We start from the raw sequence: 55,048 nt of genomic DNA, 5'->3' as shown, positions 1-55,048 counted from the left end.
CTGCTCGGCGGGCGGCCGATTCGGGAGCCGATGGCGCACTACGGGCCGTTCGTGATGAACACGCGCGACGAGCTGCAGCAGGCGTTCGACGACTTCCAGAAGGGCCGGCTGGGCACCGTACCGGCGGTGCACGGCATGTCGGAGGCGGGCCCGGAAGCCTGACGTCGTGTCACCCGGGCGGGCCGTCCGCACAGGACAGCCCGCCCGGCGCGTGATCGGCTGGGGCCGTGCAGCTGCTTCCCGGCCCGGTCCGTCGGCTCGCCGCCTGGTGCGCCGTCATCCTGCTCGCCAGCGGTGTCGCCTACGTCGCGATCCGGCTCTGCGTCGAGCTGCGCACCGCGGTGACACCGGCGCTGCTGGCGCTGCTCGGCACCGCGCTGCTCAGACCGCTGCACCGGCGGCTGGTCAAGGCGCACGTGCAGCGCTCGCTGGCGGCAGGGCTGACCTGTGTCGCCGTCGTCGCCGTGGTCGGCGGGGCCGTGTACATCGTGGTGTCCGTGCTCATCGAGACCGGCGAGCAGATCATCGCCTCGGTCCGGCACGCCGCGCGGGACATCGCCGACCACTTCGGGGCGGCCGGGACCTCGCTGGACGACCTGGCGTCCAACGCGCGTGAGCTGCTGGGCAAGTTCGGCGGGACGGCCGCCTCCGGTGTGGTCACCGGGCTCAGCGTCGTCGGCGAGATGCTGGCCGTGGCGGTGCTCGCCCTGCTGCTGGTCTTCTTCTTCCTGCGCGACTCCGACCGGGCCGTCGGCACGGTGCGCGCGATCGCCCCGCCCGGCGCCGCCGACACCGTCGAGGCGATGGCCCGGCGCGCCTTCGGGGCCGTCGAGGGCTTCATGCGCGGCACCACCCTCATCGCCCTCATCGACGCGCTCTGCATCACCATCGGGCTGCTGATCCTGCGCGTCCCCGGCGCGGTGGGGCTCGGCGCGCTGGTCTTCGTCGGGGCCTACATCCCGTACCTGGGGGCGTTCATCTCCGGCACCGTCGCCGTGCTGGTCGCGCTGGCGGACCGGGGGTTCGTCATCGCGCTCTGGGCCCTCGGGGTGGTCGTGGCCGTGCAGGTGCTTGAGGGGCACGTGCTCCAGCCGATGATCCAGAGCCGGACCGTGCAGATGCACCCGGCGGTCGTGCTGCTGGCGCTGACCGCGGGGGCGTCGGTGGCGGGCATCCTGGGGATGCTGCTCGCCGTTCCGCTGACCGCGGCGGCGTTCGGGATCGTCCACGAGCTCCAGAAGCGTTACGCCGCTTCGGAACCGTCGGCCGGGCCGCCGTCCGGGGCCGCCGACTCGTAGACCTCGTACCAGATGCTCTTGCCCTCGCCGCGCGGGGCGACGCCCCAGGCGTCGGCGAGCAGTTCGATCAGCATCAGGCCGCGTCCCGAGGAGGCCATCTCCCCCGGGCGGCGCTTGTGCGGCAGGTCGTCGCCGTTGTCGGTGACCTCCACCCGGATCCGCCGTTCGCCGGGCTCGCCGGCGACCTCGGCGACGAGCAGGGCGTCGGTGTCGGTGTGCACCAGGACGTTCGTCAGCATCTCGGAGAGCAGGAGGACCGCCGCGTCCCGCTGGTCGTCGTCGGGCCAGTCGTGCAGCAGGTCACGCAGATGCTGCCGGGCGGTGGCGATCCGGGCGGGCTCGGCCTGCGCGACCGAGAGCATGGTGCGGCGCACCGTCGGCCGGGCCACGGTGCTGTCGCCGCAGCCGCAGCCCTCGCCCTGCCGGCACAGCAGCAGCAGGGCGATGTCGTCCTCCCGCCGGTCGGCCAGCGGGCCGGTGGTGTGGTGCGAGGAGGGGCCGTGCACGGCCTGGACCAGGGCGTCGGCGAGGTCCTCCAGGCCGCCCGCGTGGTCCTCCAGGATCACGCGGAGGCGGTGCCAGCCGGTCTGCAGGTCGTGGCCGCCGGTCTCCACCAGGCCGTCCGTGCACAGCATCAGGGTGTCCCCGGGCTCCAGGGCGAGCCGGGTGGTCGGGTAGTCGGTGTCCGGGTCGATGCCGAGGGGCAGTCCGCCCGCCGTGGCGAGGATCAGCGCCGTCCCGTCCGCCATGCGCACCACCGGGTCCAGATGCCCGGCGCGGGCGCTCTCCACGGTGCCCGTCGCGGGGTCGACCTCGGCGTAGTAGCAGGTCGCGAAGCGCAGGTCGCCGGGGTCGTCGTCGGACTGGGTCAGGCCGTGGAAGAAGTGCGAGGCGCGGGAGAGCACCGCGTCCGGGCGGTGGCCCTCGGAGGCGTAGGCGCGCAGCGCGATGCGCAGCTGGCCCATCAGCGCGGCCGCCCGTACGTCGTGTCCCTGGACGTCGCCGATCACCAGGGCGAAGCGTTCCCCGGGCAGCGGGATCATGTCGTACCAGTCGCCGCCGACCTGGAGTCCGCCGCCGGTGGGGACGTAGCGGGCGGCGATGTCCATGCCGGGGATCTCCGGGCCCAGCACGGGCAGCATGGTGCGCTGGAGCCCGTCGGTCAGCTCCCGCTGGGTCTCGGCGGCGCCCGCCCGGGACAGGGCCTGCGCCAGCATCCGCGCCACGGTGGTCAGCACGGACCGCTCGTCCGGGGTGAACGCGACCGGGTACGCGAAGGCCGCCAGCCAGGCGCCCATGGTGCGGCCGGCCACGGTCAGCGGCAGGTAGGCCCAGGAGCGGCGGCCGAAGCGCTCGGCGAGCGGCCAGGTCATGGGGTAGCGGGACCGGTACTGCTCGGGGGAGGAGAGGTAGACCGCCCGGCCGGTGCGGACCACCTCGGCGGCCGGGTAGTCGGTGTCCAGGGACATGTCCACGAACGGGTTGACCTCGTTCTCGGGCTGCCCGTGGTGGCCGATGACGGTGAGGCGGTCGCCGGAGACCCCGAACACCGCGAGGCCGTCCGGCGAGAAGCCCGGCATCGACAGGGCCGCGGCGACCCGCAGCACCTCCTCCGTGGAGCGCGCCTCGGCCAGGGCCCGGCCCGCGTCCAGCAGGAAGGCCTCGCGCGAGCGGCGCCAGTCGCCGGTGACCGCGCTGCGGCCCGCGGGGGTGCCGGGGGTGGGCTCGGCGACCTCCTGGAGGGTGCCGGTCAGCTCGTACGCCTTGCGCACGGGGTCGAAGGAGGGCTTGGAGCGGCTGCGGACCACGCGGACGACATGGCCCCGCTCGTCCATGATCCGGATCCGGACCTCGGCGAGGGTGCCCTCCGCGACGGCGAGCTGGACCACTCCGGTGATCTCGTTCCAGTCGACCGGATGCAGCCGGGCCCGTACCTGCGCCTCGGTGAGGCACACGCGTTCCGCGGGCAGTCCCAGCAGGCGGGCGGCCTCCGCGTCCACCGTGACCTCACCCGTGGCGGTGTCCCAGTGCCACAGGCCGGTCGCCAGGGCGGCGAGGACGTCCCCCACGTCGGGCAGGGGCTCACCAGTGCGCATGGGCCCACTGTAGGAAGAGGTGATCGCACGCTGCCACCGCTCGCGGCGGGGCCACGGCGGGTCAAAGGGGAGGAAGGCAGCCTTGGGTGCCCGGTACGCTGGGGTTGTTTCACGTGAAACGCGAAACACCATCCCCGATCCGCGAAGGCTGGATGAACGACGATGCATCGGTACAGGTCCCACACCTGCGGCGAGCTCCGCTCCTCTGACGTCGGCACCGACGTCCGACTGAGTGGCTGGCTGCACAATCGGCGCGACCTGGGCGGCATCCTCTTCATCGATCTGCGCGATCACCACGGCATCACGCAGCTCGTCGCCCGTCCGGGCACCGAGGCGTACGAGGCGCTGGACAGGCTGACCAAGGAATCGACCGTTCGGGTCGACGGCCAGGTCGTCTCCCGCGGCGCCGAGAACATCAACCCCGACCTGCCCACCGGCGAGGTCGAGGTCGAGGTGGGCGAGGTCGAGCTGCTCGGCGCCGCCCAGCCGCTGCCCTTCACCATCAACACCGAGGACGGGGTCAACGAGGAGCGGCGGCTGGAGTACCGCTTCCTCGACCTGCGCCGCGAGCGCATGCACCGCAACATCATGCTGCGTACGTCGGTCATCTCCTCGATCCGCAGCAAGATGGTGGCCCTCGGCTTCAACGAGATGGCGACGCCGATCCTCACCGCGACGTCCCCCGAGGGCGCCCGCGACTTCGTCGTCCCCTCCCGCCTCCACGCGGGACGGTTCTACGCCCTGCCGCAGGCGCCGCAGCAGTTCAAGCAGCTCCTGATGATCTCCGGCTTCGACCGGTACTTCCAGATCGCGCCCTGCTTCCGCGACGAGGACGCCCGCGCGGACCGCTCGCCGGGCGAGTTCTACCAGCTCGACGTCGAGATGAGCTTCGTCGAGCAGGAGGACGTCTTCCGGCCGATCGAGCAGCTGATGACGGAGCTGTTCGAGGAGTTCGGCAACGGCCGGCACGTGACCTCGCCGTTCCCGCGCATCCCGTTCCGCGAGGCGATGCTGAAGTACGGCTCCGACAAGCCCGACCTGCGGGCCCAGCTGGAGCTGGCCGACATCACCGACGTCTTCGAGGGCTCGGAGTTCAAGGCGTTCGCCGGCAAGCACGTCCGCGCGCTGCCCGTGCCGGACGTCTCGGGCCAGCCCCGCAAGTTCTTCGACCAGCTCGGCGACTACGCGGTGGAGCAGGGCGCCAAGGGCCTGGCCTGGGTCCGCGTCGCCGAGGACGGCTCGCTGACCGGCCCGATCGCGAAGTTCCTCACCGAGGAGAACGTCGCCGAGCTGACCAAGCGCCTCTCGCTGGCCGCCGGGCACGCGGTGTTCTTCGGCGCGGGTGAGTTCGACGAGGTCTCCAAGATCATGGGCGCGGTGCGGGTCGAGGTCGCCAAGCGTGCCGGGCACTTCGAGGAGAACGTCTTCCGGTTCTGCTGGATCGTCGACTTCCCGATGTTCGAGAAGGACGAGGAGACGGGGAAGATCGACTTCTCCCACAACCCGTTCTCGATGCCGCAGGGCGGCATGGACGCGCTGGAGAACCAGGACCCGCTGGACATCCTTGCCTGGCAGTACGACATCGTCTGCAACGGCGTGGAGCTGTCCTCGGGCGCGATCCGGAACCACGAGCCGGACATCATGCTCAAGGCCTTCGGGATCGCGGGCTACGACGCGGAGACCGTCGAGCGCGAGTTCGCCGGCATGCTCCGCGCGTTCCGCTTCGGCGCCCCGCCGCACGGCGGCATCGCCCCGGGCGTCGACCGCATCGTGATGCTGCTGGCCGACGAGCCCAACATCCGCGAGACCATCGCCTTCCCGCTCAACGGCAACGCCCAGGACCTGATGATGGGCGCCCCGACGGAGCTGGACGAGTCGCGGCTGAGGGAGCTGCACCTGACGGTACGCAAGCCGCAGCCGCAGTAGTCGAGGCGTACGAAGGGGCCCGGCATCGTGATCGATGCCGGGCCCCTTCGGGTCTGCCGGTCCGGGTCGGTCAGCCGGATTCGTCCGCGGGGCGCATCAGGGCCCGCGCCAAGTGCTTGCGGGTCTTCGGGTCATCGGCCACGTACTGCCGCAGATAACCGCAGTCGGCGCAGACGAGCGTCGTGAGCGCGAGCGTCTTGTGGGCGAAGTTGTCCCTGAGCCTGACGATGACCGAGCCGCCCCGGTGCTGGTTGACCTCGACGGGGAAGACCTCCCCCGATCCGCAGTCCGGGCACCGCCGCACGTCTCCGCCTCCGTCCGGGGTCACCTGGCGACGAACTGGGTCAGGATGGCCTGGACCTCGTAGATGTCGACGCCCTTGGTGAAGGTCTTCTGGATCGGGGTCTGGGAGCCGGAGAGCCAGATCTTCAGTTCCGCGTCGAGGTCGAAGGTGCCGGCCGTCTCGACCGCGAAGTGCGTGATGCTGCGGTACGGGACCGAGTGGTACTCCGTCTTCTTGCCGGTGATGCCCTGCTTGTCGATCAGGATCAGGCGCCGGTCGGTGAACAGGATGGTGTCGCGGATCAGCAGGTACGCGGCGTGGACCTGCTCGCCGTGGCCGAGCAGGCGGGCGTACTCCTGCTGGGCCTGGGCCGGGTCGATGCTGTGGGCGTTGCCGAACAGTGCCATGGGAGCCCCCTCGTGTACTCGCTGTGCACCGATCTTCGCAAAGCCGGGGGCCCGGGAGAAGGTCTGATCCTCCCGGGCCCCCGGCTGTAGCGAGCGCGTTACGCGGTCGGCTTCTCCTCGAGACGGGGGAAGAGCACCGCGCCCTTGGTGACGGTCGCGCCGGCGGGCAGGCGGCCCCAGTCCGCGGAGTCCTGGACCTTCTGGTCCGCGAGGGCGCCGAGGGAGGCCTCGGCGCCGAGGGAGTCCCAGAGCTTCTGCGAGGTGTCCGGCATGATCGGGTTCAGCAGGACGGCCACCGCGCGGAGCGACTCCGCGGCCGTGTAGAGGATCGTCGCCAGGCGGGCCCTGCCCTCCGGTGAACCCGCTGCGTCAGCAGCATGATCGAATGCAGTCTTCGCGACCTTCCAGGGCTCCTGCTCGGTGATGTAGCCGTTGACCTGCTTCACGAAGTCGAAGACCGCCAGGATGCCGCCCTGGAAGTCCAGCTCCTCGCCGATCTTCCGGTCGGCCTCCGTGACGGCCCTGGTCAGGCCGGAGTGGATCGCCTTCTCGGCCTCGCTGTCCGCCGTCGCCTCCGGCAGCTCGCCGCCGAAGTACTTGCCGACCATGGCCGCGACGCGGGAGGCGAGGTTGCCGTAGTCGTTGGCCAGCTCGCTGGTGTAGCGGGCGGAGAAGTCCTCCCAGGAGAACGAGCCGTCCTGGCCGAACGCGATCGCGCGCAGGAAGTACCAGCGGTACGCGTCCACGCCGAAGTGCGAGGTCAGGTCCTGCGGCTTGATGCCCGTCAGGTTGGACTTGCTCATCTTCTCGCCGCCGACCATCAGCCAGCCGTTCGCGGCGATCTTGCCCGGCAGCGGGAGGCCCTGCGCCATCAGCATGGCCGGCCAGATGATCGCGTGGAAGCGGAGGATGTCCTTGCCGACCAGATGGACGTCGGCCGGGAAGGTCGACTCGAACTTCTCCGGGTTCTCGTTGTAGCCGACCGCCGTGGCGTAGTTCAGCAGGGCGTCGACCCACACGTAGATGACGTGCTTCTCGTCCCAGGGCACCGGGACGCCCCAGTCGAAGGTCGAGCGGGAGATGGAGAGGTCCTGGAGTCCCTGCCGTACGAAGTTCATGACCTCGTTGCGCGCGGACTCGGGCTGGATGAAGCCCGGGTTGGCCTCGTAGTGGGCGAGGAGCTTCTCGCTGTACTCGCTCAGCTTGAAGAAGTAGTTCTCCTCACTGAGGATCTCCACCGGCTTCTTGTGGATCGGGCACAGCTTCTGGCCCGCGTACTCGCCCTCGCCGTCGAGCAGCTCGCCGGGGAGCTTGTACTCCTCGCAGCCCACGCAGTACGGGCCCTCGTAGCCGCCCTTGTAGATCTCGCCCTTGTCGTGCAGGTCCTGCACGAACTCCTGGACGCGGTCGGTGTGCCGCTTCTGCGTGGTGCGGATGAAGTCGTCGTTCGCGATCTCCAGGTGCTCCCACAGGGGCTTCCAGGCCTCGGTGACGAGCTTGTCGGCCCAGGCCTGCGGGGTGACCCCGTTCGCCTCGGCCGTGCGCATGATCTTCTGACCGTGCTCGTCCGTGCCGGTGAGGTACCACACCTTCTCGCCGCGCTGGCGGTGCCAGCGGGTGAGCACGTCGCCTGCGACGGTCGTATAGGCGTGGCCCAGGTGAGGAGCGTCGTTGACGTAGTAGATGGGGGTCGAGACGTAGAACGCCTTCGTCCCCTGCTTCTCGTTTCCAGTGGCCGCCATGGGCGAAATCCTACTGGTCCGTCGGTGATCGACTCACACGCGTTTCGGGGGGTGGACGGGGTGCCTTCGTTGTACTCCGGTTCACCCCCCGACGGGTGGTGCGTGGCGTGCGTGGCCGTGCGTGGCCGTGCGTGGCGGCTACGGGCGCCAGTCGGCCAGGACGCCCTCGTACAGCTCCTGGTCGGTGAGTTCCTTGGGGGTCTCGCCGGCGAGGAAGTGGGAGGCGTTGGCCGTCTTGAGCTTGCGGAGGTAGTCGAAGGCCTTGTTCTCCGGGTCGCCGAAGGCGACGAAGGAGAAGTGGACGTTCGGGTGCTGCGCGGCGGCGTCGGTCAGGGCCCGGGTGGCCGGGGTCTTGGCGTCGGGGGCGCCGTCGGTCTGGAAGACCACCAGGGCGGGGGTGCCGGCAGGGGCCTCCTTGGTGTGGTGGGCGAGGACGGCTTCTACGGCGGCGTGGTAGCTGGTGCGGCCCATGCGGCCGAGCGCTGCGTGCAGCTCGTCGATCTTGTTCTCGTGGTCGGTGAGGGTGAGGTCGCCGGTGCCGTCCACCTCCGTGGAGAAGAACGTGACGTGGACCGTCGCCTCGGGGTCGAGGTGGGCGGCGAGGGCGAGGGTCTGCTCGGCGAGGGCCTGGGCGGAGCCGTCCTTGAAGTACGGGCGCATGGAGGCGGAGCGGTCGAGGACGAGGTGGACCTTGGCGCGGGTGCCGGTGAGGTTGTGGGTCTTGAGGGTGGTGGCGGCGGCCTTGTAGGCGGTGGTGAGGGCGGGGGCGCGGGATCGGAGGCGTGCGGCTGTTGTCGCCGGTTTCGGGGTCGCCTCCGGCTGGGGGTTCGGGGGCGCCTCGGCTTCGCCTTCGGCGTCCTTGTTCCCACCCGCACCACCCGTGCTGCTTTCGTTGTCGGGTGCGGGTGGCCCCTGTGGGGCCTCGGCGCCGTCGGCGGCTGCGGGCTCGGGGGTGTGGGTGGGGACCGGGGGCTCCACCGGCTTCGCCTCGGCCTCCGGCTTCGGCTTCGGCTTCGCCTCGGCCTCCGGCTTCGGCTTCGGCTTCGCCTCGGCCTCAGCTTCCGGCTTCGCCTCGGCTTCCGGCTCGGGCTCGGGCTTCGCTTCCGCCTCGGGCTTCGGCTTCGGCCCGGGCTTTGCCTCGGCTTCCGGCTTCGGCTTCGGCTTTGCCTTCGCTTCCGGCTTTGCGTTCGGCTCTGGCTCCGAGGTCGGGTGTGGGACTGTGATGTTGGTGAAGGCGGCCTTGACGAGGTCGTGTTCGTCGGGGGTGGTTTCCGAGCGGGGCTCGGGGACCTGGGGGGCCTCCGGCTGGGCCGGGGGTGCGGTGGGCTGGGACGGGAGCTTCGGCTCCGGCGCGGTGACCGGCGGTGCCGTCTTCTGCGTCGCACCCTCCGCAGGGGCGGTCTGTTCTTTGCGTGACCGGCCGAACGCGTTCCGCAGGAGAGTGAGAATGCCCATGTGCGCAACCCTTCGCGTGAGTTGATGCCCGTCAATCCCTGGCCAGGACGGACACGTAAGGTTAGCGGTCCCGACTTGTGATCTTGTGCAGGGTCTGCACGAAAGCACGGGCGCGTCAAGGTGGGATCGAGACGCCGCGGCAATTCCCTTCCGGCTTCCGGGGGTTCACCCGTCGTTCACCGCACCGCCCGGCTCCCGCACGTATGTGCACCTACGGTCGCGCTGACACCAAGGGTTACCAGGGTTTCTCAAGGGGAGAACACAGTGCGCAAGCTGCTGCCGTTGATCGGCACGCCGTCCGGTTCGCATCCCGGCGGCCGGTCCGCCATGACCTGCCGTTTCCGGTGTGGTGACGCCTGTTTCCACGAGGTGCCCAACACCAGCTCCAACGAGTACGTCGGTGACGTGATCGCCGGCGCGCTCAGCCGCCGTTCCATGATGCGTGCCGCGGCCGTCGTGACCGTCGCCGCGGCGGGTGCCGGGGCCGTGGGCGTGGCCGGGGCGCCGTCGGCGCAGGCCGCGCCGGTGGCCGGCCGGGGGCACGGGCACCGTCCGAAACCGCAGGGTGCGCGCGGGCTGCGGTTCACGCCCGTCGCACCCAACACGGACGACACCGTCACCGTTCCGGAGGGTTACCGGCAGGACGTCGTGATCCGTTGGGGTGAACCCATTCTGCGCGGGGCGCCCGCCTTCGACCCGGAGAAGCAGACCGCCGAGGCCCAGGCCGGTCAGTTCGGGTACAACAACGACTTCCTGGCGCTGCTGCCGCTGCGGGGCGAGCGCGGCCGGCAGGTCCTCGTCGCCAACCATGAGTACACCGACGAGATTCTTATGTTCCGGGGCTACGACCCCGAGAATCCGACGCGCGAGCAGGTCGAGGTCGCCTGGGCCGCACACGGGCTGTCCGTCGTAGCCGTGGAGGAGGAAAGGAGGAGTGGGCGGCTGACGCCCGTCTCGCGGCATCGGCTCAACCGGCGGGTCACCGCCACCACCGAGTTCCGGCTGACCGGGCCCGCCGCCGGGTCCGACCTGGTGAAGACCTCCGTCGACCGGTCCGGGCGCAAGGTGCTCGGCACCCTCAACAACTGCTCCGGCGGCACCACCCCGTGGGGCACCACGTTGCACGGCGAGGAGAACTTCAACCAGTACTTCGCCAACGGCCACAGCACCACCGACAAGCGGTACGGGGTCGGCACCGGCGCCACCGAGCGCAAGTGGGAACGCTTCGACAAGCGGTTCGACGTCGCCCAGGAACCGAACGAGGTGCACCGCTTCGGGTACGTCGTCGAGCTCGACCCGTACGACCCGGACTCCACGCCCCGCAAGCACACCCTGCTCGGCCGCTTCAAGCACGAGGCCGCCACCGTGCGGCTGACCTGGGACGGCCGCCCGGTCGTCTACACCGGCGACGACGAGCGGTTCGACTACTTCTACAAGTTCGTAGGCAGCAAGCGGATGCGGCACGGCAGCAGCCGCGGGGCGCGCGAGCACAACCTGTCGCTGCTCGACGAGGGCACCCTGTACGTCGCGGGGCTCAGCGGGGACTCCCCGGCGATCGAGATCGACGGCACGGGCAGGCTGCCGCGCGACGGCGAGTTCGACGGCAGCGGCCGCTGGATCCCGCTGGTCACCGCGACCGAGGACGGCGCCGTCTCGCACGTCGAGGGCATGAGCGCCGAGGAGGTGTGCGTGTTCACGCGGCTCGCCGGGGACAGGGTCGGCGCGACGAAGATGGACCGGCCCGAGGACATCGAGCCGTCGCCGGCGACCGGCAAGGTGTACGTCGCCCTCACCAACAACTCCAACCGCGGGGTGGGCTCCAATGCCAAGGCGGACGAGGCCAACCCGCGCCACGCCAACAAGCACGGGCACGTCCTGGAGCTGACCGAGCGCTGGAACCGGGCCGACGCCACCACCTTCGCCTGGTCGCTGTTCCTGGTCGCGGGCGACCCGGAGGACCCGGCGACCTACTTCGCGGGCTTCCCGAAGGACCGGGTCAGCCCGATCTCCTGCCCGGACAACGTGGCCTTCGACAACCACGGCAACCTGTGGATCTCCACCGACGGCAACGCGCTCGGCACCCACGACGGCCTCTTCGGCGTCGCGACCAAGGGCGACCGGCGCGGTGAGCTGAAGCAGTTCCTGACCGTGCCGACCGGCGCGGAGACCTGCGGTCCGCTCATCCAGGACCGGCGCGTGCTGGTCGCCGTGCAGCACCCGGGCGAGGTGGACGGCGCCTCCGTGGAGGAGCCCGCCAGCACCTGGCCCGACGGGCCGGGGAAGATCGTGCGCCCGGCGGTCGTGGCGGTGTGGCGCGCGGACGGCGAGGACATCGGCGTCTGAGCCCCGCCGCCCCGCCGGCCCCTCAGCCGGACCCGTGCAGCGTGAGGTCGACGACCAGCGCGCGGTGGTCGGTGTCGGCCAGGTCCAGGAACCGGGCGTCGCGCGCGGCGAAGTCCTCCGACACGAGGACGTGGTCGATCTGCACGCCGAACGCCGGGGCGGTCCGGGCCGGCCAGCTGACCGTACGGTCGGCCCCGGCCAGCCGGGCGGCGTCGCGCAGCCCCGTGTCGAGGATGCGGCGGAAGGCGGCGTGGTCCTGGGAGGCGTTGAAGTCGCCGGCCACGACGGCGGGCGTTCCTCGGTCCCCGGCGACCGCGTCCCGCAGCGCGTCCAGCTCGTCGCGCCACAGGCCCACCTGGTCCGGCAGCGGCGGCATCGGGTGGGCGAGCTGGAGCCGTACGGCGTGGCCGCGCACGTCGGCGACGGCGCCCGGCATGCCCATGGTGCCGGGGACGCCGGCGGTGGCCTTGAGCGGGAAGGCGCTCAGGATGACCGACCCCTCGGAGCCGCCGCCCTCCACGGCCCGCCGGTGGGGGTAGTCGGCGGCGAGGTCGCGGCGCAGCGCCGCGTCGCACGTGTACTCGCACTCCTGAACGAATACGAGGTCGGGCTTCTCCTCCCGGACGGCCGCGACGAGCGCGTCGGTGCCCTGCCCGAACTCGACGTTCGAGGTCAGTACCCGCAGCTCGGCGAGGGGCGGCCCGGCGGGCTCGACGGACTTGCCGTACGGCTCGATGAACCAGGCCAGCAGCCCGAGCAGGGCGACGCCCCACACCGCGCCGGTCCACCACCGCGCGAGCAGCGTCAGTAGCAGACCGGTGCCGGTCGGCACGAGCAGCCAGGGCAGGAAGGCGAGCAGCTGCGGTACGGGGGTGACGCCGTCGGTGTCCGCGACGCGGCCGCCGACGACCACGCTGACCAGGGCGAAGAGCAGCGCCGCGCACCAGGCTCCGAAACGCCGTCCGGTGCGGCGGTCGGCCGTTCGGCCGGAGGAGTCCGTCCACTCACCGGTCGCCGTGTCGGTGTCCAAGTCCCGGCCCTTCGCTCGCGGATGCGATGCCCGAATCCTCCCTCAAAGACGGGAGCCGGGGGCCGAAAGTTGCGCGCCGGGCCCCTACGCCGGTGCGTGGAACTCCCGTACGACCTCGATGCGGCCGACGATGTGCCGGTTGAACTCCGCCGGCCTGGCGCACAGGGGCGGCAACTGTTCCTTGGCGAGTGTGGCCGGCTTGATCAGTGCGATCTGAGACAAGTGCGACCTGGGCCACCGGAACACGGTGCCGGCGTGCTGGGTCTCTGAACCACCGGAGTCATGGTTCAGGGCCTCCCCGTTACCGATGCCGGCCGCCCGGGTGCGGATCCCGCCGAATGATCCCGGAGCCGGACGCCGGTCCCGCCAAGTGATTTCAGAGCCGGGTGCGGTTCGGCCCGGGGGTCGTGGGATCGGTGGCGGACGGTGTGGGGGGACGGCGGCGGTGCAGGAGGTGGCGGAGGCGGGCCGTGAGCCAGGAGGTCAGGGCCACCGTGAGGCCGAGGCCGACGAGCAGCCAGGAGGCCGTGCGCAGGGTCTCGGTGAGGGCGTCGTAGGCGGCGCCCGCGGCGGGGCCGTCCACCGGGCCGGGGAGGCCGGTGACGGTGAGCCGGCGGCCGAGCACGACGGCCAGGGCGAGCAGTGCCCCGCCCAGGGCGGTGCCGATCCCGGCGGCCGTGAGCGCGCGGCGGCGGCAGGCGGCGACCGCGATGCCGGTGACCGCGAAGGCGACCGCCGCGAGCGGCAGCCAGAAGGCGGCGACGTCGAGCACGTGGTAGCCCTCCCTGAGCCGGTCCGCCTCGTGGGCCGGGAGCACGGTGACCGCGGTGTGCCGGACGGGAATGCGCCGCGCGAACGGCACGTGGTCCTCGGCCAGGCGCTCCCGTACGCGTGCGGTGACGGGCGCCAGGTCGACGGTGACGGGGCGGCCCCGTGCCCCGTCGTCCCGCAGGGCGCGCAGTACGGCGACGTGGACGGCGCGGTTGGCCGCGTCCCAGCCCACGCGGAAGGCTTCGGTCCGGGTGAAGGAACGGGCCGCGTCCCGCACCAAGAGCCGCACGGCGCCGTTGCCGGGGCCGGCCGCGACCTCGTCGGCCACTCCGGCGCCCAGGGTGTCGGCGACCGTGTCCCGCACGTCCGGGTCGTCGGCGAGCGGCGCCATGGCCGCGACGTACCGCCCGGTGTCGGCCAGCCCGTACGCGACCCAGCCCGCCAGCGTGCCGCACGGTGCGAGCAGGCAGGCGAGAGAGATCAGTACGGCCGACAGGCCGCTCCGAAGTCGCGGGGCCACCCTCCCAGGCAAGCCCGTACCGCGGCCTCGGGCGACCGGCGTGACTGCATATGGCCCCTAAGTACGCGCCGCCCGCGCCTCCTCGGCGTCCTCGTGGGTGCAGTAGCGGTAGAACAATGACCCCGCCACCGCCGCCGCCAGCAGCAGGGACACCAGGATGGACGTGAACATGGCCACGCCGCTGCCGGAGTACAGGAACCCCAGCGCGCTGCCCGCGAACGCGCCCCACAGCACCGCGTGGCCCTCCCGCGGCAGCCGCGCCGACACCGCGCGGACCGCGACGTAGAGCACGAAGAACACGAGGACGCTCAGGAAGCCGACCAGCAGGTTCCAGCCGGTGACGGGCCCGCCGTGGCGGCGTACGGACGCGACCCAGTACCCGTAGACCAGGCCGATCGCCAACGGCATCGCCCATTTCGCCAGCAGGTGGGTCCGCGCGCCGAAGACGTCGGGCGGCGTGTGTGTCGGTACCGCGTGCGCCATGAGAGCACTCCTCTCGCCTCGCCCCGACTTCCAGGGCACACCTGGGCGGGCCGGGCGGCAAGTCAGGATGCGGGGTGCCGGGGGGCGTGTTTCGCTTGCCCCTGTGAGGGGTCGCGTGCGCAGGCCGGTGCGTGGCCGGTGGAAGTGGGGACGGCTGGTCCAGGCCGCCGGCCGCGGCGACTTCGTGTCGCGGCACGAGCTGCTGAGCGTGCGCGGGCACACCGTCGCCTGGCTGGTCCCGCTGGTGCTGCTCGCCGGTATCGCCGCGGCCGACCTCACCACCGGCGTGTTCCAGATCATCTCCTGGACCGTGCTGGTCCCCGGTGTCGCCGCCGCGATCTGCGGAGTGCGGGCCACGGCCCTGTTCGCGACGCTGTCGGTGGGCGTCTACCTCCTCGCCGACCTGGTCTGGAAGCACCGTCAGGAGACCGGGCTGCCCGGCCTGCTGCTCGTCGTCATCGGCGGCGCGGTCGCGGTGGTGGTGGCTGCGGTCCGGGTCGGCGGCGAGCAGCGCATGCTGCACATGCGGGACATCGCGGAGACCACGCGCCGCACCGTGCTGCGCCCGCTCCCGGTGGGATTCGGCGGCCTGGAGCACGCCGCCGTCTACCTCGCCGCGGACAGCCAGGCCCGCGTCGGCGGCGACTTCTACGACATCCAGCCCGGGCCGCACGGCACCCGCGTCCTCCTCGGCGACGTGCAGGGCAAGGGCCTGGGCTCGGTGGACGCGGCCGCCGCCCTGCTCGGCACCTTCCGGGACGCCGCGTTCCACGAGCCGGACCTCGCCGTGGTCGCCGGACACCTGGAGATCCGCATGCTGCGCCACCGCGCGCACACCGCGGCCCTCGGCCACGCCGACGGAGACCGGTTCGCCACGGCCGTGCTGGTCGGCTTCCGCACCGACCTGCCCGACGCCGTGGAGGTCGTCGTCTTCGGCCACGAGCCGCCCCTGGCGGTCGGCCCCCGCGGGGTGCGCGCGTTGCCGGTCGGCGGCGGCCTGCCGCTGGGCATGAGCGACCTCGCCCCCGGGCCCGTGGTGTCGGTGATCCGCGTGGCGCTCGCCGACGACGAGGCGCTGCTGCTCGTCACCGACGGGGTCACCGAGGCCCGCGATCCCGACGGGCGGTTCTACCGGTACGGCGAGGCCGTCGCCCGCGCCGTCGACGCCGACTCCGCGAACGCCGCGCCGCAGCGGCTGGTGACCCTCGTACGGGACGGCACGCTGCGGCACTGCCGGGGGCGGCTGGCCGACGACACCACGGTCTTCGCGGTACGGCGGGTGGGGCGGCCCCCGAAGTGGCCCTGAGCGACCCGCTGTGCAGCCGCAGCGGTTACGGTGCTGCCGTACGTGATCGACAGGGGGAGGGGACATGCCCGGAACCGTGCTGCTGCTCGCGGCGTCGCCCGTGGGCAGGGGATGCCTGGTGGACGCCGCCTCCGTGCTCCCCGTGCTCGCGGCCGTGCCGCCCGCCGTGCTGTCCGGCACCGACACGGCGAACGTCGTCGAACTCGCCGACCCGCTTGAGCCGCAGGCCGTCCTCACCCGGCTGCGCGCCGCGGCGGCGGCCCCGGGACCGCTGACCGTCTACGTCGCCGGGCAGCTCCAGCTGGACCGGCGCCAGCGCCTGCCGCACCTGGCCCTGGCCCGCACCACCCCGGCCACCGTCCGCTACACCGCCCTGCCCTGGCACTGGATCCGCGAGGAGCTGCGACTGCGGCCGAGCGGTGCGACGACGCTGCTGCTCGACCTGCACGCCGACCAGGAGACCTGGCAGTGGCTGCGGGCGAACCCGCTGGACTGCGGACGCAACAACGCTGTTTACGGTCGCGTCGCGCCGCCGCCCGCGCGGCGGACGCTGGCCGCCCCCTCGTACATGCGGGCCCTCGCCACGATCCTGCGCAGCGGGCACCGGCCGCCCCCCGACGAGCTGCACCAGCAGGCGCTGGCCCGCACGGCGGCCGAGGCGGCGGCCGGCGGCGCGGCGGTCGGCGCGGACCTGGTGCTGACCGCGCCGGGGCCGGCCGCGGGCGACCCGCACGCCGTCATCGCCGCCGCCGTGCAGGCCGGCCGGCACCCGGACGCGGACGCCCTCGCCGCCCGGCACGAGGGGGCCGCCGCCCACGCCTACGGGCCGGCCTCCGAGGAGGCGCTGCACTGGACGGAGGTCCGGGCCGACCTGGCGATGTTCGCGGGGGACCCGGTGCGCAGCTGCCGGGCCTGGCTGACGGTGGCCGAGGCCCGGCTGGGCGCCGGCCAGCCCCCGCGGTCACCCGCCGTGGAGGCGGCCGTCGACCGGGCCCACCACCAGTGGGGGCGGGTGCGCGACACCGGCCCGGCCCGCGAACTGGGCGCGGCCCTCGCCGCGCTGCGCGGCCGGGTACCGGGGCGCCGCGAGGGCGCCCTGGACCATGTGCGGCGGGAACTGAGCCGGTTGCAGACCCAGGGCTGAGCCGACCGACACCCGCTAAGCGCGTCCGGCCTTGGCCCGGGTGCGGCGGCCCGTCTCCAGGATGCCGTTGATGATCTCGGTGTGCCGGCCCTTGAGCGCCGCGACGGGTACCTCGATCTTCTGGTGCACCTCGTGCTCGCTCTGCCGTTCCTTCACGCTGTCCTTCTCGTGCCAGCGCAGTTCCGGCCCGCCGGCCTCGATGTGATCGACGCCCGGAACCGTCTGGAGCACCACGCGCTTGCCGGTCTTCGGATCAGGAAGTTCGATCCAGAAGTGGTCGGGGGCGGCGACCCTTCCCGTCATCTTGTAGTTGCACACGACCCAGCCGGCCGCGTTCGCCGGATCTGTCACCTCCAGGCCGTGGGCTCGCACGAAGCCCTCCGTCGCCTGTCGCATGAGGGGCAGGGTGGTCTCTTCCGGGTGCTTCTCGTCTATCTTCCAGGGGTCGTACTGCAGTCCGGCGGCCGTGATCTGGGAGCGCAGTTGGTCAAGTTGCTGCTTGACCGCAGGGGCGATCTGGCTGAGCTTGCTCGACTCACCATTGCTGATCAGGTAATTCCAGCACTCTTCGTGGGAGAGCCCGCCGCCGTCCGAGGCGGCGCGGACCGCCCACTCCCAGCAGGCGCCTTCCTTGTTGTCCTTGGGCAGTTTGTGGGACTGGCCGCCCGTGTTCTCGTAGGTGTCCGTGCGGCCGAGTGCCCCACCGATCATGCTGACCGCGAGCGGGTTGATCTCGCCCTCGGTGCTCTCCTCGTGGCCGCGCTTCGGCGCCCGCTGCACGGTGGCCCCCTCCTGCGCGCCCGGATGTCCGGACCGGCGGAGGGACTCCGTGACGGCGTCGTTGCCGGCGCTCTCCTGCAGACCGAGCAGCCGGGCGTCTCTCGGGTCCTGCGCGGGGCGGCGGACGGCTCGCCGTGGGTCGGTGGCCGACTCCCGTTCGTTGTCCCGGTTGTGGTGTGCCCGCACGCCGGCTCCTCTCTGACCCGGACCCCGTCCGGGCTTGACCCATCTGTCTATCAGCGCGCGACCGCGGAGAGGAGCGAGGGACGGGCACGGCTCGTGGTCGCAGGGGCAGTACTCGTCGCCCTCGTCGTTGCCCGGACGCCGCTCAGCGGTTCACGGAAGCCAGCTCTTCCAGGTCCGGGGCGGTTTCTCCGACCGGCGCCGGTGCGGGGGAGCCGGCCGTGGCCGTCGGGCCGGCGTTCGCGGCCAGCAGCAGGCAGGCCACGGCGGCGAGGGCGGCGGCGAGGGCTCTGGCGTAGCGTTCGGCGGTGCGGGGGCGTACGGGCACGGCGTCCTCTGCGGGATCCGGGGATCGTGTCAAGCACTGTTAAGCGCGCTTAACACGCGGATTAACCTAGAGCCGTCCGAGTCGAACGGCAAGAGACGCAGGGGGAGTTGGCAGTGGGGGACCGTGACGACCGAGGGGCCATCGGACGCCGGGTGCAACGACTGCGGGCCGAGCGCGGGATGACCCAGCGCCAGCTCGCGGAACCGGCGTACACACCCGCCTACATCTCCACCCTGGAGGCCGGCCGCGTCCGCCCCTCCGACGACGCGCTGCGGCATCTCGCCGAGCGGCTGGGCGTGGGCTACGAGGAGCTGGCAACCGGGCGCCCGGCACGGCTCGCCACGGACCTGCGGCTCAGGCTCACCGAGGCGCAGCGCACCCTCGCCACCGAGGGCGCCGAACAGGCCGCCGGGCAGTACGCCGGGCTGCTCGCCGAGGCCGAGGCGCACGAACTGCCCGAGGAACGCGCCGCCGCGCTGCTCGGGCTCGGCGAGTGCGCCATGGAGACCGGCGAACTGGCCGCCGGGCGCCAGTACTTCGAACGGGCCGAGCGGTGCCTCGCCGACGCCGGCGCCCCGCTGCCCGGCCGGGTCCCGGCCCTGCGCGGACGCGCGGTGGCGCACTACCTCGCCGGTGAACTGCGGTACGCCGTCTACCTCCTGGAGTCCACCCTCGACGAGCTGAACCGCGGCGGCCTGCACGACCCCGACGCGCTGCTGCTGCTCTACGCCAGCGCGATCGGCCCGTACATGGACATGGGCGCCCACGCGCGCGCCGCCCAGGCCGCCGAACTGGCCCTCTCCCTCGCCCCCAGCGCCGGTGACCCCGCGCTGGTCGCCCGGATGCACCGCTCGGTCGCCCGTACCCTGCTCGCCGAGGGCCGCCTGGCCGAGGCGGACGCGTCGCTCGCCAAGGCCGCCGAGCTGTACCGCACGCTGCACCTGCGCACCGAGTTGGCCAACTGCCACTGGATGCGCGGGTACGTCTACGCCCAGAACGGCGAACTCCCGCGCGCCGAGGAGGAGATGCGGGAGGCGCTGAGCATGCTCTCCGCCACCCGTGCCGCCCTCTACAGCAGCCAGGTCGCCGTCGAGCTGGCCGACGTACTGCACCGGCGCGGCAAGTCCGAGGAGGCCGCCGGGCTGCTGCACGGGGTGCTGGACGACCTCTCCTCCGAGCGCGGCGCCGTGCACTCCGCGGGCGCGCACCGGCTGCTCGGCATCATCGCCGAGGACGCCCGGGACACCGAGGCCGCGGAGGAGCACTACGTGCGCGCGCTGAGCCTGCTGGAGCGGGCGGGCGCGGCCGGTGACCTGGCCGACCTGTGCCGGCTCCTCGGCGACCTGCTGCGCCGCACCGGCCGCGTGGAGGCGGCCCTCGACGCGTACCGCACCGGCCTCGGGCACCGCACCGCGCCCGGCACGACGACGCTCGGTCCGGCGCCCGCCCAGCCGCCGCTGTAGCTGCGCGGGCCGTGCCCCGCCGGTCCGCCGGTTTCCGCCGGTCGGGCAGGGGTAGTCGGCCCTCGGTCGCCGTGCGGGAAGGAGGCGGTGCGCGTGCCGCCCAGCGACGAACCCCGCGGGCTCCCGGACGGCGGCTCCTCCACCGCCGAGCTGATCGCCGCCGAGGTGCGCGGCACACCGCCGGGCGAGGTGCCGGGGCGGATGTGCGAGATGGCCGTACGGCTGCTGCCGGTGACCGGGGCGAGCGCGTCGCTGCGCGGCGAGGGCGTGCCGGTGCGGTTGTGCGCGAGCGGGACCCGGGCGTCGTACCTGGCGGAGATCCAGGCCACGCTGGGCACCGGCCCCTGTGTGTCTGCCGCCGAGACGGGCGCGCCGGTGCTCGCCTGCGACCTGGCGTCCGGCGCGGACGCCGGGCGGTGGCCGGTCTTCGCCCAGCAGGTCACGGCGGTCGGTGTCCGCGCGGTCTACGCGCTGCCGCTGGGCACGGACGAGGTGTGCCTGGGCACCCTCGACCTCTACCGCGACACCCCCGGTGGCCTGAGCGGGCCGCAGTTGCGCACGGCACGGCTGGTGGCCGGGGTCATCACGGTGGCCCTGATGGCCCTGCCGCGCCGGGAGGGGGCCTGGCTGGACGAGGTGGCCGGTGACCACGACGAGGTATACCGTGCCGTCGGCATGATCATGGCGCAGCTGCGGATCGACGCCGACGAGGCCCTGGCCCGGCTGCGCGCCGACGCGTTCGCCCGCGGCCGCACCGCCCACGCCGTGGCCCGCGAGGTGCTGACCCACCGCCGCCACTTCGGCCGCGACTCGGGAGCCGGGCTGTAGCACGCGGCCCGTCCGCCACGTGCCCTACACCTGCGCCCGCCCCTGCCGCCGGGCGTCCGCCATGCGCCGTGCGCTCGGGCCGTCCGGGTGGCGTTCGGTCGGCCGTGGAGCGTGGCCCGGCGGCCCGCGCTCGCCGCCCGTGGATCGGGGCTCGGCCGCCCCGCCGGGGGCCTGTCCTACACCTGCGCCCGCCGCTGGCGCCGGGCGTCCGCCAAGCGCCGTGCGCTTGTGTGGGCGGCCGTCCGGGTGGCGTTTTCGGTCGGCCGTGGAGCGTTGCCCGGCCGCCCGCTGCCCGCTGCCCGCTGCCCGCCGCCCGCCGCCCGTGGACCGGGGCTCGGCCGCCCCGCCCGGGGGCCTGTCCTACACCTGCGCCCGCCCCTGCCGCCGGACCTCCGTCAGACGCCGGGCGCCCGTGTCGGTGGCCGTCCAGGTGGCGTCGGTGGCCGGTTCGGTGAGGGTGCCGTTGGTCAGGCTGGCGGCGTCGTCGCCGACGCGTACGGCGACGAGGTCCACGGTGAGGACGGTGTCGCCTCCCCCGTCCACCGTGACTCGCACGCCCTGCCGGGCCTCCCCCGCCTCCGGCAGAGTCAGGGCGGCGACCCGGACCGACCGGGCGGCGCCCTGGGCGGCCCGGGACGTGAAGCGCCCGCACGTGTCCGGCAGGGTCCCGAGCCAGGCCAGCGTCCGGTCGAGGTCGGCGGCGCGGTGCGAGGTGACCCGGTAGTGCAGCTGGGCCCCGCCGTCCGCGTCGTCCAGGGCGGCCGTGGCGCGGGGCGCGGTGGCGGTGCCGAAGAGGTCCTCGGTGTACAGGACGTCCAGCAGACGACCGCAGTCCGGCCGCTCGGTGGTGGCCTTGAGCAGCTCGTCCCGCCAGGTCGCGGCGCCCCGCGTCGGCTCCCACGCCTCACCCAGGTCGTCCTCGGTGATCAGGGCCGCCCGAGCCTGCCCCCGGGTGAGCACGGGCGGCACGGCGGTCGGCGTCAGCGCGGCCGGGGACCGTGGGGCCGTCGGTGCGGGAGTGGCGGCGCGCTCCGCCGTCCGCCCGCCACCGGCACAGGCGGCCGCCGTCAGCGCCAGCACCGCCGACAGCACGGCGGCGAGCGGGGGACGGGCGGCGGGGGCGTGCTGCATCGGTGCCTCCTGGAGGGCCGGTGCGGCCGGCGCCGCACAGGGACGGCCGCACCTCCCAGGCCACCACCGTCCCCGTCCCGCCACCAGCGCGTGCGGCCGTCCGGGTGAGGGACGGGGGCTACAGCCCCAGCCACACCGTCGTGTCCGGGCCCAGGCGGCCGTCGTCCAGGGGGCTGCTGCTCAGCAGTACCTCGCCGGCCGGGAGGCCGACCGTGGCGCCGGTGAGGTTGGTGACGCAGCGCCAGCGGTCCGTGCGGTCGAACTGCAGGACCCCCGCCGGCACGCCGTCGGCCCAGGTCAGCGACTCGCCGTCGAGCAGCTTGCGGCGCAGGCGCAGGGCCGTGCGGTACAGCTCCAGGGTCGAGCCCGCCACCCCGTCCTGGGCCTGGACGGAGTACGCCGAGAAGACCGGCGGCTGCGGCAGCCACGCCCCGCCCGCGCCGAAGCCGTACGACGGTCCCTCCGTCGTCCACGGCAGCGGCACCCGGCATCCGTCGCGGCCCTTGCGGACGTGTCCGGTCTGCTCCCAGATCGGGTCCTGGAGGACCTCGGTGGGCAGGTCGGCCACCTCGGGCAGCCCCAGCTCCTCGCCCTGGTAGACGTACGCCGAACCGGGCAACGCCAGCATCAGCAGCGTCGCCGCGCGGGCCCGGCGCAGTCCGGCCGCCGCGTCGACGGCCGGGGCGTGGCCGCCGGACAGCAGCCAGGCGTCGGTGTCGGTGTCCGGCGGCAGGACCAGCCGGGAGGCGTGCCGGACCACGTCGTGGTTGGAGAGCACCCAGGTCGCCGAGGCACCGGCGGCGTGCGCGTCGGCCAGCGAGCCGGTGATGATCCCGCGCAGCTCCGCGGCGTCCCAGCCGCCCTGGAGGTACTCGAAGTTGAAGGCCTGGCCGAGTTCGTCCGGGCGGGCGTACAGCGCGCGCCGGGCGCCCGGGACCCACGCCTCGGCCACCGCCATGCGGGGCGGGGTGTAGGCGTCGAGGATCTTGCGCCAGTCGCGGTAGACCTCGTGGACGTCGTCGCGGTCGTACAACGGGTGGGTGCCGGGCGCGAACTCCGCGAGCGCCGCCTCGCCGCTCAGCTCGGGGGAACCGAGGTCGCGCAGCGGCTCGGCCAGGTCCTTGACCAGCGCGTGCGCGACGTCGACGCGGAAGCCGTCGACGCCCCGGTCCGACCAGAACTTCAGCGTGCTGCGGAAGTCGGCGCGGATCTGCTCGTTCTCCCAGTTCAGGTCGGGCTGTTCGGGGGTGAACAGGTGGAGGTACCACTGGCCGTCGGGCACCCGCTTCCAGGCGCTGCCACCGAAGACCGACTGCCAGTCGGTGGGCGGGAGTTCCCCCTGCGTGCCGCGGCCGTCGCGGAAGACGTAGCGGTCGCGGGCCGCGGAGCCGGGGCCCGCCTCCAGGGCCTCCCGGAACCACGCGTGGCGGTGCGAGGTGTGGTTGGGGACCAGGTCGACGATCACCTTGAGGCCGAGGCGGTGCGCCTCGGCGGCCATCGCGTCGAAGTCGTCCAGGGTGCCCAGGCGCGGGTCGACGTCGCGGTGGTCGTCGACGTCGTAGCCGCCGTCGGCGAGTTCGGAGGGGTAGAACGGGCTGAGCCACAGGGCGTCGACGCCCAGGGCCGCCAGATGGGTCAGGCGCTGGGTGATGCCGCGCAGGTCACCGAGCCCGTCGCCGTCGGCGTCGGCGAAGCTGCGGGGGTAGACCTGGTAGATGACGGCCTGCCGCCACCAGTTGGGGTCCTTGGAGGACAGGTCGGGCTTGGCGGCGGTGCTGCGTACGGTCACGCGGTCTCCTTCGCGAGCGGGCGGGCGACACGAACAGATCTGTCCACATCACCCGAAAAGCGAACCCGCGTGCCCGCGACGCGCCGAGGGCTACGGACTCCGGCGCTCGACCGCTGCGAGATACAGCTCCACGTAGCGGGCCACGTCGACGTCCAGGGCCACGTCCACCAGCGGCTGCTCCCGGGTGCCGTCATGGAGTTCGGACTCGCCGGGGCGGACGCGGCGGTCGACGACGGTCTGCCCGCGGGCCGGCCCCGGGGCCAGGGAGACCTCGACGGGCAGCCGGTGCGTGGTCAGGCCCGCCGGGTCGAGCACCGCGCAGACCGCGCCCGCGTCGCCGAGGCCGCCGCCGGGGTCGGACTCGTCGGTGGCGGGGCCGCGGTGGGCGAGCAGCTCACCGGCGAGCCGGGTGCCGGGCTCGTCGCTCGCGCGCAGGCGGCGCACGTCCGGGCCCGGGACGATCACCCGCTGGAAGACGTCAAGGCCGTACATCGTGATCGGCACCCCGGCGCCGAGCAGGATCGCGGCGGCCTCCGGGTCGTGCCAGACGTTGAACTCGGCGACCGGCGTCGCGTTCCCGGTGGTCACCGCGCCGCCCATGAACACGATCCGCTCGATGTTCCCGGTGACCTCCGGGTGGGTGCGCAGCAGCAGCGCGATGTTGGTCGCCGGTGCGGTGGGGATCAGGGTGACCGGGCGCGGGGAGGCGAGGATCTCCCGGCGCAGCAGCGTCACCGCGTCCACGTCGACGGCGGTGCGGGTGGGCGCGGGCAGTCCGAGGTCGCCCATGCCGTCGTGCCCGTGCACGTGCCGGGCGGTGCGTACGCCCTCGATGAGCGGGCGTTCGGCGCCCCGGGCGACGGGGATGTCGGGGGCGCCCGCCTGCTCCAGCACGGTCAGGGTGTTCCGTACGACGCCCGCCACGTCGGTGTTCCCGGCCACGCAGGTGACCGCCCGCAGGTCGAGGCCGGGGTGGCGGACCGCCAGCAGCAGTGCGAGGGCGTCGTCGACGCCGGTGTCGCAGTCGATGATCACGGGAAGGGGCTGCGGCCGGCGGGGGGCGGTCGTCACGGCGGGGGCTCCTTGGGCTGCGGGGGCCGGTGCCGGTGACCCTACGCGCGCTCAGTCGCGTCCCCGCGGCCCGGGGCCGGTCTGCCGTATCCGCCCGGCGGTCCGCCCGCCGCCGGGCCCGCTCAGTGGTGCCCGGAGCCGCTGCCGGGCCCGTTCAGTGGTGCCCGGAGCCGCCGCTGCCGGGTCCGTTCAGTGGTGCCGGGAGCCGCCGCTGCCGGGTCCGTTCAGTGGTGCCGGGAGCCGCCGCTGCCGGGTCCGTTCAGTGGTGCCCGGAGCCGCCGCTGCCGAAAGCCCCGCTGGAACCCGGCAGCCAGCGCCGCCGCGTCTGGTCCTCGCCCCGGCGGCTGCCGGAGTGGTGCAGCTCGTAGGGCATGAGCCGTGGGCTGCCGTCCTGGTTCAGCGGGATCTCGTCGGGTTCCCGCATCTCCCGCTCCTCGCGGACGGCGCCGGTCTCGGGGAGGTGGGGCTGATCCTCGGCGCGCGGGCGGTCCGACTCCCGGTCCATGACCCGCAGGCCGATCCGTACGGCGCCGATGAGCGCGCCGGCGACCACCAGTCCGATGATGAAGGCCACGGTCACGTTGACCGCGTCGGGCGCGGCCAGCAGTTCATACGTTGCCGTACTCATGGTCCGATTATGTACCCCCGAATGGGATAAAGCGCCCGATATCCCCCGGGGATCTTGTGGACTCGGCAGCTCACGGTGCCCGCAGCGCGTCCACCGCGATCCGGGCCGCCGTGCCGATGACCGCGTCCGCCGCCGGGAGCGTGGCCGCGGTGTGGGCGGTGCGGGTGAAGACGGCGACGGCGTAGCGGCCCCCGTCGGGGTACTCGACGACGCCGACCTCGTTGCGCAGGGTGGGCAGGCTGCCGGTCTTGCCGGCCACGTGGACGTCGTCGAAGGGGAAGCCCGAGGCCAGGCGGTGCGGCCAGACCTGGAGGCCCATGATCCGGCGCATCGCGGCGCCGTACTCGGGCGGGCAGGCCTCGTCCCGCCAGACCGCGGTGAGCAGCCGGGTCATGTCCCGGGGGGTGCTGCGGTTGGTGTGGGCGGGGTCCAGGGCGCGCAGCCGGGTGATGACGTGCGGGTCGGCCAGCGCCTGGGCGCCGGCGGGCCCGGTGTCCTCCCGCATGGTGCCCAGCATCTCGCCGAAGCCGTACACCGCCCGCGTCCGGGTCAGGCCGAGCCGCTCGGTGGTCCTATTGACGGCGTCCAGTCCGACCCGGCGCAGCAGCAGGTCGGCGGCGGTGTTGTCGCTGACGGACATCATCCAGAACGCCGCGTCCCGCAGCGACAGCCGGACCGGGTCCAGCATGGCCGACAGGCCGGTGGGCCCCGGGGTGCGCCCGGTGGGCGGGCACTCGACCTGCTCGGTGAGGTCGAGCACCCCGGCCGCCGCCTGCTCGTGCAGCGTCACCAGCACGCACACCTTGTGGACGCTGGCGGTGCACACCGCCTGGTCCGCGCCGGCCGCCACCTGCGCACCGGAGTCGACGTTCACGGCGTGCAGCCAGCCGGTGACCCCGGCCTCGGCGAACGCCGCGCCCAGCCGGGCCGCGGTGACGGTGTCGGTCATGACCGGGGCTCCGATGCCGGGCGGGGGCGGGCGGGCCCGGCGCACCGCGCGACGGGGGCGTGCCGCACGCGGGGGACGCCGGTGCCGGCGCGCCGTGCCGGGTGGACGGTCCCGGTGGCCGGGGTGGCCGGGGTGGCCGGGGTGGCCGGGGTGGCCGGGAGGGCCGGGAGGGCCGGGAGGGCCGGGAGGGCCGGGAGGGCGCGCGGGCGGCGCCTGCCCGGTCGGGGGGCGGCTGCGGCGGGCCGACCGGCCGCCGGGGCGGAGGCGGGAACCGCGGGGCGGTGGACGGTCGTGTGCGTGGCGGCGCGGGGCGACGGCGGGCGCGTGGCGGTGGGGGGCGCGGGGCGGTGGCCGGTGGCGTGCGTGACGGCGCGGGGTGACGGCGGGTGCGCGAAGGCGGCGGGGTCCGTCATAGCCAGTACTCCGATGCCGGGCGAAGGTGCAGGGGCCGGGCGGGGGCCTCCGAGTGGGCGTCGGCCGTGGTGCGCAGGGCGTGGGTGGCCGCGTCCGTGAAGGCGGACACGGCGGCGTCGCCGCGCCCCTTCGGCCAGGCCACGGAGTGCCGCCAGGCCGGCGCGGCTCCGGCCAGCGGGCGCCAGACCAGGTCCTGGTCGCCTGGGGTGACCAGCCGGGTGTCGCGCGGGCACAGGGCGACGGCCCCGGACGACAGCACCAGGCCGCGTACGAAGCTGGCGCCCTGGCCGTGGCGTACGGCCCCGGGCGTCCAGCCGCCCCGGGCGCACGCGGTGAGCAGGTCGTCGTAGACCGCGGGGGCGTCGGCGCGCGGGAAGAGGACCAGGTCGTAGCCGGTGAGAGCGGCGAGCGGCACCGCCTCCCGGTCCGCCGGTCCCGCGCCGCGCGGCAGCAGGACGCCGAGGTCGCGGCGGAGCACCGGACCCAGTTCCAGGCCGGTGACGTCGCAGGGGTGGTGGATCAGTCCGACGTCCAGCTCGTGGGCGGCGAACCGGGCGAGCTGCTGGGCGGTGGACAGCTCGTGCAGCTCCAGCTCCAGGCCGGCGTGGCGGCGCCGGAAGTCCGCCAGCAGCGCGGCGACGGTCTCGCCGGAGATGTCGGGGGACAGGGCGGCGCGCAGCAGACCGGTCTCGCCGTCGCGGACGCGGCGCGCGGTGGCCCGCAGGGACTCGGCGCGGGCCAGCAGCTCGCGGGCCTCGGCGAGCAGCAGCGTGCCCGCCTCGGTGATGGTCACCTGGCGGCTGGTGCGCTCGAAGAGCCGGACGCCCAACTCCTTCTCCAGCCGTTGGATGCGCTGCGACAGGGGCGGCTGGGCCATGCCTAGACGGGTGGCGGCACGCCCGAAGTGTGACTCTTCTGCAACAGCCACGAAGCACTCCAGGTGCCGCACCAGGTCCACGAGCAGTAATCATATCGGGGATTGATCGATCCGACATCCATATGGTTCTTGGACAGGGGCCCGGTGGGGTTGCTCTCCTCGGGACATGCGCTCCTTCCGCGACCTCGCACCCCGCCTGAGCCGGTGGCCCGGTGCGCTCGCCCTCGCCCTCGTGCTCCCCCTGGCCGGCTGCTCGGCCGACTCCTCCCGCCCGGACGCGGCGCCACCGGCGAGCGGCGCGTCCAGCACCGGCGCTACCGCCACCGCGGCGCCGGAGGTCCGCGCGGAGCTGCGGGTGGACGGCCACACCCGCCGCTACCTCCTGCACCGGCCCGCCGCCGACGGCCGCAGGCCCCTCGTCATCGCCTTCCACGGCCGCGGTGGAGGCGCCGCGGAGCTGCGGGAGAAGAGCAGGCTGGAACGGGCCGCCGAGGAGCGCGGCATGCTGGTCGCCTTCCCCGAGGGCCTCGACCAGGGCTGGGGCGCGGGCACCAGGGCGACCGGGCAGCGCCCGGACCCGGGGGTCGACGTGCGCTTCACCGAGGCGCTGATCAAGCACCTGGTCCGCACCGAGCACGCCGACCCCCGGCGGGTCTACGTCGCCGGGTTCTCCAACGGCGGCTCGATGGCCCTGCGCATCGCCGCCGAACGCCCCGGTCTGCTGGCGGGTGCGGCCTCGGTCTCCGGCCAGCTGGCCGCGGGCGACGCCGCGGTGAAGCCCACCGGAACCGTCCCCGTCATGGTCGTCTACGGCGCCGACGACCCCGTACGGCCCCTGGCCGGCCTGCCCTCCCCGCCGCCGGACCCCGAGGAACCGATCCTGCCGAGCCTGTCGGCAAGGGACACCGCGGAGGCGTTCGCGGCCGCCGGGGGCGGGGGGGACCCGGTCACGCGGGCGCGGAAGGGCTACGACGAGACCGTCTGGCGGCCGAAGGACGGCCACGGCGGCCCGGACGCCGACACTGTGCGGCTCCTCGTCGTCCACGACGCCGGTCACACCTGGCCGGGTACGACCGTCGCCCCGCCGGAGGGGTTCGGCCCGGTCAGCAAGGACCTGGACGCGACCGGGGCGATCCTCGACTTCTTCACCGGGCGGGGCCGGTGATCCGGCGCCGCCCGCCGCACCGGCCCGGGCCGCTCACCCGGCGCGCCCCCCGACGCGCCGAATCTTTGCCACCGGTCCGTCGCCAGTGGTCCGGGCCGCTGCCACGGCGCGCTGCCGACGCGCCGGCCCCTCCCCACCGGCCCGACACCACCGGCCCCGGCCGCTGACCCGGCGCGTCGCCGACGTACCGAGCCGACGTACCGAGCCGACGTACCGAGCCGACGCGCCGAGCCGACGCCACCGACCCCGATGCCACCGCCCCGCCGCCCCCGACAGACAGGGAACCTCCGATGCCCGACGCCCCTTACCTCACCTCCCCCCGCCGCCGCGGCCCCCGCAACGGTGTGCGGGCCGTCGCCGCGGTGGGGGTCGTGCTCGCGATCGCCGCGGGCGGCTCGTACGCCGCCGGGCTCGGGCCCTTCGCGCGCGGCGACGACGGCCCGGACCCCGCCGCGATGGAACAGGCGCGCGCGTTCCTCGCCGACTGGTCCGCCGGGCGCCTGCCGAACGCGGCCGGCCGCACCACCAGACCCGGCACGGCCGAGGAGGTGCTCCAGAGCTTCACCGCCGGGCTCGACATCGAGAAACCGAAACTGACGGCGGCGAAGGACGCCGAGGAGGCCGAGGACGGCACCCTCGGCGTCCCGTTCACCGCCCGGATGCCGATCAGCGGCCTGGGCACCTGGACGTACGAGTCGGAGCTGCCGCTGCGTGAGCAGGACGACGGCGAGTGGAAGGTGGACTGGCGGCTGTCCCTGGTGCACCCGCGGCTGAGCGACACGGAGAAGTTCCGGCTTGAGCGCGCGGAGACCACCCCTCCGAAGGTCACCGACCGCGAGGGGACCTCCCTCAACGGCGGGCAGTACCCGTCCCTGGCACCGCTCCTGGGCCGGCTCGCCGGCGACGCGGGCGGCGGGGGTCCGCGCGGCGCGGTCGAGCTGGTCGACCGCGCCAGCGGCGAGGCCGTGCGCACCGAGGCGTCCTTCGGCAAGAAGCCCGACCCGGCGACGGCGGACCGACCCGTGCGCACCACCCTGGACGCCACCTGGCAGTCCGCCGCCGAACAGGCCCTCGCGAAGGCCGACGGCAAGAACGCCGCGCTCGTCGCCCTGCGCGTCGACAACGGCGAGGTCCTGGCCCTCGCCAACTCCCCCTCCACCGGCTTCAACCGCGCCGCCTCCGGCACCTACGCGCCCGGCTCCACCTGGAAGATCGTCACCAGCAGCGCCCTGCTGCTCAAGGGCGCGGTCGAGCCGGACGACGTCGTGGACTGTCCCAAGTACCTGACGGTCGGGAAGGAGTTCCACAACGTCGAGACGTCGGAGCACCCGGGCGCCACCTTCCGCAAGGACTTCACCGAGTCGTGCAACACGGCCTTCATCAGCCTGCGCGGCAAGCTCGACGAGGGGGAGCTGGGCAAGGTCGCCCGCACCTACTTCGGGGTCGGCCAGGAGTGGCACGTCGGCATCCCGACGTACGACGGCTCGGTGCCGGTGCCCAGGGACGAGACCGAGAAGGCCGCGTCGATGATCGGACAGGGCCGGATCCAGGCCAACCCCCTGATCATGGCGTCGGTGACGGCGACCGCGGTCTCCGGCGAGTTCCACCAGCCGTCCGTCACCGCCGGGAACGAGAACGGCACCCGCACCGAGCCGCTGCCCGGCAAGGTCGTCACCCAGCTGCGCGGGCTGATGCGGGACACCGTCACCGACGGCACCGCGCGCGTCCTGGCCGACCTGCCCGGCGAGGTCGGCGCGAAGACCGGCACCGCCGAGGTCTCCGACGACCAGGACAACAACGGCTGGCTCGTCGCCCACCGCGGCAACGTAGCCGTCGCCGTGGTCGTCGAGGAGGGCGTCACCGGCGGCGGCTCGGCGGGCCCGGTCGTACACAGCCTGCTGTCCGCCGTACCGGAGGACCCGTCCTGACCGCCCCGGCCGGGGGACCCGCCCCGGCCACCCTGCCGGGGGATGCGCCCTGACCGACCCGGCCGGGACCCGTCCTGACCGTCGCGGCCGAGGGATCCGCCCCGCCCGCCTCGCCCGAGCGCCCCGCCCGCCCCGCCCGGGCGCCCCGCCCCCGCGGATCAGCCCAGGCGCAACGGCAGTTCCGCCAGCCCCCGCAGCAGCGTGCTGGTGCGCCAGGTGAGCGTCGCCGGGTCGGTGGCGAACGCGAGCGTGGGGTACCGCTCCAGGAGCAGGCTTACGGCGACGGTGGCCTCCAACCGGGCCAGCGGGGCGCCCAGGCAGTGGTGGAGGCCGTGGCCGAAGCCCAGGTGGCCGCGGGGCGCGCGGCCGATGTCGAAGCGGTCGGGGTCGGGGAAGTGGCCGGGGTCGCGGGAGGCGGCGGCGAGGGAGACGAGCACCGGGTCGCCGGCCGCGATCGGGGTGCCCGCCAGCTCCAGCGGCTCGGCCGCGAAGCGGAACGCGGAGGCGTGCACGGGTGAGTTGAACCGCAGCGACTCCTCCACCGCTCCCTCGGCCAGGTCCGGCTCGGCGCGCAGGCGGTCCAGCTGGCCGGGGTGGGTGAGCAGGCTGTGGACGGTCGCGGAGATCAGGTTGACGGTCGTCTCGTGGCCGGCGACCAGGATCAGGAAGGCCATGCCGAGCAGTTCCTCGGCGGTGAGGCCGCCGGCGTCCGCGGCGGCGGTCAGGTCGCTGAGGAGGGTGCCGTCCGGGGCGTCCCGCTTGTCGCCGGTCAGGTCGGTGAGGTAGCCGGTCAGCGCGCCGGCCGCGGCCGCCGCCGCCTCCGGCGAGGTGGGCATGACCAGCTCGTTCGACCAGGTGTGGAAGACCTCGCGGTCGGCCCCCGGCACGCCGAGGAGTTCGCAGATCACCGTCACCGGAAGGGGCAGCGCGTACCGGGCGACCAGGTCCGCCGGGCCCCTGCGCGGCAGCGCGTCCAGCAGGCCCCCCGCGACGCGCTCGACGCGGGGGCGCAGGGCGGCGGTCCGTCCCGGTGTGAAGTGGCCGGCGACCAGCTGGCGCAGGCGGGTGTGGAGCGGCGGGTCGCTCTGGAGCATGTTGCGGCCGATGGCGTGCCCGCCGTCGGTGTCCCAGGACGCGGAGTGCCGGATGTCGTTGCGCAGCCGTGGATCGGTGAGCGCGGCCCGCGCCGCGTCGCGCGTCACGACCAGCCAGCTCTCGCCGCTCCCCGGCACCGACACCCGGTGGACGGCGCCCGCGGCCCGCAGGGCGGCCAGTTCGTCGAGGGTGGGCGCGGCCATGGGACCTCCTGGGAACCGGGGGACGAAGAGGGAAAGGGCTTAACCGGGGAGTGCTCCCCATTTACCCGGCCGACGATAGCATCGGCACCGAGGGCACGGGGAGCACTCCCCGGTTCGTACGATCCGGAGGGCGAGGATGACCGTCGGCGCACGCGAGGGAGCGCCCCGGCAGCGACGCGACGCGCGACGCAACCGGGAGCTTCTGCTGGAGGCGGCCCATGAGGTGTTCACCGAGCAGGGGCTGGACGCGCCGCTGGACGTGATCGCGCGCCGGGCGGGGGTCGGCAACGCGACGCTCTACCGCCACTTCCCCACCCGCACCGCGCTCGTGGACGCCGTGTTCCGGGACTCGCTGACCGGCACGATGGAGGCGGGTGAGCGGGCCAGGAAGGCGCCGGACGCGTGGGCGGGCCTCACCGCCTATCTGGACGTCGTCTTCACGGCCCTGGCCGCCGACCGCGGCTCCAACGACCTGATGACCACGCATCTGCGGGGCGTGGACAGCCTGGAGGCCGTGCACGAGCACAACCGCCGGACCGTGGACGCGCTGCTGGTCCGCTGCCGGGACGAGGGCACCGTGCGCGCCGACGTCACCACCGAGGACGTCCTGTTCGGGCTCGCGGCGCTCGGCCGCGCGGTCCCCGCGCTGACCGCGGCGACCACGCCGGACGCCTGGCGCCGCCCGCTCGCCCTGTTCCTCGGCGGCCTGCGGGCCGCGCCGGCCGCGCCGGCCGCGCCGTCCCTGCCGGCGCCCGCGCTCACCGCCGCCGACCTCGGCGAGGTCCTGCGCGAACTGGGCCCGCACCGCACCCGCGCGGGCGGCCGCGACCCCGGCGTGTGAGGCGGGGCGCGGTCAGCCGCGGGGTGCGCCCTCCTCGAAGCGGTCCCACTTGGGCCGGGAGGGCGCGTCCGTGCGGGGAACAACCGGGGCCGCCCCGCCGTTCTCTACAGGCGAGTAGAAGCACAGGGGTGTGAGTACTCCCCTTCTCTTTGCAGGTCCTTTACCATGTGAGGGAAAACCTCGGGTGCCCGGCTGGTGCCGGCGCCCGCCGACCCCGTTAAGGAGTCCCGTTCCGTAATGGAGCCTCCCAGTACCGGCCGTGCCACGGCCGGCCCGCCAGTGCCCCCGTATGCGCGTGAGGGAAGCGGGGTGGCACGGTGACCGAGGTCCTGCTGCTCCTGCTGGCCCTCCTGCTCACCCTGGCCTGCGCGCTCTTCGTCGCGGCCGAGTTCTCCCTCACCACCGTCGAGCGCGGTGACCTGGAGCGTGCCGCCGAGTCCGGCGAGCGCGGTGCCGAGGGGGCCCTGAAGGCCGCCCGCTCCCTGACCCTCCAGCTCTCCGGTGCCCAGCTCGGCATCACGGTGACCTCGCTGGTCATCGGCATGCTGGCCGAGCCGTCGATCGCCGTGCTGCTGCGCGGCCCGCTGACGGCGATCGGCCTGGGCGCCGCCGCCTCGACGGTGGCGACGCTGCTCGGTGTGGTGCTCTCCACCGTCGTCCTGATGGTCGTCGGCGAGCTGGTCCCCAAGAACTGGGCGATCTCCCGCCCGATGGCCGTCGCGAAGGTCGTCGCGGGCCCGCAGCGCGGCTTCACCACCGCCTTCGGCCCGTTCATCCGGCACCTGAACAACACGGCGAACCACTTCGTACGCCGCTTCGGCCTGGAACCGGCCGAGGAGCTGGCGTCCGCCCGCAGCGCCGAGGAACTGGTCGCCCTCGCCCAGCACTCGGCCGCCGAAGGCGCGCTGGAGGCGGACTCGGCGGAGCTGTTCGTCCGCACCCTGCACCTGAGCGAGCTGACCGCGGAGAACGTCATGACCCCGCGCGTGGACGTCAAGGCCCTGGAGGCCCACGCCACCGCGGCCGACGCCGCGAACCTCTCGCACGCCACCGGCCTGTCCCGCTTCCCGGTCTACCAGGACAGCCTGGACGAGGTCATCGGCACCGTGCACATCCGCGACGTACTGGCCCTGGCGCCGGAGCGCCGGGCGACCACCCCCGTCACCGAGCTGGCCGCCGCGCCGCTCCTGGTGCCGGACAGCCTGCCCGCCGACCGCCTCCTGGAGCGCATGCGCCGGGCCCGCACCATGGCCGTCGTCATCGACGAGTACGGCGGTACCGCGGGCGTGGCCACCGTCGAGGACATCGTCGAGGAGGTCGTCGGCGAGGTGCGCGACGAGCACGACCCGGTCGAGATACCGGACCTGCTGCCCGCCCCCGCGCGGGCGGACGGCCGGGCGGCCTGGGAGGCCGACGGCTCGCTGCGCCTGGACCACCTGGAGCGCATCGGCCTGACCGCGCCGGAGGGTCCGTACGAGACCCTGGCCGGCCTGGTCGCCACCCACCTCACGCGCATCCCCGTCCAGGGCGACGTCGTCGACCTGGACGGCTGGCGCCTCGACGTCCTCGACGTCGACCACCACCGCGCGGACCGCCTCCGCGTCACCGCGCCCGCGCCCCTGGTGGGCGGGCAGCCGGAGCACGAGCAGCGGGAGATGGCCCGATGACCGCCGTACAGCTCTTCATCGGCGCGCTGACGCTGCTGACCAACGCGTTCTTCGTGGGCGCCGAGTTCGCCCTGATCTCGGTGCGCCGCAGCCAGATCGAGCCGCGCGCGAAGGCGGGCGACAAGCGCGCCCGGATGACCCTGTGGGGCCTGGAGCACATCTCCCAGATGATGGCGACGGCCCAGCTCGGCATCACCGTCTCCTCGCTGGTGCTCGGCGCGGTCGCGGAGCCGGCCATCGCGCACCTGATGGAGCCGGTGTTCGAGGCGGTCCACATGCCGCACGCGCTGGTCCACCCCGTCGCCTTCGCGATCGCCCTGACCCTCGCCACGTATCTGCACATGCTGATCGGCGAGATGATCCCGAAGAACATCGCGCTGGCCGCCCCGGCGACCACCGCCCTGTTCCTCGGCCCCGCGCTGGTCGCCCTCACCCGGGCCCTGAAGCCGTTCGTCTTCGGCATCAACGCCTTCGCCAACGCCCTGCTCAAGCTGCTCAGGGTGGAGCCGAAGGACGAGGTCGAGGCCGTCTTCACGGACGACCAGCTGGCCCGCATGGTGGTCGACGCCAGCGAGGCCGGGCTGCTCACCCCGGCCGACGGCGAGCGCCTGCGCGACGCGCTGGAACTGGGCACCCGCCCGGTCGGCGAGATCCTGGTCCCGGCCCAGAAGATGCGCACGGTCCCCCACACGGTCACGCCGGCCGAGCTGGAACGCATGGCCGCCGAGGCGGGCTACTCCCGCTTCCCGGTCACCGGCCCCGGCGGCACGGTCCTCGGCTACCTGCACATCAAGGACACCCTGGGCCTCACCGACCGCGACCGCCCCTTCCCTCGCTCGGCCCTGCACCGCGTCACCCGCGTGCGCATCGACACGCCCCTCGACGACACCCTCACCGCCCTGCGCACCGAGGACAGCCACCTCGCCGCGGTCACCGGCGAGACGGGCGCGGTCCTGGGCTTCGTGACGATGGAGGACGTCCTGACGGAACTGGTGGGACCCGCACCGGTGGGGTCGTGACCTGACGGGGCCGGCCCGTTCGGGAACGTCCGCGGACCGCGACCGCCTCCCAGGGCGACCCCGCTGGGGAGGTGGTCCCGGTGCAGGCGCTTCGCCGTGGCTGACAAGCGGGCCCTGGGCAGGTATGACAACGGCCCCCGCCGGGTGGCGAGGGCCGGTCACTCGGGGGTCGGAAGGAGCGCTGGTCACCCGTGGCGCTTGGCGAACTCCACAAGGCCGGCGAACCCCGCAGAGGTCAGGGACAGGTGCGGGCCGTCCGTGTCCTTGCTGTCCCGGACCAGGAACTCACCAGTGGCCGCCGCGTGCTCCGGCGCCCACTCGATGCACTCGGCTCCCTCGCCGTTGCTGTAGCTGCTCTTCACCCAGACCGGAGACGCCGTGTTCTCGTCAGGAGTCAATATCATCTTCATACTCTTTCAGGTACGTGTGGAACAGATACACGCTCTCCCCGCTGTCGAGGGCCTTCGACCGGGCAATGTCCAGGCGCGTCGTCAACTCCAGTACACGGGCCGGGGTGTCCACTGACACGCCGGACGCGAACGACTCGACGTAGCCGAAGGTCACGCCATCCCGAAGGTGAGCAAGCTCAAGCTACCGCCCAACAAGGGGTGCACTCCATGGGTGAAGGGAAGCGCCTGCACCCGCACCGCACTGTTCTTCTCGATCACGTCGAGTATGTGCCGGAGCTGCTCGGCCATGATCGCTGGACCGCCCACCGGCCGACGCAGGGCCGCCTCGTCCATGATGGCCCAGTACAGCGGGGGCGTGGCGGAGTCCAGCACCGCCCGACGGTGTGAGCGTGTGGCCACCTGAAGCGCGACCTTCTCAGCATCCTTGCCCGGCATGGACTCGGTGAAGAGGGCAGAGGTGTAGGACTCGGTCTGCAACAGACCGGGGACGACACTGCTGTTGAAGGTCTGGATGCGCGCGGCCCGCTTCTCCTCCTCAAGCACCTTGCGCCCGTACACCGGGACCTCGGCCGCGACGGCCACCACGAGCAGGTCGGTGAACAACCCGTCGGTCTCGTAGAAGTCGTCGAGGACTTCCGCCAGCGCCTCGGAGGGGAGCTGCTCCCCCCGTTCGACCCGGCTCAGGTACGTGTGCGGGTACCCCAGCTTCTCGGCGAGTGCACGCAGCGACAGACCCGCCTTGGCCCGCGCACGTCCCGCGCGTCCGGCCAGCATCCCCGCAGGTGTAGCGGGCATCGCGTCTTCTTCGGGCTCTAGCTCCATCGCACTGACCTCCTCTCAAGAGCTTGTCCACTGAGGGTATTTGGTGACGAGCGCTCCGTATACGTGACTCGTTCTCTTGGCAAAGCTGGTGACTACAGAGACGCCCTTCCCCACGGGGGCGCAACGGCCCAAGGTTCGGAGCAGGCATGACGACGGCAGGCAGGCAGCAGACGGCAGACGTGAAGGTCAGAGACGCTGAGCGGGCGCGTGACGAGCTGCGCGATGCGCTCAGGGCGGCCGGGGTGACGTTGCCGTCCCTCGGGCTCGACGCCGCTTCGTGCGTCGGGTCTTTCCCGCTCGCGTTGATCGATCTGGGTCGCTGCAACGTGGCCACGGCCCTCGCGCTTACCGTCGCGCTGCGGTCGAGCACGGGCGAGCGGAAGGGGGCGGAGCGGTGAGTCGACGCGTGTTCCGTTACGTCGCGTTCACCATCGAGCAGGACAGGACGGCTGTGCCGGAGTATGAGGCGCGGTGCGTGTCCGGTGACGATGCCGAGTGTGGCGCGTGGTCCGGCACGTACAGCGGTCCGGGGCCGGTCGAGGATTGGCAGCGTCGGCACACGCAGGAGAGCGGGCACCGGCGCTATCGGCGGAACTTCGGCGACTACGCGGTCATGCGGCCGTCGGCGGAGTCAGCCGGTCCCGCGCGGGTGAGCGGGGGTGCGGCGTGATGTTCCCTCCGGCTGTTGAACGTCCGTGGCGTGACGCTTGGCCCCTGGTCGCACAGGCGGGCGACGGTAACGCGTGGGTGACGGGGGCGTGTTGGCTGTACCGCCGTCGTGAGGGGGTGGCGGTGCTGTGGATCGGTGCCGTGGCCGCGCCCGGCGCGACGGGCGACGTGTACGCCTGCGGCCCGTGCATCGCTGAGCTTGCGCACATGGTGCGCGTGCAGGCGCACACACGGGACCGGATCACCGACCGCGCCGCGCTGCCCGCCACGCTCGCCGTTCCCGCCCACGTGCCCCCGCCGCGCCCGGTTCCCGTGGAAGGCTCCGGCGGCCGTCACCGCTCGGTCCGCCGCGAGCGGGACGCGTACCCCACGGCCCTGCCCGCCGGTACCGCGCGATGACCGGGACCGGGACCAGGACGTGTGAGCACCGGCAGACCGAGCGGCGCGACGGCAAGACGTACTGCCGGGACTGCAAACGACAGCTCTACCTGTGAAGGCTCCGCCCCCTGCCGGGGACGACCTGTCAACCGGTTCTCCCACACACCCCCGGCAGGGGAGCGGGCACCATCCCGCCCCGGTTGGATCACCGCACGCAACCCTTGGACAGGTCGAGCGCCTGCCGGGGCGGGTCCTGTACGACCACCGTAGGAAGCGACCAAGGAGGAGACTTGCAGACAAGCCCCGCAGGTTCGCAGACGACCGCACAAGCCCCGTGGGGGCTGCGGCGTATGGCTCCGCTGCGCAACGGTTCCCCCTCGCCGTGGCGGTACGCGGGCATCGACCCGGCCACGCAGACCGGCCGATGGGTCGGTGAGGACGGCGCGATGACGCCGGCCGAACTCGGCAAGCACGGTACGTCCGTCAACACGTACCCGCCCACACAGGTCGGGAAGGACGGCAAGGTGGATGCCGACTCCGGCCACGACGCGACACAGGACTAGGGAGTAGCGCCATGGACGGACGCCCGGTGCTGGTCTGCACGGAGGATGAGGACGCGACCGCTGATCTGGTCATCGCGGAACTGAACCGGCGCCGGGTGCCCGTCCTGCGCTTCGATCCGGGGCGCGACTTCCCGGCGCCCGTGGTGCTCGCCGCGCACATCGGGGCTGGGGGCACCTCCCGGACGGAGTCTGGGGGAGGATGGGGCGGACGGCTCACGGCCGGGGAGCGTACGGCCGACCTGTCCGCCGTGCGCGCCCTGTACCACCGTCGGCCGAACCCCTACCCGACGGGGAGCGGCGGGCAGGCGGCCCGGTTCGCGGCGCAGGAAAACCGGCGCGGCCTGGGCGGCGTGCTGGGAGCGCTGCCGGGATGCCTCTACCTCAGCCACCCGCAAGCCATCGCGCGGGCGGAGTACAAGCCCGCGCAACTGGACGCGGCGACACGGGTAGGGCTTACGGTTCCCGCCACCCTGATCACGAACGACCCGAGGGAGGCCAAAGCGTTCTGCGCCGCACAGCCGACCATCTACAAGCCCTTGCACGCCGGGGCGTATGACGTTGAGGGCGAGCCCGCCGGAATCTGGGCCGCCCTGGTCGAGGCGGGCGAGGTCGACGGCGCGGTGAGCCACAGCGCGCACCTGTTCCAAGCACGTGTACCGAAGGTGGCGGACGTGCGCGCGGTCGTCGTCGGCGAGCGGGTGTTCAGCGCGCGCATCACCGCGCCGCCCGGGGTCGTGGACTGGAGAGCCGAGTACCAGAGCCTCACCTATGAGCCGGTCGCATGCCCGGACGGGATACGCCGGTCGCTGTTGGCGTTTCTCGCCGGTTTCGGGCTGAGCTTCGGGGCCTTCGACTTCTCCGTGACCGCTGACGGCGCATGGTGGTTTCTGGAGTGCAACCCCAACGGCCAATGGGCGTGGCTCGAAGACGCGGCCGGACTACCCATCACAACCGCAATCGCAGACCTGTTGGAGAACGGAGCGAGCCACCATGACTGACCTCCTGCACTCGGAACACCTACGGGCCGACCTCGCGCGGCGCCTGTCCAAGTCCGGCCCCCTGCGCAACGCGGAATGGGAAGCGGCCGTCATGTCGGTGCCCCGCGAGGCGTTCCTCGCGCGCGGCTGGTTCGAGTACGAAGACGGCGGATGGTACCGCCCCGCGCGCGGGGACTCCCCGGAAGGACTCGCGCGGGTCTACGAAGACGACTCCCTCGTGACGCAGGTGGCCGGGGGCGTCTTCCCCGACCAGGTCGAGGGGCGCATCGCGGCGGCCCCGTCGTCGTCGTCCACGCTGCCGAGTCTGGTCGTGCGGATGCTCGAAGACCTGCGGGCGAGCGAGGGGACGCGCGTCCTGGAGATCGGCACGGGCACGGGCTACTCAACTGCGCTGCTGTGCCACGTCGTCGGCGAGGACAACGTGACCACGGTCGAGGTCGACGCGGAGGTGTCCGCCCGTGCCGGAATTGCCCTCGCGGGCGCCGGCTACTGGCCTGCCCGCGTGGTCGGTGACGGCCTGGCGGGCTACACGGAGGGAGGCCCGTATGACCGCGTGATCGCCACGTGCGGCGTGCACACGGTGCCGGCCGACTGGCTCGCGCAGACACGGCCCGGCGGTGAGGTCCTGGTCACGGTCGGCGGTTGGATGCACGCATCCGAACTCGTACGGCTCACGGCCGCCGACGACGGCACCGCGAGCGGCCCGGTTCTCGGGGGACAGGTCTCGTTCATGCTGGCACGCCCCCACCTTCCGCCCCCGCTGGGCATCCTGCCGAACCTCAGCGTGGGCGATGCGGTGCCCGCCGAACTGGGCGCGGATACGCTCGACGACTGGGCCGCCCGGTTCGTCGCGCAGTTCGCCGCGCCGCGCGCGCAGCGGCTCACGCTGGAACGCGGCGGTCGGACGGAACACGTCGTGATCGACGTGGACGCCGAAGCGTGGGCGGTCGTCTTCCACGACGGCGCGCGGTGGATGGTGCGACAGGGCGGCCCGGCCCGCTTGTGGGACCAGATCACCGAACGGCTCACGCGGTGGCAGGCGGATGGGCGCCCGCCGGCCGACCGTATGCGGCTGCACGTCGGCCCCGACGGGCAACGCCTCACCTGGGCGTGACCGCGAGCTGACACCCCATGCCGCCCGTCTGTCCGTCGTTCCCCCGTGGCGGACGGGCGGGGCTCCCTCGGGATGCGCTCACCTGGAGCGAACTTGCCCGCCGGGATATCCGCGGTCAACGCGTCCAGCACCCGCATATGCGGGGCTCGGGGAGTGTGCGGGTCCGGGGAGCGCCCAGACATGGGAAGGCGTGGGGCGCGCGCCTACCAGCCGGTCGCCACCAGGTGGTTGAGGAGTAGCGCCAGGACCGCCTGCGCGGCCAGCCACGCGCGCGGGCGCGGCAGGAACGCGCAGGCCGGGAGGAGCCACAGGGCGAAGGGGAGCCAGATGCGTTCCGTCTCCGCCTTGCTCATGCCGGACAGGTCGGCGATCAGCAGGGCGAGCAGGCCGGCGGCCACGAGGAACGCGAGGCGGAGGTCCTCGGCCCGTGCGTCGCCGTTTCCCTGCCGCCGGATCAGCACGACGCCCGCCCGCCGCAGGCCCGCCACCGTCGCGAGGCCCGTGATGAGGACCGTGCAGGCGAGGTTGGCCCACACCCAGTACGCGTAGGGGCGGACGCCGGCCGCGCCCTCGTAGTAGCGCTCGACGAGCAGGTGGTACGCCTCCCACCAGTCGAAGCCGACCACGGTGAACGCGACCGGCACCACCGCCATGCCCGCCAGCAGCGGCAGGAACAGCAGCGGGCGTTCCCGCACCCCGCGCCGGCCGAGCAGCAGTACCGCCGCCCCGATCACGGCGAAGAGCGTGAGGCCGTACGAGAGATAGCAGGTCAGTCCGGAGAGGAGCCCCGCGCCCGCCGCCCACCACAGGGAGCGGCCGGTGACCGTGAGGGCCAGCAGCGCCACCGCCCACGCGGCGACCGCCGCGAAGTAGCCGTCGGCGGACGTGCCCATCCACACCGCGGCCGGTGCCAGCACCAGGAAGGGCGCCGCCCGCCGGGCGAGCCGCTCGCCGCACAGTGCCCGCACCGTCACCAGTACCGCCACGCACGCCGTCGCGCCCACGGTGATGGTCCAGACCCCGGCCCAGCCCCCGCCGCCCAGCCCGATCCGGTCGAGCAGCACGTAGGTGAGCGTGGCCCCCGGCGGGTGACCGGCGACGTGGGCGGGCCAGTTGTCGGGGGAGTGGAGCAGGATGTGCCCGTTGAAGTCGCGCAGGGTCGCCGGGATGTCGCGCCAGCGGTCGATGACCGACAGGTACTCCTGACTGGTGGTGAGCCGGCCTGCGATGCCCCGCTCCCAGCCGTCGATCAGGGCCAACGACCAGGTCCAGGCCATCGCCGCGCCCCAGGCGGCGAGGAGCAGCGCGCGCCACCCCAGGCGAGCGGCGACGGCCGGCCCGTACGCCACGGTCGCCGCCGCCACCAGGAGGGCCGCCGGCGTGCCGGGGCCCAGGTGCGGGTCCCAGCGGCCCAGCAGGGGTGGCCAGCCGACGATGAGGTCGTCGTAGGTGTACACGTTGCGGCCGACCAGGATGGCGGCCGCGACGAGCAGCACGGCCGCCGCGGCGGCGTACAGGTCGCGGGGGACGGAACGGAGGCGGGTCACACCGGCACCGTAGGGCGGAAGATCGCGCGTTGGACGGCGCACACGGCGGACGTCAGCGTTTCGTCATGGGTCGCGGACCGCTTTCGGGGCCTCCTGCTGCCTACGGTCGGGACATGCGTGACCTCGCCACACGGCTTCCCTCCTCTCCGGGTTTCTGGCGCAGCCCCCTGCGCGGCCCCCGGTTCACGTCGGTGCTCGGCATCGTGCTGCTCGTCGGCATCACCGTGCTGTTCGCAACCGGCCTGCTGTCGTATGCCGCCTACAACCCCGACCTGTCCCCGGTCAACGACAAGACGCCGGACAAGGGGCTCCTCGGCTTCTACCTCTTCGCCTGGCCGACCGATCCCACCTGGCTGTACCGCCTCACCCAGGGTGTCCACGTCACCCTCGGGCTCACCCTGATCCCGGTGCTGCTGGCCAAGCTGTGGTCGGTCGTGCCGAGGCTGTTCACCCTGCCCCCGGCCCGCTCGGTCGCGCACGCGCTGGAGCGGATCTCGCTGCTGCTGCTGGTCGGGGGCGCGCTGTTCCAGTTCGTGACCGGGGTGCTCAACATCCAGTTGGAGTACCTCTTCCCCGGCTCCTTCTACCCGCTGCACTTCTACGGCGCGTGGGTCTTCTTCGCCGCGTTCGTCGCGCACGCCGTGCTGAAGATGCCGCTGGCGCTGCGCAACCTCCGGGCGATGCGCGAGGAGCGCGACGACCTGGTGTCCCCGCGGCCCGCCGCGCCCACCGTCTCGAGGCGCGGTGCCCTGTGGTTCGTCGGCGGCGGCTCGCTCCTGATGTTCGCCACGAACGCGGGCCGCAGTTTCGACAGTCCGCTGCGGGCCACGGCCGTGCTCTCCCCGCACGGGGGGCCCGAGCCGGGGGGCGGGCCCAACGGCTTCCAGATCAACAAGACGGCCGCGCACGTCGGCATCGTCCCGGCCGAGACCCGCGACGACACCTGGCGGCTCGTCGTCAAGGGCCGCTCCGGGACCGTCCGGTTCAGCCGGGCCGACCTGCTCGCCATGGAGCAGCACAGCGAGGCCCTGCCCATCGCCTGCGTCGAGGGCTGGTCGACGTCCGACCAGTGGTGGCGCGGGGTGCGGCTGCGGGACCTCGCCGCGCGCGTGGGCCACGAGGACGACCCGCCCGACGTGTTCGTCGAGTCCCTCCAGCGGCGCGGCGCCTTCCGCAGCGGGGCCCTGCGTGCCAACCAGGTCGCCGACCCGCGCTCCCTGCTCGCCCTGTACGTCAACGGCGAGGCGCTGAGCCCGGACCACGGCTACCCGGCGCGGATCATCGTGCCCGCCGCGCCCGGCGTGCTGAACACCAAGTGGGTGGCCCGGATGACGTTCGGAGACCTGAAATGAACCGTGTACGCGAGCCGCGCGGGCTCGGCAGGCCGGGCGGCCGGCTCCGGCCCGTGATCGGCAGCCCCCTCCAGATCCTCCTGCTGGCCTGCTCCTTCGCGCTCGCGGGCTACGCGGGGGTGCGGCTGCTCGCCGACGACTGGCTCGGCGTGGCCCTGTGGTTCGTGGGGGCGGCGCTGCTGCACGACCTGGTGCTGCTGCCGCTGTACTCGGTGCTGGACCGGGCGGTCACCGGTGGGCTCGGCGCGGTCCACCGTCGTACGTGGGCGCTGTACGTGCGTTTCCCGGCCGCCTTCTCCGGGCTGCTCCTGCTGGTGTGGTTCCCCCTGATCAGCGGCCGGGTCGACGCGGGGTACCGGGGGGTCACCGGGCTGTCGGCGGACGGCTACCTCGCCCGCTGGCTGCTGATCACGGCCGTGCTGTTCGGGGGCTCGGCGCTGCTGCTGGCGCTGCGGTCACTGCGGTCGCTGCGCAGCGCGACGAAGGGGCGCTCCCCCGACGTCCACTGAGCGACGGTCCGCCAGCCTCCGGCGGCCGCGCGGTGGAGCAGGGCGCGGGTGCCGATCCGCGCCCAGGGGAAGGGGCTGCCGGACGCGTGGCCGTCGGTGACGTTGGGGTCGCTGGAGCCGGGGCCGGCGGGGCTCGCGCACCCCCGGGCGGCGGCGCGAGCGCCTGCGCCCCGGGGGCGCGCGCGGGGGGGGCGCGGGCCCCCCGCCGCGCGCGGGGTGCGGGGCCCGCCCGGGGGGGGCCGGGGCCGCGCCCCGCGGCGCCCCGGCGGGGCCCCCCCCCCCCCCGTCCACCCGTGCGGTCTCGGCGATCAGCAGGCCGCCGGGGGCGAGCAGGGCGGCGACGCGGGCGAGCAGGGCGCGGGGATCGCCGCCGATGCCGACGTTGCCGTCCATGAGGAGCACGGTGTCCCAGCGTCCCTCGCCGGGCAGCGGCTCGAAGACGGAGCGCCGCAGCGACTGGCCGCCGGACCGCACGGTGTGGGCGACGGCGGCCTCGCTGACGTCGATGCCGAGGACGGTACTGCCCCGGGCGGCGAGCTCCGCGACCAGCCGGCCGGGTCCGCAGCCCACGTCGAGGACGGCGCCCTCGCACCGGTCCAGCACCTCCAGGTCGACCGTGTCGGCCCCCGCGCACCAGCGCTCCACCTCCAGCGGCAGCAGCCACCCGTCGCTGCGCCGCAGGAACAGCGGCCCGCGACCGGCCCGCAGGGCGGCGGCGTAGGGGTCGGAGGCGGCCCAGGGCGCCGGACCGGCCAGGGGGAACGGCGGCTCCGCGAGGCGGCCGGGGGCGGCGGTCGGCCAGTTGCCGGGCGGCCGGACCGCCGGCGGGCGGACCGGTCCGTTCATCGTGGCGCGGGCCGGCCCGCCGGGGGATCCGTTCGCCGGGCCGCCGGGGGATCCGTTCGCCGGCCCACCGGCCGATCCGTTCGCCGGGCTGCCGGGGGATCCGTTCCCCGGCCCGTCGGCCGATCCGTTCGCCGGGCCGCTTCGGCCGGCCACCCGCGTGTCCGTGGCCCCCATGGGCTCACCCCCGTGTCCGTGGCCGCCCATGGGCTCACCCGCGTGTCCGTGACCGCTCATCGGCCCACCCGCGCGTCCGGGGCGGCCGTGCACGCCGCCAGCCGGGCGGCGAAACGGCCGTGCGGGGCCAGTGCGGCGACGGCCCGTGCGTCGGCGGCGGTGTCGACGTCGCGCAGGGGCGGCAGGTCCCGCACCCGCAGCCCCGCCGCCAGCAGCCGCTCGCGCTGCACGGCCCCCGTCACCGGCGTCGACATCGGCACGCCCCGCAGCAGGGCCGGGTCGGGGCGGGCCAGGCCCAGCGCCCAGAAGCCGCCGTCCTCCGCCGGACCGAAGTACGCGTCGCACCCGGCGAAGTCCACGTCGAGCAGTTCCGGCGTCACCTGCGGGGTGTCCATCCCGATCAGCAGGGCGGGCCCCGCGCACCCGGCGAACGCGTCCGCGAGCCGTTCGTCGAGGCCGCCCGCGCACTGCGGTACGACGTCGAAGCCGGGCGGCAGCCAGGGCCCCGGGGCACCGGCGAGGACCAGCACCCGGCGCCGCGCGGGCGTCGCGGCGACCGCGCCCAGGGTGTCGGCGAGGGACGCCTCGGCCAGCGCGGCCGCCTCGTCCGGGGTGAAGGGCGGGGTGAGGCGGGTCTTCACCCGGCCCGGACGGGGCTCCTTGGCGATGACGAGGAGGGTGCAGATCATGGTCACCGTGAGTTCCCCTCGTGGGCCGTGTCATGCCGAACCGTCCGCTTCGGTGGCTCGGCGAGCACGCCGCGCATGTCCCGTACCGCGTGCCAGGTGCCGCGCCAGGTCCCGGTGACCTTCGAGGCCCCGGTGCGGGGCAGGTACGGCACGTCGTGCTCGGTGACCCGCCAGCCCGCGTCGGCGGCCCGCACCACCATCTGGAGCGGGTAGCCGCTGCGCCGGTCGGTGAGGCCGAGGCCGAGCAGCGCCTCGCGGCGGGCGGCGCGCAGCGGGCCGAGGTCGTGCAGCCGCAGGCCGGTGCGGTGGCGCAGCATCCGGGCGAGGGCGAGGTTGCCGGCCCGGGCGTGCGCGGGCCAGGCGCGGCGCCCCTGCGGTCGTCGGCGGCCGAGCACCAGGTCGGCGGTGCCGGCCCGGATCTCGCGCACGAAGGGCGTCAGCAGGGCCGGGTCGAGGGAGGCGTCGCAGTCGCAGAAGCAGACGACGTCGGCGGTGGCGGCGGTCAGCCCGGCGTGGCAGGCGGCGCCGAAGCCGCGGCGCGGCTCGGTCACCACCGTGGCGCCGAGCGCGCGGGCGAGGTCCGCCGAGCCGTCGGTGGAACCGTTGTCGACGACGAGCGCGCGCCAGCCGTCCGGGATGCGGGCCAGGACCCAGGGAAGGGCCCCGGCCTCGTCCAGACAGGGGAGTACGACGTCGACGTCGGGAGCGGGCGAGGTGGTCACGACTCTCACCCTACGAGCCGAAATCGGGCATATCGGGCTCCCGCTCCTTACGAAACACGGACGTCGCGGCCCGGGCGTCCCTCGGGGGGCGACGTCCGCGAGGGCGCGGTGCGAGGCTGGGCGCATGCAGCAGCCGCACGAGCCCGCTCCCGCGCAGGCGTCCCCGGACGGACCCCCCGCCGGATCACCCGCCGGATCCCCCGCCGGCCCCGCCCGGATCCTGGTCGTCGACGACGACCCCACGGTCGCGGAGGTCGTCGTCGGCTACCTGGAACGCGCCGGGCACGTCGTGGACCGGGCCGACGACGGTCCGGCCGCGCTCACCCGGGCCGCCGCGCACCGGCCGGACCTGGTGGTGCTGGACCTGATGCTGCCCGGCATGGACGGTCTGGAGGTGTGCCGGCGGCTGCGCGCCACGGGCCCCGTGCCGGTCGTCATGCTGACCGCCCGCGGCGACGAGGACGACCGCATCCTCGGCCTGGAGGTCGGCGCCGACGACTACGTGACCAAGCCGTTCAGCCCCCGTGAGCTGGTGCTGCGGGTGGAGTCGGTGCTGCGCCGCACCCGGCCCGCCGCCGGGCTGGTGCCGCCGTCCGCGGCCGGCCTCACCGTCGACCCGGGCGCCCGGCGGGCCACGAAGGAGGGCGCCGAGCTGGCCCTCACCCTGCGCGAGTTCGACCTGCTCGCCTTCTTCCTGCGGCACCCGGGCCGGGCCTTCGCCCGGGAGGAGCTGATGCGGGAGGTGTGGGGCTGGGACTTCGGCGACCTGTCCACCGTCACCGTCCACGTGCGGCGGCTGCGCGGCAAGGTCGAGGACGACCCGGCCCGGCCGCGGCTGATCCAGACCGTGTGGGGCGTGGGCTACCGCTTCGACCCGGCCGGGCGGGAGACGGACTGACCATGCACGACACCCTCCTCATCGCCCTCTACGCCTTCGCCGGCGCCGCCGTCACCGGGCTGGCCGGCGCGGCCGTGCTGCGGCTGATCCGGCGGCGTTCGCTGACCGCGTCGTTCGCGGTGGTGGCGGCGGTCGCGGTCCTCGCGATGCTCGCGGGCACGCTCGCCGTCGCCTGGGCGATGTTCCTGTCCCCGCACGACCTGTCGGTCGTCACCACCGTCGCGGCGATGGCGGCCGTCGTGTCGCTGGCCACCGCGCTGCTGCTGGGCCGCTGGGTGGTCGCCCGCAGCCGCGAACTGGCCGCCGCCGCACGCTCGTTCGGCGACGACGGCGACTACGCGGCCCCCACCGTCCCGGCGACCGCCGAACTCGACGCGCTCAGCCGTGAGCTGGCCGCCACCAGCGCCCGCCTGGCCGAGTCCCGGGAACGGGAACGCGCCCTGGAGACCTCCCGGCGGGAACTGGTCGCCTGGATCTCGCACGACCTGCGCACGCCGCTGGCCGGCCTGCGGGCCATGTCCGAGGCCCTGGAGGACGGCGTCGCCGCCGACCCCGACCGCTACCTCCGCCAGATCCGTACGGAGGTGGAACGCCTCAACGACATGGTCGGCGACCTCTTCGAACTCTCCCGCATCCACGCCGGGGCGCTCGCCCTCGCCCCGGCCCGGATCTCGCTCTACGACCTGGTCGGCGACGCCCTCGCGGGCGCGGACCCGCTCGCGCGCGAGCACGGCGTACGGCTGGTCGGCGACGCCGTGGCGGCCCTGCCGGTCGAGGTGGACGGCAAGGAGATGAGCCGGGTCCTCGGCAACCTCCTGGTCAACGCGATCCGCCGGACCCCGGCCGACGGCACGGTCGCGGTCGCCGCCGAGCCCTCGCCCGAGGGCGTGGTGCTCTCCGTGTCCGACGGCTGCGGCGGCATCCCCGAGGAGGACCTGCCGCGCGTCTTCGACACCGGCTGGCGCGGCACCCACGCCCGTACGCCTCCGGCCGGCGCGGGCCTGGGCCTGGCCATCGTCCGCGGCATCGTGGAGGCCCACCGCGGCCACACCACGGTCCACAACATCCCCGGCGGCTGCCGCTTCGAGGTAACCCTGCCACTGGCTGACGCCTGAGCCGCCCGACGCGCTTGCCCTTCGGCCCCGCCCCGGCCTTGTACCCCGGCCTTCGGCCTAATTCGCGTGCCCGGCCCGCGCCTTCGGCCCACGCCCGGCCTTCGGCCCGACCCAAGCCCGACTCCCGACCCACATCCTTGGTCCGCGCATTTCGTCTTCGGCCCCAACCCGGGCCGTGCCCCCTGGTCGGCGCCCCGGCCTTCGGCCCAATCCGCTTGCCCGGCCAGCGTCTTCGACCTTCGGCCCGGCCCGGGCCCCGGCCTTCGGCCTCGACCCCCGACCGACTCCCGACTCGCGCCCCTGGTCCGTGCCCCAGGGCTTGGGCCCGATCCCCGACCCGCGCCCCGCCCCGCGCCTTCGGCCCGGCCCTCAGTCCGCGTCCCCGACCCGCGCCGCTGCCCCCGACGTCACTCCCCCCGCAGACCCGCCCGGGCGAACTCCCGCATGCCCTCCCGGAAGCCGACCCGGGGGCTCCAGGGCAGGTCGGTGCGTAGGCGGGTGGAGTCGGCGGTGATGTGGCGTACGTCGCCGAGGCGGTACTCGCCGGTGATGACCGGTTCGGGGCCGCCGTACGCCTCGGCGAGGGCGGTGGCCATCTCGCCCACCGTGTGCGGGTCGCCGCTGCCGGTGTTGTAGGCGGTGAGCGTGCCGTCCGGGTGGTCGGCCGTCAGCGCCGCGACGTTGGCCGCGGCCACGTCCCGTACGTGCACGAAGTCCCGGCGCTGACGGCCGTCCTCGAAGACCCGGGGTGCCTCGCCGCGGGCGAGCGCGGAGCGGAAGAAGGAGGCGACCCCGGCGTACGGGGTGTCGCGGGGCATCCCGGGGCCGTACACGTTGTGGTAGCGCAGCGACACCGCCGTCGCGCCGGCCGACCGGGCCCAGGCGGCGGCCAGATGCTCCTGGGCCAGCTTGGTGGTCGCGTACACGTTGCGCGGGTCGGCGGGCGCGTCCTCGCCGACCAGCCCCGGGGACAGGGCCGCGCCGCACACCGGGCACGGCGGCTCGAACCGGCCCGCGTCCAGGTCGGCGACGGCACGCGGGCCGGGCCGCACCACACCGTGCCGTGCGCACGCGTAGCGCCCCTCGCCGTACACGACCATCGACCCGGCGAGCACGAGCCGCCGCACGCCCGCCTCCGCCATCGCGGCGAGCAGGACGGCGGTGCCGAGGTCGTTGCGCGAGACGTACTCCGCGGCGTCGGCGAACCCGTTGCCGAGCCCGACCATCGCCGCCTGGTGGCACACGGCGTCCACCCCGGTCAGGGCCTTGGCGACGGCCGCGGGGTCGCGCACGTCGGCGGCGGGGTCCTCGCGGACGTCGTATCCGACGGGCTCGTGCCCGTGCTCCCGCAGTGCCGCCACGACATGGGACCCGATGAACCCGGCGTGGCCGGTGACCAGTACGCGCATGCGCCCACGCTAGGCCCGCGCGGCCCTCGCGCCGGGCGTCCGGCGCGGCACGTCACGGGTCCGTAAGAAGCGGATGCGTCCACCACCCACCACGACTTTGCCATCTCTTTACAACCCGCCGGGCCGCCGCCTCGTCTCTCCGTCCGATCCACCCCAACCACCCCCCGAGAGAGAGCGACCCGATGCGCCGCACCATCCTCAGCGCCGTGGCCCTGGCCTGCACCGCCGTACTGGCCGGCACCGCGCCCGCGTTCGCCGACGGCCCCAGCCCGGTCCCCTCCAAGGCCCCGGCCCAGAGCACCCCGAGCCCCGTCCCGAGCGAGGCACCGACCAAGGCCCCGACGCCCTCCCCCAGCGAGCCGGGCCCGGCGGACGAGGCGTCCGAGGCGCCCACCCCCGCCCCGGCCGACGGCCAGGTCTCCGCCGTGCCCGAGGGCGCGCCCGACACCGGCGCCGCGACCCCGGAGACGGGCGGGACCGACGAGGGGCTCATCGGCGCGGGCGCCGGCGCCGTGCTCGTCGCGGGCGGCGCGGTCCTCTTCGTCGTACGGCGTCGGCGGGCGGCGACCGGGGCATGACCCGGCCTGCCGGGCGCGCCCTCGCCACCGCGGCGCTCGCCGTGCTGCTCGCCGGCTGCGGCGGCGGCCCGGGGGGTGCCGGGGACGACGCGGCCGCGCCCGACCGCCCCGGCACCACCGCACCGCCGTCGTCCGCCGCCGCCAAGTCCGCGCGGCCACTGGCGCGTTCGGTGCCGGTCGGCCTGCGCATCCCGGCCGTCGGCGTCGACACCCCGGTGATGCGGCTGGGGCTCGCGGCGGACGGCACGGTGGAGGTCCCGCCCGTCACGGACGACGACCGCGCGGGCTGGTACCGGCACTCGCCGACCCCGGGACAGGTGGGACCGTCGGTCCTCCTCGGCCACGTCACGGTCGGCACCCACGGCGACGGCGTCTTCCGGCACCTCGCGCGGCTGCACCGGGGCGACCGGATCGAGACGCGCCTGGAGAACGGCACGGCGGCCGAGTTCACGGTCACCGCCGTACGGACGGTGCGGAAGGCCGAGTTCCCGACGGACGACGTCTACGGGGACGTGACCCAGCCGGAGTTGCGGCTCATCACCTGCGGCGGCCCGCGGGTCGGCGAGGAGTACCGGGACAACGTCATCGTCTTCGCCCGGCTGGCGGCGACGAGTCCCGCGGCCTCCTGACCGGCCGTGCGTACGGCATACCCTCACGACCATGGAGAGCGTTGAAACGGTCCCGTGACAGGGCGGCGTCCGAGCTGTTCGCCGCCCTGTATCCGCGCCTCGCCGGCTGGTGCCGCCGGCTCGTCGACGACGACGAGACGGCCCACGAGATCGCCTCGGAGGCGTTCACCCGGCTCTGGGCCCGCTGGACGTCCGTGGAGGAGCCCCGAGGGTTCCTCTACGTGACAGCCGCCAACCTCGTCCGGGATCACTGGCGCAAGCTGGAGCGCGAACGCCGGGCCGTGCGCCGGGTCACCGCGGAGGTCGCCGTACGCCCGCACCCCGAGCAGACCGACCCCTCGGTGCGGCTGCTCGTGCAGTCCCTGCCGGAGCGACTGCGCGTGCCGATCCTGCTCCACTACTACGCCGACATGCCGATCCGGGAGGTGTCCGCGCTGACCGGGCGCAAGGAAGGAACCGTCAAGGCCGACCTCCACGCGGCCCGCGAACTGCTCCGCGTCCATCTGAGGAGAAGCCTTGACCACACGCCTTGAGGACGATCCCGGGTCCGGACGGGACGAGGACGATGCGCTGCTGGTCGTGCTCCGCCCGGACACCGCGTACCTGGGCCCGCCGCCCGGCCGCTACGAGGCGATCCGCCGGACCGCGTCCCGCCGGCGTCTGCTGCGCGCCGCCGCCGGTGCCGCCGCGACCGCTGCCGCCGCCGCCCTGATCGCGCTGCCGCTGAACTGGGCGTCCCCCGCCCCGCCCCCGCGTCCGACGGCCCCGCTGGCCCCGGCCCCCGCCGACCCGCCCCCGACGACCGCACCGACCCCGACTCCGCCCCGCGACGCCTCACAGGCGCCGAGTCCGGTCCCCGACGAACCCACCAGGACCGCGCCGACGCCGTCGGCCTCCTCGCCGTCGGCCTCCGCGCCGCCGTCCGCCCCCGACTCCGTGCCCACGCCCTCGGAGTACGGCGGGCCGGCTGTTGAAACGGGACGATGATCTATCACGTGGTGCCGCTCGCCGAGTGGAACGCCGACCCCGGCCGGCCGTACGTCCCCGCCTCCCTCGCCGAGGACGGGTTCGTGCACTGCTCGCCCGACGAGGCGACCACGCTCGCCGTCGTCAACGCCTTCTACCGCGCCGCGCCCCGTCCGCTCCTTGCGGTGCTCCTCGACGAGGACCGGCTCACCGCGAGGTGCGCGTGGGAGGCGGCGGCGCCGACACCGCCGCCCGGGGTCGCCGAGGGCACCCTCTTCCCGCACGTCTTCGGCCCGCTCGACCGCGACGCCGTCCGGCGCGTGAGCGAGGTGCGCTGGGACGGCACGGGCCGGGCGACGGGGCTGTCCCGACGCCGGGCCACGGGACTGTCCTGACGGAGGAGGCCCGTCCTCACTCCTGCGGCTGGGCCGGTCCTCCGAGCATCGCCGACGCGGTCTGGACCGGCGTGGCGGCGGGCGCCGGAACGGGCTCGGCCCCGGGCGCGGGGTGGCAGGTGAAGCCGAGGCGGGTCATGGCGCGGGTGACCTCGGCGCCGGAGAAGTCGCGGCTGTCCTGCCGGGTGACGACCTCGCCGACCTGCTTGACCGGGTAGCGGCGCCGGCCGATGGTCACGGACTCACCCGTGACGGGCTGGGGCGTGACGCCCTTCATCGAGTCCAGCACCCCCTGCTTGGTGAGGTCGAACGGATACCGGGCGATGACACAGCGCATGATGCCTCCAACAAGGGGGGGACGGAGCGGATGGGGTTGCGGTTCGCCTATGCCGCCGAACCACCGGCTGACTGACGCCGCGGCCTGCGCCGCGGGCCTTCGCCGGTGGAGCGGGCCTGACCGCTGCCGCGGCCCTGACCGGTGCGGGTCTGCGGGACGGAGGCCTGGCCGGAGCGGGCCTGTGCGGAACGGCCGCGCCGCCCGCGCGACGAGGAGCCGTTGCCGGACGCGGCGCGCCGCGGGCGCTCCACGACCGGTGCGGTGATGACGACGGGGACTCCGGAGGGGGTCTGCGCACCGGTGATGCGGGTCAGTTCCGCCTCGCCCGAGCGGACCGGGGTGACCTGCGGGGTGATGCCGGCCGAGGCCATCAGGCGGGTCATGTCGCGCCGCTGGTCGGGGGTGACCAGGGTGACGACGCTGCCCGACTCGCCGGCGCGGGCCGTACGGCCGCCGCGGTGCAGGTAGTCCTTGTGGTCGCCGGGCGGGTCCACGTTGACGACCAGGTCGAGGTTGTCGACGTGGATGCCGCGGGCCGCGACGTTGGTCGCCACCAGCGCCGTCACCTGCCCGTCCTTGAACTGGGCGAGGGTGCGGGTGCGCTGCGGCTGGGACTTGCCGCCGTGCAGTCCGGCCGCCCGCACGCCGCTCTTCAGCAGGTGCTTGACCAGCCGGTCCACCCGGTGCTTGGTGTCCAGGAACATGATGACCCGGCCGTCGCGCGCCGCGATCTCCACGGTCGTGGCCTGCTTGTCCGCCTCGTGCACGTGCAGCACGTGGTGCTCCATCGTGGTGACGGCGCCGGCCGACGGGTCGACGGAGTGGACCACCGGGTCCGACAGGTAGCGGCGGACCAGCCGGTCGACGTTGCGGTCCAGGGTGGCCGAGAACAGCATCCGCTGCCCGTCCGGACGCACCTGGTCGAGCAGGGCGGTGACCTGCGGCATGAAGCCCATGTCGGTCATCTGGTCGGCCTCGTCGAGCACGGTGATGCCGACGTCGCCGAGGTGGCAGTCGCCCCGGTCGATGAGGTCCTTGAGCCGTCCCGGCGTCGCCACGACGACCTCGGCGCCGCCCCGCAGCGCACTGGCCTGCCGGCCGATCGACATGCCGCCGACCACGGTGGCCGACCGCAGGCCCACGGCGCGGGCGTACGGGGCGAGCGCGTCGGTGACCTGCTGGGCCAGCTCACGGGTGGGGACGAGGACCAGGGCGAGCGGCCTGCGCGGCTCGGCGCGCCGGCCGGCGGTGCGGGCCAGCAGGGCGAGGCCGAAGGCGAGGGTCTTGCCCGAGCCGGTGCGGCCCCGGCCGAGTACGTCGCGCCCGGCCAGGGAGTTCGGCAGGGTCGCCGCCTGGATCGGGAACGGCACGGTCACGCCCTCGCCGCTCAGCGCGGCCAGCATGCGCTCCGGCAGGTCGAGCTCGGCGAACGAGTCGACGGCGGGCAGCGCCGGCGTGATCGTCTTCGGGGGCGCGAACTCGCCCTGGGGAGCGGCGGCCGGGCGGCGGCCGGGGCTCTGGGAGCGGCCGGCCGTCCGGGAGCGGCGGGGGCCGCCGCCGGAGCGACTGCGGTCATTGGTGCGTGTGCGTGCGCGGTCCATACGGAACCTTCCTTGATACGGCACGTATCAAGGGAGTCCCGCAGCGGTGGTACGGCGCGGGGAATCGCAAGAACGAGCCGGGTCCGGTCACTGTCGGCGCATCGGGGCGCGGGACCGGAAAATGGAGAAGAAAACGAGAAGAAAAGAAAGAAACGCGAGCGGGGGCCCGCACCCCAAGGTGCGGGCCCCGACTGCGAAGTAACGCGAGTGCGTCGTGAGGTCAGGCGACCACGATGTTCTCGGCGGTCGGGCCCTTCTGGCCCTGCGCGATGTCGAAGGTCACCTTCTGGCCCTCGAGCAGCTCACGGAAGCCCTGGGCGGCGATGTTCGAGTAGTGGGCGAAGACGTCGGGGCCGCCGCCGTCCTGCTCGATGAAGCCGAAGCCCTTTTCCGAGTTGAACCACTTCACGGTGCCGGATGCCATTTTTTTCTCCTTCGGGACGGTGCTCGGCGTTCACCCTGTGTGTACGCCGGTCGCCGTGATGATCACCCCGTCGGAAAAACCTTCAGGCAACCACAACTGCAACTTCCATCGACAGTAGCACGCCGTGACCGGGTGGACGCTCGTGCTAATCCCGTCGCACTCGTGAGCCCCGGGTCGGCGCCGGACGCACGTGCCAGGCCGGGCCCACCTCCAGTTCGGTGGGTGCGCATCTGGGCGCGCTGGTCTCCGGTGACCTGAAGGCGCGCTGCCGTGACGGGCTGGGGCATGATGTGGGGACGTGGGCGGTGCGCAAAGTGTGGAAAGTGGCGGTGTCGATGCGGTCGACGCCCTCGACACCGGGCAGCATGGTCAGTTTTCGAGAAGCGTCGCCGACCCCGCCGCCCATACCGTCGTGGACATGAACTCCATCGACTCCATCACCCTGGAAGTGGCCGACACCGAGGCCGCCGCCCGCTTCTACTCCGACGCCTTCGGACTGGACTCGACGCGGGTACGCGTCCGTGCCTCCGAGGCCCCGACGACCGGCTTCCGCGGCTTCACCCTGTCCCTCGTGGTGGCCCAGCCGGGCAACGTCGACGCGCTCCTCACCGCCGCCGTCGACGCGGGCGCCACCGTCATCAAGCCCGCCGCGAAGTCCCTGTGGGGCTACGGCGGCGTCGTCCAGGCGCCGGACGGCACGATCTGGCAGCTCGCCACCTCGAAGAAGAAGGACACCGGCC

General features: G+C 74.0%; 56 protein-coding genes and 1 pseudogene (1 of these 57 only partly in view). 28 read left to right on the top strand and 29 right to left on the bottom strand.

Features of this window, described 5'->3' with window-relative positions:
- Positions 1 to 162, top strand: a pseudogene (locus ACFWR9_RS06045) (pirin family protein); its annotated part reaches 544 nt to the left of the window's first position; the annotation flags it as partial.
- A 65-nt stretch (positions 163 to 227) separates the two neighbouring features.
- Positions 228 to 1,298, top strand: a complete 1,071-nt coding sequence (locus ACFWR9_RS06040; protein ID WP_383836186.1) for an AI-2E family transporter — start codon at positions 228 to 230, stop codon at positions 1,296 to 1,298.
- Here the strand turns inward: ACFWR9_RS06040 and ACFWR9_RS06035 are convergent.
- The gene (locus ACFWR9_RS06035) at positions 1,244 to 3,394 is read right to left on the bottom strand and encodes a SpoIIE family protein phosphatase (RefSeq protein ID WP_383836183.1); all 2,151 of its coding nucleotides are present in this window, start codon (positions 3,392 to 3,394) and stop codon (positions 1,244 to 1,246) included. The genes ACFWR9_RS06040 and ACFWR9_RS06035 overlap by 55 nt on opposite strands.
- 162 nt (positions 3,395 to 3,556) lie before the next feature.
- Between ACFWR9_RS06035 and aspS the strand changes: the two genes are divergently transcribed.
- The gene (aspS, locus tag ACFWR9_RS06030) at positions 3,557 to 5,320 is read left to right on the top strand and encodes an aspartate--tRNA ligase (protein ID WP_383836180.1); all 1,764 of its coding nucleotides are present in this window, start codon (positions 3,557 to 3,559) and stop codon (positions 5,318 to 5,320) included.
- Between the two features lie 70 nt (positions 5,321 to 5,390).
- Here aspS and ACFWR9_RS06025 read toward each other — a convergent pair whose 3' ends face one another.
- The 4 genes from ACFWR9_RS06025 to ACFWR9_RS06010 form a co-directional block, all read right to left on the bottom strand.
- Positions 5,391 to 5,624 carry a hypothetical protein gene (locus ACFWR9_RS06025; protein ID WP_383836177.1) on the bottom strand — a complete coding sequence of 78 codons (234 nt, stop codon included), beginning with the start codon at positions 5,622 to 5,624 and terminating at the stop codon, positions 5,391 to 5,393.
- A 20-nt stretch (positions 5,625 to 5,644) separates the two neighbouring features.
- The gene (locus ACFWR9_RS06020) at positions 5,645 to 6,010 is read right to left on the bottom strand and encodes a PH domain-containing protein (RefSeq protein ID WP_383836174.1); all 366 of its coding nucleotides are present in this window, start codon (positions 6,008 to 6,010) and stop codon (positions 5,645 to 5,647) included.
- Positions 6,011 to 6,108: 98 nt separating this feature from the next.
- A complete protein-coding gene (gene metG, locus ACFWR9_RS06015; protein ID WP_383836171.1) occupies positions 6,109 to 7,752 on the bottom strand; it encodes a methionine--tRNA ligase in 1,644 nt (547 codons plus the stop codon).
- Positions 7,753 to 7,890: 138 nt separating this feature from the next.
- Complete coding sequence (locus tag ACFWR9_RS06010; protein ID WP_383836169.1) at positions 7,891 to 9,207, bottom strand: VWA domain-containing protein; 1,317 nt, start codon at positions 9,205 to 9,207, stop codon at positions 7,891 to 7,893.
- A 264-nt stretch (positions 9,208 to 9,471) separates the two neighbouring features.
- Here ACFWR9_RS06010 and ACFWR9_RS06005 point away from each other — a divergent pair, with 264 nt between their 5' ends.
- A complete protein-coding gene (locus tag ACFWR9_RS06005) occupies positions 9,472 to 11,550 on the top strand; it encodes a PhoX family protein (protein ID WP_383836166.1) in 2,079 nt (692 codons plus the stop codon).
- A 22-nt stretch (positions 11,551 to 11,572) separates the two neighbouring features.
- On the opposite strand, the gene ACFWR9_RS06000 is transcribed toward ACFWR9_RS06005, so the two are convergent.
- The 4 genes from ACFWR9_RS06000 to ACFWR9_RS05985 all read right to left on the bottom strand — a co-directional run bounded on the left by ACFWR9_RS06000 (position 11,573) and on the right by ACFWR9_RS05985 (position 14,354).
- The gene (locus ACFWR9_RS06000) at positions 11,573 to 12,580 is read right to left on the bottom strand and encodes an endonuclease/exonuclease/phosphatase family protein (protein WP_383836163.1); all 1,008 of its coding nucleotides are present in this window, start codon (positions 12,578 to 12,580) and stop codon (positions 11,573 to 11,575) included.
- An 84-nt stretch (positions 12,581 to 12,664) separates the two neighbouring features.
- Positions 12,665 to 12,802, bottom strand: coding sequence for a hypothetical protein (locus ACFWR9_RS05995; protein ID WP_383836160.1), 138 nt, complete (start codon positions 12,800 to 12,802; stop codon positions 12,665 to 12,667).
- A gap of 154 nt (positions 12,803 to 12,956) precedes the next feature.
- Positions 12,957 to 13,871: a hypothetical protein gene (locus tag ACFWR9_RS05990; protein ID WP_383836157.1), complete on the bottom strand. Its 915-nt coding sequence runs from the start codon at positions 13,869 to 13,871 to the stop codon at positions 12,957 to 12,959.
- A 57-nt stretch (positions 13,872 to 13,928) separates the two neighbouring features.
- Positions 13,929 to 14,354 carry a hypothetical protein gene (locus tag ACFWR9_RS05985; protein WP_383836154.1) on the bottom strand — a complete coding sequence of 142 codons (426 nt, stop codon included), beginning with the start codon at positions 14,352 to 14,354 and terminating at the stop codon, positions 13,929 to 13,931.
- A gap of 115 nt (positions 14,355 to 14,469) precedes the next feature.
- On the opposite strand from ACFWR9_RS05985, the gene ACFWR9_RS05980 reads away from it, so the two are divergent.
- Positions 14,470 to 15,660, top strand: a complete 1,191-nt coding sequence (locus ACFWR9_RS05980) for a PP2C family protein-serine/threonine phosphatase (protein WP_383836151.1) — start codon at positions 14,470 to 14,472, stop codon at positions 15,658 to 15,660.
- Between the two features lie 64 nt (positions 15,661 to 15,724).
- Positions 15,725 to 16,804, top strand: coding sequence for a hypothetical protein (locus ACFWR9_RS05975; RefSeq protein WP_383836148.1), 1,080 nt, complete (start codon positions 15,725 to 15,727; stop codon positions 16,802 to 16,804).
- A 15-nt stretch (positions 16,805 to 16,819) separates the two neighbouring features.
- Here ACFWR9_RS05975 and ACFWR9_RS05970 read toward each other — a convergent pair whose 3' ends face one another.
- Together ACFWR9_RS05970 and ACFWR9_RS05965 are read right to left on the bottom strand one after the other, a co-directional pair.
- A complete protein-coding gene (locus ACFWR9_RS05970; protein WP_383836145.1) occupies positions 16,820 to 17,770 on the bottom strand; it encodes a hypothetical protein in 951 nt (316 codons plus the stop codon).
- A gap of 142 nt (positions 17,771 to 17,912) precedes the next feature.
- Positions 17,913 to 18,095, bottom strand: a complete 183-nt coding sequence (locus tag ACFWR9_RS05965; protein ID WP_383836142.1) for a hypothetical protein — start codon at positions 18,093 to 18,095, stop codon at positions 17,913 to 17,915.
- A gap of 113 nt (positions 18,096 to 18,208) precedes the next feature.
- On the opposite strand from ACFWR9_RS05965, the gene ACFWR9_RS05960 reads away from it, so the two are divergent.
- Positions 18,209 to 19,558, top strand: coding sequence for a helix-turn-helix domain-containing protein (locus ACFWR9_RS05960; protein WP_383836139.1), 1,350 nt, complete (start codon positions 18,209 to 18,211; stop codon positions 19,556 to 19,558).
- A gap of 87 nt (positions 19,559 to 19,645) precedes the next feature.
- The gene (locus tag ACFWR9_RS05955) at positions 19,646 to 20,386 is read left to right on the top strand and encodes a GAF and ANTAR domain-containing protein (RefSeq protein WP_383836136.1); all 741 of its coding nucleotides are present in this window, start codon (positions 19,646 to 19,648) and stop codon (positions 20,384 to 20,386) included.
- Between the two features lie 360 nt (positions 20,387 to 20,746).
- Here the strand turns inward: ACFWR9_RS05955 and ACFWR9_RS05950 are convergent, their stop codons facing one another.
- The 6 genes from ACFWR9_RS05950 to ACFWR9_RS05925 all read right to left on the bottom strand — a co-directional run bounded on the left by ACFWR9_RS05950 (position 20,747) and on the right by ACFWR9_RS05925 (position 27,326).
- Positions 20,747 to 21,517: a hypothetical protein gene (locus ACFWR9_RS05950; protein ID WP_383836133.1), complete on the bottom strand. Its 771-nt coding sequence runs from the start codon at positions 21,515 to 21,517 to the stop codon at positions 20,747 to 20,749.
- Positions 21,518 to 21,635: 118 nt separating this feature from the next.
- Positions 21,636 to 23,306 (bottom strand): alpha-amylase family glycosyl hydrolase, encoded by a 1,671-nt coding sequence (locus ACFWR9_RS05945; protein ID WP_383836130.1) that lies wholly within the window; start codon positions 23,304 to 23,306, stop codon positions 21,636 to 21,638.
- A gap of 90 nt (positions 23,307 to 23,396) precedes the next feature.
- Complete coding sequence (locus ACFWR9_RS05940; protein WP_383836127.1) at positions 23,397 to 24,377, bottom strand: nucleoside hydrolase; 981 nt, start codon at positions 24,375 to 24,377, stop codon at positions 23,397 to 23,399.
- A 259-nt stretch (positions 24,378 to 24,636) separates the two neighbouring features.
- Positions 24,637 to 25,005, bottom strand: coding sequence for a DUF6479 family protein (locus ACFWR9_RS05935; protein WP_383836124.1), 369 nt, complete (start codon positions 25,003 to 25,005; stop codon positions 24,637 to 24,639).
- A gap of 70 nt (positions 25,006 to 25,075) precedes the next feature.
- Positions 25,076 to 25,954, bottom strand: coding sequence for a serine hydrolase (locus tag ACFWR9_RS05930; protein WP_383836121.1), 879 nt, complete (start codon positions 25,952 to 25,954; stop codon positions 25,076 to 25,078).
- A 409-nt stretch (positions 25,955 to 26,363) separates the two neighbouring features.
- Complete coding sequence (locus ACFWR9_RS05925) at positions 26,364 to 27,326, bottom strand: LysR family transcriptional regulator (RefSeq protein ID WP_383836118.1); 963 nt, start codon at positions 27,324 to 27,326, stop codon at positions 26,364 to 26,366.
- 85 nt (positions 27,327 to 27,411) lie between these two features.
- Here ACFWR9_RS05925 and ACFWR9_RS05920 point away from each other — a divergent pair, with 85 nt between their 5' ends.
- Both ACFWR9_RS05920 and ACFWR9_RS05915 read left to right on the top strand, forming a co-directional pair.
- Positions 27,412 to 28,410, top strand: a complete 999-nt coding sequence (locus ACFWR9_RS05920; RefSeq protein WP_383836115.1) for an alpha/beta hydrolase family esterase — start codon at positions 27,412 to 27,414, stop codon at positions 28,408 to 28,410.
- A gap of 290 nt (positions 28,411 to 28,700) precedes the next feature.
- Complete coding sequence (locus tag ACFWR9_RS05915; RefSeq protein WP_383836113.1) at positions 28,701 to 30,338, top strand: penicillin-binding transpeptidase domain-containing protein; 1,638 nt, start codon at positions 28,701 to 28,703, stop codon at positions 30,336 to 30,338.
- 158 nt (positions 30,339 to 30,496) lie between these two features.
- On the opposite strand, the gene ACFWR9_RS05910 is transcribed toward ACFWR9_RS05915, so the two are convergent.
- A complete protein-coding gene (locus tag ACFWR9_RS05910) occupies positions 30,497 to 31,636 on the bottom strand; it encodes a cytochrome P450 (protein ID WP_383836110.1) in 1,140 nt (379 codons plus the stop codon).
- Between the two features lie 136 nt (positions 31,637 to 31,772).
- Here ACFWR9_RS05910 and ACFWR9_RS05905 point away from each other — a divergent pair, with 136 nt between their 5' ends.
- The 3 genes from ACFWR9_RS05905 to ACFWR9_RS05895 all read left to right on the top strand — a co-directional run bounded on the left by ACFWR9_RS05905 (position 31,773) and on the right by ACFWR9_RS05895 (position 35,163).
- Positions 31,773 to 32,477, top strand: coding sequence for a TetR/AcrR family transcriptional regulator (locus tag ACFWR9_RS05905; protein WP_383836107.1), 705 nt, complete (start codon positions 31,773 to 31,775; stop codon positions 32,475 to 32,477).
- Positions 32,478 to 32,794: 317 nt separating this feature from the next.
- Entirely contained in the window at positions 32,795 to 34,144 is a 1,350-nt protein-coding gene (locus ACFWR9_RS05900; protein WP_383836104.1) for a hemolysin family protein, read from the top strand.
- Positions 34,141 to 35,163 (top strand): hemolysin family protein, encoded by a 1,023-nt coding sequence (locus tag ACFWR9_RS05895; protein ID WP_383836101.1) that lies wholly within the window; start codon positions 34,141 to 34,143, stop codon positions 35,161 to 35,163. Before ACFWR9_RS05900 ends, ACFWR9_RS05895 begins: the two co-directional genes overlap by 4 nt.
- 185 nt (positions 35,164 to 35,348) lie before the next feature.
- Here the strand turns inward: ACFWR9_RS05895 and ACFWR9_RS05890 are convergent, their stop codons facing one another.
- Genes ACFWR9_RS05890 through ACFWR9_RS05880 form a run of 3 tightly spaced genes read right to left on the bottom strand, consistent with a single transcriptional unit; the run spans position 35,349 to position 36,368 of the window.
- Positions 35,349 to 35,567 carry a DUF397 domain-containing protein gene (locus ACFWR9_RS05890; RefSeq protein WP_383836098.1) on the bottom strand — a complete coding sequence of 73 codons (219 nt, stop codon included), beginning with the start codon at positions 35,565 to 35,567 and terminating at the stop codon, positions 35,349 to 35,351.
- The gene (locus ACFWR9_RS05885; RefSeq protein WP_383836095.1) at positions 35,551 to 35,727 is read right to left on the bottom strand and encodes a hypothetical protein; all 177 of its coding nucleotides are present in this window, start codon (positions 35,725 to 35,727) and stop codon (positions 35,551 to 35,553) included. The genes ACFWR9_RS05890 and ACFWR9_RS05885 overlap by 17 nt, the downstream gene beginning before the upstream one ends.
- Positions 35,724 to 36,368, bottom strand: a complete 645-nt coding sequence (locus ACFWR9_RS05880; protein ID WP_383836092.1) for a Scr1 family TA system antitoxin-like transcriptional regulator — start codon at positions 36,366 to 36,368, stop codon at positions 35,724 to 35,726. Before ACFWR9_RS05880 ends, ACFWR9_RS05885 begins: the two co-directional genes overlap by 4 nt.
- A 173-nt stretch (positions 36,369 to 36,541) precedes the next feature.
- Here ACFWR9_RS05880 and ACFWR9_RS05875 point away from each other — a divergent pair, with 173 nt between their 5' ends.
- The 5 genes from ACFWR9_RS05875 (at position 36,542) to tgmC (ending at position 40,117) form a co-directional block, all read left to right on the top strand.
- Positions 36,542 to 36,793, top strand: a complete 252-nt coding sequence (locus ACFWR9_RS05875) for a hypothetical protein (protein WP_383836089.1) — start codon at positions 36,542 to 36,544, stop codon at positions 36,791 to 36,793.
- 394 nt (positions 36,794 to 37,187) lie between these two features.
- Entirely contained in the window at positions 37,188 to 37,463 is a 276-nt protein-coding gene (locus tag ACFWR9_RS05870) for a hypothetical protein (RefSeq protein WP_383836086.1), read from the top strand.
- 269 nt (positions 37,464 to 37,732) lie between these two features.
- Positions 37,733 to 38,005, top strand: a complete 273-nt coding sequence (gene tgmA / locus ACFWR9_RS05865) for a putative ATP-grasp-modified RiPP (protein ID WP_383836083.1) — start codon at positions 37,733 to 37,735, stop codon at positions 38,003 to 38,005.
- An 11-nt stretch (positions 38,006 to 38,016) separates the two neighbouring features.
- Positions 38,017 to 39,003 carry an ATP-grasp ribosomal peptide maturase gene (gene tgmB / locus ACFWR9_RS05860; protein WP_383836080.1) on the top strand — a complete coding sequence of 329 codons (987 nt, stop codon included), beginning with the start codon at positions 38,017 to 38,019 and terminating at the stop codon, positions 39,001 to 39,003.
- On the top strand, positions 38,996 to 40,117 hold the full coding sequence (tgmC, locus tag ACFWR9_RS05855) for an ATP-grasp peptide maturase system methyltransferase (RefSeq protein ID WP_383836077.1): 1,122 nt from the start codon (positions 38,996 to 38,998) through the stop codon (positions 40,115 to 40,117). Before tgmB ends, tgmC begins: the two co-directional genes overlap by 8 nt.
- 203 nt (positions 40,118 to 40,320) lie before the next feature.
- Here the strand turns inward: tgmC and ACFWR9_RS05850 are convergent, their stop codons facing one another.
- The gene (locus ACFWR9_RS05850) at positions 40,321 to 41,664 is read right to left on the bottom strand and encodes a hypothetical protein (protein ID WP_383836074.1); all 1,344 of its coding nucleotides are present in this window, start codon (positions 41,662 to 41,664) and stop codon (positions 40,321 to 40,323) included.
- A 113-nt stretch (positions 41,665 to 41,777) separates the two neighbouring features.
- Here ACFWR9_RS05850 and ACFWR9_RS05845 point away from each other — a divergent pair, with 113 nt between their 5' ends.
- Positions 41,778 to 43,016, top strand: coding sequence for a molybdopterin-dependent oxidoreductase (locus tag ACFWR9_RS05845; protein WP_383836071.1), 1,239 nt, complete (start codon positions 41,778 to 41,780; stop codon positions 43,014 to 43,016).
- Positions 43,013 to 43,525 (top strand): hypothetical protein, encoded by a 513-nt coding sequence (locus tag ACFWR9_RS05840; protein WP_383836068.1) that lies wholly within the window; start codon positions 43,013 to 43,015, stop codon positions 43,523 to 43,525. The genes ACFWR9_RS05845 and ACFWR9_RS05840 overlap by 4 nt, the downstream gene beginning before the upstream one ends.
- Here the strand turns inward: ACFWR9_RS05840 and ACFWR9_RS05835 are convergent.
- The 3 genes from ACFWR9_RS05835 to ACFWR9_RS05825 form a co-directional block, all read right to left on the bottom strand.
- Positions 43,472 to 44,371, bottom strand: a complete 900-nt coding sequence (locus ACFWR9_RS05835; protein ID WP_383836065.1) for a class I SAM-dependent methyltransferase — start codon at positions 44,369 to 44,371, stop codon at positions 43,472 to 43,474. The two genes, ACFWR9_RS05840 and ACFWR9_RS05835, sit on opposite strands and share 54 nt — an antisense overlap.
- A gap of 230 nt (positions 44,372 to 44,601) precedes the next feature.
- Positions 44,602 to 45,231, bottom strand: coding sequence for a DUF2064 domain-containing protein (locus tag ACFWR9_RS05830; RefSeq protein WP_383836429.1), 630 nt, complete (start codon positions 45,229 to 45,231; stop codon positions 44,602 to 44,604).
- A 5-nt stretch (positions 45,232 to 45,236) separates the two neighbouring features.
- Entirely contained in the window at positions 45,237 to 45,965 is a 729-nt protein-coding gene (locus tag ACFWR9_RS05825; RefSeq protein ID WP_383836062.1) for a glycosyltransferase family 2 protein, read from the bottom strand.
- Between the two features lie 115 nt (positions 45,966 to 46,080).
- Between ACFWR9_RS05825 and ACFWR9_RS05820 the strand changes: the two genes are divergently transcribed.
- Positions 46,081 to 46,854: a response regulator transcription factor gene (locus ACFWR9_RS05820; protein WP_383836059.1), complete on the top strand. Its 774-nt coding sequence runs from the start codon at positions 46,081 to 46,083 to the stop codon at positions 46,852 to 46,854.
- A gap of 2 nt (positions 46,855 to 46,856) precedes the next feature.
- Entirely contained in the window at positions 46,857 to 47,969 is a 1,113-nt protein-coding gene (locus ACFWR9_RS05815; RefSeq protein ID WP_383836056.1) for a sensor histidine kinase, read from the top strand.
- A 407-nt stretch (positions 47,970 to 48,376) separates the two neighbouring features.
- Here ACFWR9_RS05815 and ACFWR9_RS05810 read toward each other — a convergent pair whose 3' ends face one another.
- Complete coding sequence (locus ACFWR9_RS05810; protein ID WP_383836053.1) at positions 48,377 to 49,378, bottom strand: NAD-dependent epimerase/dehydratase family protein; 1,002 nt, start codon at positions 49,376 to 49,378, stop codon at positions 48,377 to 48,379.
- A 182-nt stretch (positions 49,379 to 49,560) separates the two neighbouring features.
- On the opposite strand from ACFWR9_RS05810, the gene ACFWR9_RS05805 reads away from it, so the two are divergent.
- Genes ACFWR9_RS05805 through ACFWR9_RS05785 form a run of 5 tightly spaced genes read left to right on the top strand, consistent with a single transcriptional unit; the run spans position 49,561 to position 51,946 of the window.
- Positions 49,561 to 49,956 (top strand): LPXTG cell wall anchor domain-containing protein, encoded by a 396-nt coding sequence (locus ACFWR9_RS05805; RefSeq protein ID WP_383836051.1) that lies wholly within the window; start codon positions 49,561 to 49,563, stop codon positions 49,954 to 49,956.
- On the top strand, positions 49,953 to 50,585 hold the full coding sequence (locus ACFWR9_RS05800; RefSeq protein ID WP_383836048.1) for a class F sortase: 633 nt from the start codon (positions 49,953 to 49,955) through the stop codon (positions 50,583 to 50,585). Before ACFWR9_RS05805 ends, ACFWR9_RS05800 begins: the two co-directional genes overlap by 4 nt.
- Before the next feature lie 41 nt (positions 50,586 to 50,626).
- Positions 50,627 to 51,118, top strand: a complete 492-nt coding sequence (locus ACFWR9_RS05795; protein WP_122616678.1) for an RNA polymerase sigma factor — start codon at positions 50,627 to 50,629, stop codon at positions 51,116 to 51,118.
- Positions 51,102 to 51,572 (top strand): hypothetical protein, encoded by a 471-nt coding sequence (locus tag ACFWR9_RS05790; protein WP_383836045.1) that lies wholly within the window; start codon positions 51,102 to 51,104, stop codon positions 51,570 to 51,572. Before ACFWR9_RS05795 ends, ACFWR9_RS05790 begins: the two co-directional genes overlap by 17 nt.
- Positions 51,569 to 51,946, top strand: coding sequence for a DUF952 domain-containing protein (locus ACFWR9_RS05785; RefSeq protein WP_383836043.1), 378 nt, complete (start codon positions 51,569 to 51,571; stop codon positions 51,944 to 51,946). The genes ACFWR9_RS05790 and ACFWR9_RS05785 overlap by 4 nt, the downstream gene beginning before the upstream one ends.
- A 16-nt stretch (positions 51,947 to 51,962) precedes the next feature.
- Here the strand turns inward: ACFWR9_RS05785 and ACFWR9_RS05780 are convergent, their stop codons facing one another.
- From ACFWR9_RS05780 to ACFWR9_RS05770, 3 genes are all read right to left on the bottom strand, one after another.
- Positions 51,963 to 52,283 carry an SCO5918 family protein gene (locus ACFWR9_RS05780; protein WP_383836040.1) on the bottom strand — a complete coding sequence of 107 codons (321 nt, stop codon included), beginning with the start codon at positions 52,281 to 52,283 and terminating at the stop codon, positions 51,963 to 51,965.
- Between the two features lie 47 nt (positions 52,284 to 52,330).
- Positions 52,331 to 53,884 (bottom strand): DEAD/DEAH box helicase, encoded by a 1,554-nt coding sequence (locus ACFWR9_RS05775; RefSeq protein WP_383836037.1) that lies wholly within the window; start codon positions 53,882 to 53,884, stop codon positions 52,331 to 52,333.
- A gap of 220 nt (positions 53,885 to 54,104) precedes the next feature.
- Entirely contained in the window at positions 54,105 to 54,308 is a 204-nt protein-coding gene (locus ACFWR9_RS05770) for a cold-shock protein (protein ID WP_019324834.1), read from the bottom strand.
- 418 nt (positions 54,309 to 54,726) lie between these two features.
- On the opposite strand from ACFWR9_RS05770, the gene ACFWR9_RS05765 reads away from it, so the two are divergent.
- Positions 54,727 to 55,048: VOC family protein (locus ACFWR9_RS05765; protein WP_383836032.1), on the top strand; the 322-nt coding region annotated here is incomplete at its 3' end.

It is taken from the genome of Streptomyces sp. NPDC058534 (assembly GCF_042717365.1).
In the GTDB taxonomy this organism is placed as follows: domain Bacteria; phylum Actinomycetota; class Actinomycetes; order Streptomycetales; family Streptomycetaceae; genus Streptomyces.
This window is presented reverse-complemented; position numbering and strand designations above follow the sequence as displayed.

Coding starts and splice junctions, on each gene's coding strand:
- ACFWR9_RS05950 (WP_383836133.1), bottom strand. CDS start 21,517: ATGCAGCACGCCCCCGCCGCCCGTCCCCCGCTCGCCGCCGTGCTGTCG.
- ACFWR9_RS05910 (WP_383836110.1), bottom strand. CDS start 31,636: ATGGCCGCGCCCACCCTCGACGAACTGGCCGCCCTGCGGGCCGCGGGC.
- aspS (WP_383836180.1), top strand. CDS start 3,557: ATGCATCGGTACAGGTCCCACACCTGCGGCGAGCTCCGCTCCTCTGAC.
- ACFWR9_RS05880 (WP_383836092.1), bottom strand. CDS start 36,368: ATGCCCGCTACACCTGCGGGGATGCTGGCCGGACGCGCGGGACGTGCG.
- tgmB (WP_383836080.1), top strand. CDS start 38,017: ATGGACGGACGCCCGGTGCTGGTCTGCACGGAGGATGAGGACGCGACC.
- ACFWR9_RS05815 (WP_383836056.1), top strand. CDS start 46,857: ATGCACGACACCCTCCTCATCGCCCTCTACGCCTTCGCCGGCGCCGCC.
- ACFWR9_RS06020 (WP_383836174.1), bottom strand. CDS start 6,010: ATGGCACTGTTCGGCAACGCCCACAGCATCGACCCGGCCCAGGCCCAG.
- ACFWR9_RS05905 (WP_383836107.1), top strand. CDS start 31,773: ATGACCGTCGGCGCACGCGAGGGAGCGCCCCGGCAGCGACGCGACGCG.
- ACFWR9_RS05840 (WP_383836068.1), top strand. CDS start 43,013: ATGAACCGTGTACGCGAGCCGCGCGGGCTCGGCAGGCCGGGCGGCCGG.
- ACFWR9_RS05935 (WP_383836124.1), bottom strand. CDS start 25,005: ATGAGTACGGCAACGTATGAACTGCTGGCCGCGCCCGACGCGGTCAAC.
- ACFWR9_RS05785 (WP_383836043.1), top strand. CDS start 51,569: ATGATCTATCACGTGGTGCCGCTCGCCGAGTGGAACGCCGACCCCGGC.
- tgmC (WP_383836077.1), top strand. CDS start 38,996: ATGACTGACCTCCTGCACTCGGAACACCTACGGGCCGACCTCGCGCGG.
- ACFWR9_RS05890 (WP_383836098.1), bottom strand. CDS start 35,567: ATGATATTGACTCCTGACGAGAACACGGCGTCTCCGGTCTGGGTGAAG.
- ACFWR9_RS05775 (WP_383836037.1), bottom strand. CDS start 53,884: ATGGACCGCGCACGCACACGCACCAATGACCGCAGTCGCTCCGGCGGC.
- ACFWR9_RS05915 (WP_383836113.1), top strand. CDS start 28,701: ATGCCCGACGCCCCTTACCTCACCTCCCCCCGCCGCCGCGGCCCCCGC.
- ACFWR9_RS05975 (WP_383836148.1), top strand. CDS start 15,725: ATGCCCGGAACCGTGCTGCTGCTCGCGGCGTCGCCCGTGGGCAGGGGA.
- ACFWR9_RS05800 (WP_383836048.1), top strand. CDS start 49,953: ATGACCCGGCCTGCCGGGCGCGCCCTCGCCACCGCGGCGCTCGCCGTG.
- ACFWR9_RS05820 (WP_383836059.1), top strand. CDS start 46,081: ATGCAGCAGCCGCACGAGCCCGCTCCCGCGCAGGCGTCCCCGGACGGA.
- ACFWR9_RS05930 (WP_383836121.1), bottom strand. CDS start 25,954: ATGACCGACACCGTCACCGCGGCCCGGCTGGGCGCGGCGTTCGCCGAG.
- ACFWR9_RS05845 (WP_383836071.1), top strand. CDS start 41,778: ATGCGTGACCTCGCCACACGGCTTCCCTCCTCTCCGGGTTTCTGGCGC.
- ACFWR9_RS05780 (WP_383836040.1), bottom strand. CDS start 52,283: ATGCGCTGTGTCATCGCCCGGTATCCGTTCGACCTCACCAAGCAGGGG.
- metG (WP_383836171.1), bottom strand. CDS start 7,752: ATGGCGGCCACTGGAAACGAGAAGCAGGGGACGAAGGCGTTCTACGTC.
- ACFWR9_RS05770 (WP_019324834.1), bottom strand. CDS start 54,308: ATGGCATCCGGCACCGTGAAGTGGTTCAACTCGGAAAAGGGCTTCGGC.
- ACFWR9_RS06010 (WP_383836169.1), bottom strand. CDS start 9,207: ATGGGCATTCTCACTCTCCTGCGGAACGCGTTCGGCCGGTCACGCAAA.
- ACFWR9_RS05875 (WP_383836089.1), top strand. CDS start 36,542: ATGACGACGGCAGGCAGGCAGCAGACGGCAGACGTGAAGGTCAGAGAC.
- ACFWR9_RS05985 (WP_383836154.1), bottom strand. CDS start 14,354: ATGGCGCACGCGGTACCGACACACACGCCGCCCGACGTCTTCGGCGCG.
- ACFWR9_RS05810 (WP_383836053.1), bottom strand. CDS start 49,378: ATGCGCGTACTGGTCACCGGCCACGCCGGGTTCATCGGGTCCCATGTC.
- ACFWR9_RS05895 (WP_383836101.1), top strand. CDS start 34,141: ATGACCGCCGTACAGCTCTTCATCGGCGCGCTGACGCTGCTGACCAAC.
- ACFWR9_RS05920 (WP_383836115.1), top strand. CDS start 27,412: ATGCGCTCCTTCCGCGACCTCGCACCCCGCCTGAGCCGGTGGCCCGGT.
- ACFWR9_RS05805 (WP_383836051.1), top strand. CDS start 49,561: ATGCGCCGCACCATCCTCAGCGCCGTGGCCCTGGCCTGCACCGCCGTA.
- ACFWR9_RS06035 (WP_383836183.1), bottom strand. CDS start 3,394: ATGCGCACTGGTGAGCCCCTGCCCGACGTGGGGGACGTCCTCGCCGCC.
- ACFWR9_RS05835 (WP_383836065.1), bottom strand. CDS start 44,371: ATGAACGGACCGGTCCGCCCGCCGGCGGTCCGGCCGCCCGGCAACTGG.